This is a genomic window from Streptomyces sp. NPDC050548 (assembly GCF_044457385.1).
In the GTDB taxonomy this organism is placed as follows: Bacteria; Actinomycetota; Actinomycetes; order Streptomycetales; family Streptomycetaceae; genus Streptomyces.
The window spans coordinates 1-55957 of sequence record NZ_JBITGV010000022.1 but is presented as its reverse complement, the minus strand read 5'-3'; the positions used below and the strand labels follow the sequence as shown (position 1 = coordinate 55957).

Annotated in this window: 53 protein-coding genes; 25 read left to right on the top strand and 28 right to left on the bottom strand. The window is 70.0% G+C overall.

Translation table 11 applies throughout. The features are described from left to right. The first annotated feature begins 19 nt into the window (after positions 1 to 19). Both ACIBJH_RS41025 and ACIBJH_RS41020 read left to right on the top strand, forming a co-directional pair. On the top strand, positions 20 to 343 hold the full coding sequence (locus ACIBJH_RS41025) for an STAS domain-containing protein (RefSeq protein ID WP_043683078.1): 324 nt from the start codon (positions 20 to 22) through the stop codon (positions 341 to 343). A gap of 232 nt (positions 344 to 575) precedes the next feature. Next, complete coding sequence (locus tag ACIBJH_RS41020; protein WP_399122045.1) at positions 576 to 3071, top strand: ATP-binding protein; 2496 nt, start codon at positions 576 to 578, stop codon at positions 3069 to 3071. A 76-nt stretch (positions 3072 to 3147) separates the two neighbouring features. Here the strand turns inward: ACIBJH_RS41020 and nucS are convergent, their stop codons facing one another. Then, on the bottom strand, positions 3148 to 3819 hold the full coding sequence (nucS, locus tag ACIBJH_RS41015; protein WP_399122044.1) for an endonuclease NucS: 672 nt from the start codon (positions 3817 to 3819) through the stop codon (positions 3148 to 3150). Between the two features lie 253 nt (positions 3820 to 4072). On the opposite strand from nucS, the gene ACIBJH_RS41010 reads away from it, so the two are divergent. Continuing rightward, a complete protein-coding gene (locus ACIBJH_RS41010; protein ID WP_399122043.1) occupies positions 4073 to 4465 on the top strand; it encodes an SCO5389 family protein in 393 nt (130 codons plus the stop codon). Positions 4466 to 4543: 78 nt separating this feature from the next. Here the strand turns inward: ACIBJH_RS41010 and ACIBJH_RS41005 are convergent, their stop codons facing one another. Beyond that, positions 4544 to 5572, bottom strand: coding sequence for an LLM class flavin-dependent oxidoreductase (locus ACIBJH_RS41005; protein ID WP_399122042.1), 1029 nt, complete (start codon positions 5570 to 5572; stop codon positions 4544 to 4546). A gap of 221 nt (positions 5573 to 5793) precedes the next feature. On the opposite strand from ACIBJH_RS41005, the gene ACIBJH_RS41000 reads away from it, so the two are divergent. Then, a complete protein-coding gene (locus ACIBJH_RS41000; protein WP_399122040.1) occupies positions 5794 to 6126 on the top strand; it encodes an ATP/GTP-binding protein in 333 nt (110 codons plus the stop codon). A gap of 22 nt (positions 6127 to 6148) precedes the next feature. Here the strand turns inward: ACIBJH_RS41000 and ACIBJH_RS40995 are convergent, their stop codons facing one another. The 5 genes from ACIBJH_RS40995 to ACIBJH_RS40975 all read right to left on the bottom strand — a co-directional run bounded on the left by ACIBJH_RS40995 (position 6149) and on the right by ACIBJH_RS40975 (position 11566). Beyond that, entirely contained in the window at positions 6149 to 7021 is an 873-nt protein-coding gene (locus ACIBJH_RS40995) for an ABC transporter permease (protein WP_399122039.1), read from the bottom strand. After that, positions 7018 to 8256 carry an ATP-binding cassette domain-containing protein gene (locus tag ACIBJH_RS40990; RefSeq protein WP_399122037.1) on the bottom strand — a complete coding sequence of 413 codons (1239 nt, stop codon included), beginning with the start codon at positions 8254 to 8256 and terminating at the stop codon, positions 7018 to 7020. The genes ACIBJH_RS40995 and ACIBJH_RS40990 overlap by 4 nt, the downstream gene beginning before the upstream one ends. A 192-nt stretch (positions 8257 to 8448) precedes the next feature. Next, positions 8449 to 9219 (bottom strand): ABC transporter permease, encoded by a 771-nt coding sequence (locus tag ACIBJH_RS40985; protein ID WP_399122035.1) that lies wholly within the window; start codon positions 9217 to 9219, stop codon positions 8449 to 8451. A gap of 1 nt (position 9220) precedes the next feature. After that, the gene (locus ACIBJH_RS40980) at positions 9221 to 10192 is read right to left on the bottom strand and encodes an ABC transporter ATP-binding protein (RefSeq protein WP_399122034.1); all 972 of its coding nucleotides are present in this window, start codon (positions 10190 to 10192) and stop codon (positions 9221 to 9223) included. 9 nt (positions 10193 to 10201) lie between these two features. Beyond that, on the bottom strand, positions 10202 to 11566 hold the full coding sequence (locus tag ACIBJH_RS40975) for an MDR family MFS transporter (RefSeq protein ID WP_399122033.1): 1365 nt from the start codon (positions 11564 to 11566) through the stop codon (positions 10202 to 10204). 96 nt (positions 11567 to 11662) lie between these two features. Here ACIBJH_RS40975 and ACIBJH_RS40970 point away from each other — a divergent pair, with 96 nt between their 5' ends. Further along, positions 11663 to 12229, top strand: a complete 567-nt coding sequence (locus tag ACIBJH_RS40970) for a TetR/AcrR family transcriptional regulator (RefSeq protein ID WP_399122032.1) — start codon at positions 11663 to 11665, stop codon at positions 12227 to 12229. Between the two features lie 42 nt (positions 12230 to 12271). Here ACIBJH_RS40970 and ACIBJH_RS40965 read toward each other — a convergent pair whose 3' ends face one another. The 3 genes from ACIBJH_RS40965 to mce all read right to left on the bottom strand — a co-directional run bounded on the left by ACIBJH_RS40965 (position 12272) and on the right by mce (position 17899). Further along, positions 12272 to 13207 carry a cellulose-binding protein gene (locus ACIBJH_RS40965; protein ID WP_019060749.1) on the bottom strand — a complete coding sequence of 312 codons (936 nt, stop codon included), beginning with the start codon at positions 13205 to 13207 and terminating at the stop codon, positions 12272 to 12274. A 193-nt stretch (positions 13208 to 13400) separates the two neighbouring features. Then, positions 13401 to 17249 (bottom strand): polarized growth protein Scy, encoded by a 3849-nt coding sequence (scy, locus tag ACIBJH_RS40960; protein WP_399122031.1) that lies wholly within the window; start codon positions 17247 to 17249, stop codon positions 13401 to 13403. Positions 17250 to 17458: 209 nt separating this feature from the next. Further along, positions 17459 to 17899 carry a methylmalonyl-CoA epimerase gene (gene mce, locus ACIBJH_RS40955; protein WP_019073152.1) on the bottom strand — a complete coding sequence of 147 codons (441 nt, stop codon included), beginning with the start codon at positions 17897 to 17899 and terminating at the stop codon, positions 17459 to 17461. 149 nt (positions 17900 to 18048) lie between these two features. Here mce and ACIBJH_RS40950 point away from each other — a divergent pair, with 149 nt between their 5' ends. From ACIBJH_RS40950 to ACIBJH_RS40940, 3 genes are all read left to right on the top strand, one after another. Beyond that, positions 18049 to 19251 carry an acetyl-CoA C-acetyltransferase gene (locus ACIBJH_RS40950; protein ID WP_399122029.1) on the top strand — a complete coding sequence of 401 codons (1203 nt, stop codon included), beginning with the start codon at positions 18049 to 18051 and terminating at the stop codon, positions 19249 to 19251. A 32-nt stretch (positions 19252 to 19283) separates the two neighbouring features. After that, positions 19284 to 20240, top strand: coding sequence for a methylmalonyl Co-A mutase-associated GTPase MeaB (gene meaB / locus ACIBJH_RS40945; protein WP_399122028.1), 957 nt, complete (start codon positions 19284 to 19286; stop codon positions 20238 to 20240). 119 nt (positions 20241 to 20359) lie between these two features. After that, the gene (locus tag ACIBJH_RS40940; protein ID WP_399122027.1) at positions 20360 to 21592 is read left to right on the top strand and encodes an MFS transporter; all 1233 of its coding nucleotides are present in this window, start codon (positions 20360 to 20362) and stop codon (positions 21590 to 21592) included. Between the two features lie 79 nt (positions 21593 to 21671). Here ACIBJH_RS40940 and ACIBJH_RS40935 read toward each other — a convergent pair whose 3' ends face one another. The 5 genes from ACIBJH_RS40935 to ACIBJH_RS40915 all read right to left on the bottom strand — a co-directional run bounded on the left by ACIBJH_RS40935 (position 21672) and on the right by ACIBJH_RS40915 (position 24731). Further along, complete coding sequence (locus tag ACIBJH_RS40935) at positions 21672 to 22148, bottom strand: MarR family winged helix-turn-helix transcriptional regulator (protein ID WP_019073149.1); 477 nt, start codon at positions 22146 to 22148, stop codon at positions 21672 to 21674. Positions 22149 to 22240: 92 nt separating this feature from the next. Next, on the bottom strand, positions 22241 to 23038 hold the full coding sequence (locus ACIBJH_RS40930) for an AIM24 family protein (RefSeq protein ID WP_399122026.1): 798 nt from the start codon (positions 23036 to 23038) through the stop codon (positions 22241 to 22243). Then, entirely contained in the window at positions 23035 to 23685 is a 651-nt protein-coding gene (locus ACIBJH_RS40925) for an AIM24 family protein (protein ID WP_399122025.1), read from the bottom strand. The genes ACIBJH_RS40930 and ACIBJH_RS40925 overlap by 4 nt, the downstream gene beginning before the upstream one ends. A gap of 1 nt (position 23686) precedes the next feature. Further along, the gene (locus ACIBJH_RS40920) at positions 23687 to 24319 is read right to left on the bottom strand and encodes an AIM24 family protein (protein ID WP_399122135.1); all 633 of its coding nucleotides are present in this window, start codon (positions 24317 to 24319) and stop codon (positions 23687 to 23689) included. 88 nt (positions 24320 to 24407) lie between these two features. Then, a complete protein-coding gene (locus tag ACIBJH_RS40915; protein ID WP_399122024.1) occupies positions 24408 to 24731 on the bottom strand; it encodes a DUF6191 domain-containing protein in 324 nt (107 codons plus the stop codon). A gap of 123 nt (positions 24732 to 24854) precedes the next feature. On the opposite strand from ACIBJH_RS40915, the gene ACIBJH_RS40910 reads away from it, so the two are divergent. Both ACIBJH_RS40910 and ACIBJH_RS40905 read left to right on the top strand, forming a co-directional pair. After that, positions 24855 to 25205: a DUF3817 domain-containing protein gene (locus ACIBJH_RS40910; protein ID WP_381244939.1), complete on the top strand. Its 351-nt coding sequence runs from the start codon at positions 24855 to 24857 to the stop codon at positions 25203 to 25205. Further along, positions 25202 to 25495 (top strand): MTH1187 family thiamine-binding protein, encoded by a 294-nt coding sequence (locus ACIBJH_RS40905; RefSeq protein WP_399122023.1) that lies wholly within the window; start codon positions 25202 to 25204, stop codon positions 25493 to 25495. Before ACIBJH_RS40910 ends, ACIBJH_RS40905 begins: the two co-directional genes overlap by 4 nt. A gap of 8 nt (positions 25496 to 25503) precedes the next feature. On the opposite strand, the gene ACIBJH_RS40900 is transcribed toward ACIBJH_RS40905, so the two are convergent. Continuing rightward, positions 25504 to 26487, bottom strand: coding sequence for a phosphotransferase enzyme family protein (locus tag ACIBJH_RS40900; RefSeq protein WP_399122022.1), 984 nt, complete (start codon positions 26485 to 26487; stop codon positions 25504 to 25506). A 220-nt stretch (positions 26488 to 26707) separates the two neighbouring features. On the opposite strand from ACIBJH_RS40900, the gene ACIBJH_RS40895 reads away from it, so the two are divergent. Together ACIBJH_RS40895 and ACIBJH_RS40890 are read left to right on the top strand one after the other, a co-directional pair. Beyond that, positions 26708 to 28492, top strand: coding sequence for a glycosyltransferase family 2 protein (locus ACIBJH_RS40895; protein ID WP_399122021.1), 1785 nt, complete (start codon positions 26708 to 26710; stop codon positions 28490 to 28492). Positions 28493 to 28495: 3 nt separating this feature from the next. Next, a complete protein-coding gene (locus tag ACIBJH_RS40890) occupies positions 28496 to 30451 on the top strand; it encodes a galactose oxidase-like domain-containing protein (RefSeq protein ID WP_399122020.1) in 1956 nt (651 codons plus the stop codon). A 9-nt stretch (positions 30452 to 30460) separates the two neighbouring features. On the opposite strand, the gene ACIBJH_RS40885 is transcribed toward ACIBJH_RS40890, so the two are convergent. Continuing rightward, positions 30461 to 31453, bottom strand: coding sequence for a glycoside hydrolase family 6 protein (locus ACIBJH_RS40885; protein WP_399122019.1), 993 nt, complete (start codon positions 31451 to 31453; stop codon positions 30461 to 30463). 728 nt (positions 31454 to 32181) lie between these two features. After that, on the bottom strand, positions 32182 to 33165 hold the full coding sequence (locus tag ACIBJH_RS40880; protein ID WP_399122018.1) for a DUF5937 family protein: 984 nt from the start codon (positions 33163 to 33165) through the stop codon (positions 32182 to 32184). Between the two features lie 86 nt (positions 33166 to 33251). Here ACIBJH_RS40880 and ACIBJH_RS40875 point away from each other — a divergent pair, with 86 nt between their 5' ends. From ACIBJH_RS40875 to ACIBJH_RS40865, 3 genes are all read left to right on the top strand, one after another. After that, a complete protein-coding gene (locus tag ACIBJH_RS40875; protein ID WP_399122017.1) occupies positions 33252 to 34532 on the top strand; it encodes an MFS transporter in 1281 nt (426 codons plus the stop codon). A 22-nt stretch (positions 34533 to 34554) separates the two neighbouring features. Next, positions 34555 to 35064, top strand: coding sequence for a MarR family winged helix-turn-helix transcriptional regulator (locus ACIBJH_RS40870; RefSeq protein ID WP_019073137.1), 510 nt, complete (start codon positions 34555 to 34557; stop codon positions 35062 to 35064). Between the two features lie 65 nt (positions 35065 to 35129). Further along, a complete protein-coding gene (locus ACIBJH_RS40865) occupies positions 35130 to 35468 on the top strand; it encodes a DUF3817 domain-containing protein (protein WP_200715382.1) in 339 nt (112 codons plus the stop codon). 43 nt (positions 35469 to 35511) lie between these two features. Here ACIBJH_RS40865 and ACIBJH_RS40860 read toward each other — a convergent pair whose 3' ends face one another. Continuing rightward, the gene (locus tag ACIBJH_RS40860) at positions 35512 to 36123 is read right to left on the bottom strand and encodes a hypothetical protein (RefSeq protein WP_399122016.1); all 612 of its coding nucleotides are present in this window, start codon (positions 36121 to 36123) and stop codon (positions 35512 to 35514) included. 133 nt (positions 36124 to 36256) lie between these two features. On the opposite strand from ACIBJH_RS40860, the gene ACIBJH_RS40855 reads away from it, so the two are divergent. Beyond that, positions 36257 to 37957: a methylmalonyl-CoA mutase gene (locus tag ACIBJH_RS40855; RefSeq protein ID WP_399122015.1), complete on the top strand. Its 1701-nt coding sequence runs from the start codon at positions 36257 to 36259 to the stop codon at positions 37955 to 37957. Between the two features lie 644 nt (positions 37958 to 38601). Here ACIBJH_RS40855 and ACIBJH_RS40850 read toward each other — a convergent pair. Beyond that, on the bottom strand, positions 38602 to 39243 hold the full coding sequence (locus tag ACIBJH_RS40850) for a TetR/AcrR family transcriptional regulator (protein ID WP_399122014.1): 642 nt from the start codon (positions 39241 to 39243) through the stop codon (positions 38602 to 38604). A 216-nt stretch (positions 39244 to 39459) separates the two neighbouring features. Between ACIBJH_RS40850 and ACIBJH_RS40845 the strand changes: the two genes are divergently transcribed. From ACIBJH_RS40845 to ACIBJH_RS40825, 5 genes are all read left to right on the top strand, one after another. Further along, complete coding sequence (locus ACIBJH_RS40845) at positions 39460 to 40437, top strand: tetratricopeptide repeat protein (protein WP_399122012.1); 978 nt, start codon at positions 39460 to 39462, stop codon at positions 40435 to 40437. A gap of 647 nt (positions 40438 to 41084) precedes the next feature. Further along, positions 41085 to 41720, top strand: coding sequence for a DUF6230 family protein (locus ACIBJH_RS40840; protein ID WP_399122011.1), 636 nt, complete (start codon positions 41085 to 41087; stop codon positions 41718 to 41720). 117 nt (positions 41721 to 41837) lie between these two features. Further along, positions 41838 to 42452: a DUF6114 domain-containing protein gene (locus ACIBJH_RS40835; RefSeq protein ID WP_399122010.1), complete on the top strand. Its 615-nt coding sequence runs from the start codon at positions 41838 to 41840 to the stop codon at positions 42450 to 42452. Next, the gene (locus tag ACIBJH_RS40830; protein ID WP_399122009.1) at positions 42442 to 43761 is read left to right on the top strand and encodes a hypothetical protein; all 1320 of its coding nucleotides are present in this window, start codon (positions 42442 to 42444) and stop codon (positions 43759 to 43761) included. Before ACIBJH_RS40835 ends, ACIBJH_RS40830 begins: the two co-directional genes overlap by 11 nt. Positions 43762 to 43854: 93 nt before the next feature. Then, positions 43855 to 44325, top strand: coding sequence for a hypothetical protein (locus ACIBJH_RS40825; protein WP_399122008.1), 471 nt, complete (start codon positions 43855 to 43857; stop codon positions 44323 to 44325). Positions 44326 to 44371: 46 nt separating this feature from the next. Here the strand turns inward: ACIBJH_RS40825 and pyk are convergent, their stop codons facing one another. The 3 genes from pyk to pta form a co-directional block, all read right to left on the bottom strand. Beyond that, a complete protein-coding gene (pyk, locus tag ACIBJH_RS40820; protein WP_399122007.1) occupies positions 44372 to 45802 on the bottom strand; it encodes a pyruvate kinase in 1431 nt (476 codons plus the stop codon). A gap of 73 nt (positions 45803 to 45875) precedes the next feature. After that, positions 45876 to 47087 (bottom strand): acetate kinase, encoded by a 1212-nt coding sequence (locus tag ACIBJH_RS40815; RefSeq protein WP_399122005.1) that lies wholly within the window; start codon positions 47085 to 47087, stop codon positions 45876 to 45878. Next, a complete protein-coding gene (pta, locus tag ACIBJH_RS40810; RefSeq protein WP_399122004.1) occupies positions 47084 to 49183 on the bottom strand; it encodes a phosphate acetyltransferase in 2100 nt (699 codons plus the stop codon). Before pta ends, ACIBJH_RS40815 begins: the two co-directional genes overlap by 4 nt. Before the next feature lie 200 nt (positions 49184 to 49383). Between pta and ACIBJH_RS40805 the strand changes: the two genes are divergently transcribed. Then, the gene (locus ACIBJH_RS40805; RefSeq protein ID WP_399122003.1) at positions 49384 to 50409 is read left to right on the top strand and encodes an ATP-dependent 6-phosphofructokinase; all 1026 of its coding nucleotides are present in this window, start codon (positions 49384 to 49386) and stop codon (positions 50407 to 50409) included. 69 nt (positions 50410 to 50478) lie between these two features. Here ACIBJH_RS40805 and ACIBJH_RS40800 read toward each other — a convergent pair whose 3' ends face one another. Both ACIBJH_RS40800 and ACIBJH_RS40795 read right to left on the bottom strand, forming a co-directional pair. After that, positions 50479 to 51111: an XRE family transcriptional regulator gene (locus tag ACIBJH_RS40800; RefSeq protein ID WP_399122133.1), complete on the bottom strand. Its 633-nt coding sequence runs from the start codon at positions 51109 to 51111 to the stop codon at positions 50479 to 50481. Between the two features lie 482 nt (positions 51112 to 51593). After that, entirely contained in the window at positions 51594 to 52142 is a 549-nt protein-coding gene (locus tag ACIBJH_RS40795; protein ID WP_399122002.1) for a flavoprotein, read from the bottom strand. Between the two features lie 61 nt (positions 52143 to 52203). On the opposite strand from ACIBJH_RS40795, the gene ACIBJH_RS40790 reads away from it, so the two are divergent. Genes ACIBJH_RS40790 through ACIBJH_RS40780 form a run of 3 tightly spaced genes read left to right on the top strand, consistent with a single transcriptional unit; the run spans position 52204 to position 53867 of the window. Then, complete coding sequence (locus ACIBJH_RS40790) at positions 52204 to 52845, top strand: HAD family hydrolase (protein ID WP_399122000.1); 642 nt, start codon at positions 52204 to 52206, stop codon at positions 52843 to 52845. A 57-nt stretch (positions 52846 to 52902) separates the two neighbouring features. Beyond that, positions 52903 to 53358 carry a helix-turn-helix domain-containing protein gene (locus ACIBJH_RS40785; protein WP_399121999.1) on the top strand — a complete coding sequence of 152 codons (456 nt, stop codon included), beginning with the start codon at positions 52903 to 52905 and terminating at the stop codon, positions 53356 to 53358. Beyond that, a complete protein-coding gene (locus ACIBJH_RS40780; protein WP_399122142.1) occupies positions 53241 to 53867 on the top strand; it encodes a hypothetical protein in 627 nt (208 codons plus the stop codon). The genes ACIBJH_RS40785 and ACIBJH_RS40780 overlap by 118 nt, the downstream gene beginning before the upstream one ends. Before the next feature lie 7 nt (positions 53868 to 53874). On the opposite strand, the gene ACIBJH_RS40775 is transcribed toward ACIBJH_RS40780, so the two are convergent. The 3 genes from ACIBJH_RS40775 to ACIBJH_RS40765 form a co-directional block, all read right to left on the bottom strand. After that, positions 53875 to 54168, bottom strand: a complete 294-nt coding sequence (locus ACIBJH_RS40775) for a transposase (RefSeq protein WP_399121998.1) — start codon at positions 54166 to 54168, stop codon at positions 53875 to 53877. Between the two features lie 13 nt (positions 54169 to 54181). Then, a complete protein-coding gene (locus tag ACIBJH_RS40770) occupies positions 54182 to 55381 on the bottom strand; it encodes an IS30 family transposase (RefSeq protein ID WP_399122132.1) in 1200 nt (399 codons plus the stop codon). A 169-nt stretch (positions 55382 to 55550) separates the two neighbouring features. Then, on the bottom strand, positions 55551 to 55957 hold a 407-nt coding region (locus ACIBJH_RS40765), incomplete at its 5' end, for a DDE-type integrase/transposase/recombinase (RefSeq protein ID WP_399121997.1).

Sequence of the window (55957 nt, the reverse complement as noted above, 5' to 3'; positions counted from 1 at the left end):
GCACTCACGGGGAGCGCATATGTACATCAGGGGCGACCACGTCGAGCTGGTCGTCGGGGGCCGCCTCGACGTCCGCAGCGCGGCGGACGCCCGTACGGTCCTGCACTCGGCCGTCGACGACGGAGTCGGTGATCTGGTGCTGGACCTGTCCGAGCTCGACTCCTGGGACGCCACCGGCCTCGGCGTCATCATGGGAGCCCATCGACGGGCCGGCCGCTGCGGCCGGCGCCTGGTGCTGCGCGACGTACCGCCGCAGATGCAGCGCCTGCTCGTGGCCACCCGGCTGCACCGCATCCTCGCCATCGAGGGCGGGATCGGGGTGGAGTCGCTGCCCAGGGTCTGACCCCAGGGTGTGACGTCCGCCGGGCACAATCCTCATGAGACTGTGACGTCTCGGACGGCGCGGTACCCCGGGCTGTCGTAGATACTGTGCGAAGGTTTAGGGTTCGGTCGCCCGCTGTGTGACAACCCTTCGAGCGGGCCCGGACCAGAAGCGACAGCGCGGTGTGCAGCAAGGCCGGGAGGGGCCTGGGTCCTGTCGACCCGCACACGACGCTTTTGGGGGGCTTGGACCTATGGACCCGATCAACCGGGAACCCGAGGAGTACGGCCAGGACGGCGACGACACGTCGTCGCGCCAGCGCCCGCCCCGGGAACCGCTCACACCCGACTTCGGCCAGCACTCACCGGCGCTCGCCCGCACCGTGCAGCTGGTCACCGGTGACTTCCTGCTCACCGTCAACCCCGTCGACGGCAGCGAGATCGAGGCCTGCCCGCCCGGACAGCGGCCCGGCCGGCCGGCCAAGCTCACCGCCGCCGCCCGCGCCGAGGCCGCCCGCGCCGCCAAACCGCCCGTCCCGCCCGGCCTGAACCGGCCCGCACTCCCGCTCCTGGAACGCCAGGAGGAGCGCGAGCGGCTCGTACGGCTGCTCGCCCGCGGCCGTTCCGTACGCCTCACCGGCCCCTCGGGCTCGGGCCGCACGAGCCTTCTCGACCTCGTCGCCGAGGACTGCCTCGACCTCGCCCCCGACGGCGTGATCCGCCTCACCGGCTTCCACCGCACGGCCACCGACCTCCTCCACGACCTCTTCTACGCGGTCTACGACGCACCCCTGCACCGGCCCGCCCGGGACGAACTGCTCGCCCTGGTGCGGGAGATCGGCGCGGTCGTCGTCCTCGACGACATCGAGTTCGGCGGCGCCGCCCTGGAGGAACTCCTCGACGCGACCCCCGAGTGCGCCTTCCTGGTCGCCGCGACCCCCGAGATCCCCGCACCGGCCGCCGACTCCGTCATCGAGGAGGTCTTCCTCGGCGGCCTGCAGCGGGCCGGTGCCGTGGAGGTCCTGGAGCACGCCGTGGGCCGCGTCCTCACCGAGGAGGAGGCGAACTGGGCGGGCGACCTCTACTTCGAGTCCGAGGGCCTGCCCCTGCGCTTCGTCCAGGCCGGCGCCCTGCTCCGGCAGCGCGACGAACTGCGCGTCGGCACCAGCGTGGTGGAGGAGTTCGGCGTCTTCCAGGACATGGTCCCGGCCGACGCGCCCCCCATCACACCCGTCGACTCCGACGGGGAAGACGCCGTACCCCTGCCGTCCCTCGGCGAGGCCGCCGCGCCCGCCCCGCTGCTCGCCTCGCGGCTCAGCTCCTCGGCCCGCGCCACCCTGCGCTTCGCCGTCGCGCTCGGCGGCGAGGTGCCGCACCAGGCCCATCTGCCCGCCCTCGTCGGCGACACCCACGCGGACGCCGCCCTCGGCGAACTCGCGGCCTGCGGACTGGTCTCCCCGGTCGGCGGCCGCTACCGGCTCGCCGCCGGCGTCCAGACCCAGCTGGAGGCCGCCGGATACGGCGACGAGATCGAGGCCAGCGCCCTCATCGCCGGACTGCACTACTCCTGGTGGGCCGGACACCCCTCGGTCACCCCCCAGCGGGTCTGCGCCGAGGCGGACGCCCTGCTCGCCGCCCTCACCGTCCTCGTACCGGCGACCACCCCGCCCGGCGAGGGTGAGGAGAGCGCCACCGTCGAACTCGCCCGCACCGCCGCCCCCGCGTTCGCCGCCGGACTCCACTGGAGCGCCTGGGAACGCGCGTTGCGCTCCGGCGCCGAGGCCGCCCAGCTCGCCGGCAACGCGAGCGAACAGGCCTACTTCCAGCACGAGTTGGGCGTCCTCGCGCTCTGCGAGGGCGACCTCGACCGGGCCCGGGCCGAGCTGGAGTCCTCCATCGGCCTCCGCGACACCGCCGCCGACAAGCGCGGCAGCGTCGCGGGCCGGCGCGCCCTCGCCCTGGTCGCCGACCGCTCCGGCATCACGATCGGCCTCGGCGCCGCGGCCGGCGAGGAGGTGCCCGACGCCCGCTACGAGGAGTCCGCCTCGCCGCCCGGCGGGACCCCGACGCCCTTCCCGCCGCTCCAGCCCCCGGGCGACACCTACACCCTCGTCGCCCACCAGGCCCCGTCCGGCGGCAGCCCCACGCCCCACAACAAGGCGCGCGGCGGCCTGCGCGGCTACGCCCGGCGCAACCTCGTCGCGGCCGGCGCGGGCGCGCTGCTCGCCGCCGTCCTCGGCACCGTCGTGACCCTCGGCGCCACGTCCAACAACAACGCCGACAACCCGTCCGACAAGGTCGGCCCCGCTCCGTCCGCCAGCCAGGGCAACTCCGACGACAGCCTCGGCGCCGACCCGGCGAAGAAGGGCGACAACGGCACGGCCAGCAGCAGCCCGACCAACCCCGGCCCCGACGGGACCTACGGCACCTCGGACGACCCGACCCCGCCGTCGAGCAGCGGCACGCCTTCGGACAAGCCGAGCGGGACGAGCGGCAGGCCCACGTCGCCGACACCGTCCAGGTCCACGTCGCATTCGCCGAGTTCGACTCCGTCGCATTCGGCGTCGACTTCCCCGTCGACTTCGCCGACCACGTCCGAATCACCCTCGCCCTCGGTCACGCCGTCGGAGTCGTCCACCGCCCCGTCCACGGGAACCTCGGCGAGCGGTATCGCCTCCTCAAGTGCCCCCGTCGACACGGCCAGTTCCGCCGCCCCCGCGAGCAGCATCGCCTCGGGCACCGTGATCTGACCCTCCGTACGACACCGAAAGGGCCGGCTCCGATGATCGGAACCGGCCCTTTTCGTCGTAGGGGGATCGGAGTCGGTCAGAACAGGCGGAGTTTGTCGTCCTCGATGCCGCGCAGGGCGTCGTAGTCCAGGACCGCGCAGCCGATGCCGCGGTCCGTGGCGAGGACGCGGGCCTGCGGTTTGATCTCCTGGGCGGCGAAGATGCCGCGCACCGGGGCGAGATGGGGATCGCGGTTCAACAGCTCCAGGTAGCGCGTGAGTTGCTCCACGCCGTCGATCTCGCCGCGCCGCTTGATCTCGATCGCGACGGTCTGGCCCTCGCCGTCGCGGCACAGGATGTCGACCGGTCCGATGGCCGTCATGTACTCGCGGCGGATGAGTGTGTAGCCGTCGCCGAGGGTGTCGATGCGGTCGGCCAGCAACTCCTGGAGGTGCGCTTCCACGCCGTCCTTGATCAGGCCGGGGTCCACGCCGAGTTCGTGCGAGGAGTCGTGGAGGATCTCCTCCATCGTGATGATGAGCTTCTCGCCCGCCTTGTTGATGACGGTCCAGACGCCCTCGTCGTCCCCGGAACCCTCCTTCAGCGTGCAGGGCGGCGACATCCAGTTGAGGGGCTTGTAGGCCCGGTCGTCCGCGTGGATCGAGACGCTGCCGTCCGCCTTCACCAGGATCAGACGGGGGGCGGAGGGGAGGTGGGCGGTGAGCCGGCCCGCGTAGTCCACGGAACACCGGGCAATGACGAGACGCATGGTCGGCAACGCTACTCGACGGGCGTGGGTGCACGCGATTCGCCCTGGAAGACCCCTGACGCCCCTTGTTCATTAATGGCCGATTGTGGGCCCATTGAGAGTTCCCTATGTACGCATTCTCCTGGTGCCGCCACCTTCCGTTGCCTACCGTATAAACGGGAGGTCGCGAGGCGTGTACGCAGCGTGTTCGTAATCGCGGACTCCCTTATCTGTCCGGCAACCCCCGCGAGTTGGGGGTGCGAGAGGAGAACCCATGTCGCTCGACGTCTCACCGGCCCTACTCGAAAAGGCCGAGCGAGGCGAGGTCGACGAAGCTGAATTCGTCGACTGCGTCCGGACCTCCCTGCCTTACGCGTGGGAGATGATCAGCTCCCTGGTGGCTCAGCTGAAGGTCGACGGCGGTGCGTTCGCCGACAACCAGACGCCGCCGCCGGACGAGCGGGCACGCGGTCAGTTGCTGCGTGCGCTCGCGAGTGACGCGATACGCGGCGCGCTGCAGCGGCACTTCGGTGTGCGGCTGGCCTTCCAGAACTGCCACCGGGTGGCGGTGTTCCCGTTGGACGGCACGGTCGACGAGACGCTGGCTCGCTTCACCTCGGTGCGCAGCCAACTGCTCAACCAGTCCCCGGAGTTCAGGGACTGCTGACGAGGCGATGCGCATTGCTTGCCGCTCCGTACGCGGGAGGTGCTTTCTGTACTGGGGCGGCAAGCTCCCCGCACGTGCTCAGCCGAGGTGCGGGAGCACCTCGGCACCCAGCCGCCGTACGTTCTCCTCGGTCGACGCCAGGTCCCCGGAGCCCTCGACGAGCAGCGCGAAGCGGGAGATGCCGGTCCGTTCCGAGGTCGCCGCGAGCCGGTCCACGCACAGCCGCGGGGTGCCCACCGGGTGCAGCCCGCAGAGGAGTTCGGTGTACGCCAGCGGGTCGCGCATCGAGCGTTGGCGGTCGTCCACCGTCACATGGGCGTCCAGCCCCTGCTTCAGCCAGCCCGGCATCGCCTTCACGAGCGCCTCCACGGCGTCGGCCCGCCTGTCCGCGATCTGGCAGACCCCGGCCGACACATGGGCCGCGTCCCGGATCTCCTCCGCCGGCCGCCCGGCCGCCCGCGCCAACTGCCGCCACAGGGCGACCATCTCGGCCTTCTCCTCGTCCCCGACATGCATGCCGAGCAGCATCGGCAGGCCCCGCTCGGCCGCCAGCCGCACGCTCGCGGGCGAGGTGCAGGCGACGACGACCTCGGGGCCCGGCGCGTCCGACAGCGCCTCCGACGGCCTTGGTACGACGGGGACTTCACGGAACGCGTAGCGGTCACCGGTGCCCGCCACCGAGGGTTCGCGCAGCCAGCGCATCAGCAGATCGAGCGATTCCGGGAATCCCTGTTCGTACGCGTTCAGGCCCGCGCCGAACACCTCCAGGTCGACCCACGGTCCGCCGCGGCCCACTCCCAGCGAGAAGCGCCCGCCGCTCGTCACATGCAGCAGCGCGGCCTGCTCGCCGAGGGCGACCGGGTGGACGGTGGGCAGCACACTGACCGCGGTGCCGACGCGGATGCGCTGGGTGCGGCCCAGCAGTAACGCGGCCAGGGTGACCGCGGACGGGCAGGTGCCGTAGGGCACGAAGTGGTGTTCGGCCAGCCAGGCCGTGTCGAGACCGGCTTCCTCGGCGACCTCCACCGAGCGGACCGCACGGTGCAGGGCCTCCCCCTGGCCCTGCCCCGGGAACTGGGCCGCCAACACAAAACTTCCGACGCGCATGGTTCTTCCTGCTTCCTCGGCTCCGACACGGAGCTCCCCCACCGGGCATAACCGCCCGACACGTGCCTAGGACACGGCCTGGCGGAGAGATTTGCGGATTGTCTGCAGAATGTGCGGCCCTGAGGGGGACTTGTGTGGGTTGATGCGCTTCGCGTACCCCCGCGTGAGGCACGTACGCTGGACACAGCCCGTGCCTCCTGTATAGCCCCGTGAGGTGTTCTGTGTCCCCGCGTCGCAACCGACCCAAGGAGTCCGGTTCCTCCGGCCGGAGTGCCGACGAGGACCGCTCGGGCCGCTACGGCGGCTGGCAGTCCACGGAACACTGGCAGGGCGAGGAGTGGAGCGTGCGCCATGTCGCCGGGGCCAGCGCCGAGGGCAAGACGTACCGCTGCCCCGGCTGCGACCAGCAGATTCCCTCCGGCGTCCCGCATGTCGTGGCCTGGCCGGAGCACGCGGGCGTCGACGACCGGCGGCACTGGCACAAGGCGTGCTGGAACGCGAAGGACCGCCGCACCACACGGGTGCAGCGGTCCAGGAACGCGCCGAGGTTCTAGGAAACGGCCAACGTGGTACTGGTCACACGTCCCGCTGCTCCAGCAGCGCGACGGCGCCCGCGAACGCGACGGCCGTCACCCCCAGGATGATCCACAGCGGGTCCCAGCCCGAAGGGCCGGACTCGCTGAGGGAGTTGGAGTAGAAGACGCTCAGCTGGTTCGGGATCGAGTACTCGAACAGGGCCTGCCGTACGTTCTCCAGGGACTGCGAGAACATGAACAGGGCGACGACCAGCGGGGCGAGCACCGCGCCGATCATGATGGTGATCGCGCCCGCCGAGTGCCGGATGATCGAGCCGACGATCAGCGAGAGCAGCCCGAGCAGCGCGACGTAGAGGGAGACCCCGACGGTCCCCTTCAGCCACTCGCCGGCGGACGGGTCCTTCGCGCCGTTGTTCGCCAGCAGCGAGGCGTCCACGAAGGCGATGAACGACGTGGTCACCAGCGTCACCACGAACGCGACCGCGAAGAACACGATCGACTTCGCCGCGAGCACGCGGGCCCGGCTCGGGCACGCCGTCATCGTCGTGCGGATCATGCCGGTGCCGTACTCGGAGGCCGTGGTCAGCACGCCGAGCGTGATGATGCACATGAGGCCGAGCAGCAGTCCGAAGAAGCCCAGGGAGAGCGGGTTCTCGCCGTTCATCTCGGACGAGGAGTTGCTGACCACGACGGCGGCGAGCAGTCCGATGCCGAGCACGAGGACGATGAACACCCCGAGCGTCCAGATCGTCGAACGGACCGACTTGATCTTCGTCCACTCGGAGGCCAGCGCATGCCCGAGATGCGTGCGCACCACGGGGATCGGTGAGGTGTAACCGCCGTACGAAGGGCCGTTCGCCGCCTGCCAGTTGGGCGCGGCGGCCGGCGGCATCGGGAGCTGGGGCGTACTCATCGGGCGTCCTCGGGCTTGGTCAGGTCGGGAGTGGGAGTGGGAGTGGGCTCCGCGGGGGTGGGAGCGGCGGCCGGGGCTTGAGGTGCCTGTGTCGGCGTCTGCGGGGGCGTGGGGGGCGGAGTGGTGTACGGGCCCGGTACGCCTCCGCCGGGCGCCGCAGGAGCGGCGTACGGGTTCGTCGGCTGTCCCATGGTGAAGGGCCGGCCGCCCTGCGCCGGTGACGGTGGCGCGTACCAGCCCGGCTGGCCCTGCCCCGGCACCGGCATCGGCGGCTGCACGCCCGGCGGCAGCGGCTGCATCAGACCGGCCTTCTGGTCGGTCGTCGAGCGGTAGTCGACGGCCCCCTGCGTCATCCGCATGTACGCCTCCTCCAGCGAGGCCTGATGCGGGGACAGCTCCCACAGTCGTACGTCCGTGTCGTGTGCGATGTCGCTGATGCGGGGGAGTGGCAGGCCCGTGACGCGCAGGCCGCCGTCCTGCTCGGGCAGGACGTGGCCGCCCGCCTCGGTCAGCGCGGAGGTCAGCTTCTCGCGGAGCTGGGGTTCGGTGTCGGGTGTGCGTACGCGGGCGAAGTCGGCGGAGTTGGCCGAGATGAAGTCCCGGACGCTCATGTCGGAGAGGAGCTGGCCGCGTCCGATCACGATGAGGTGGTCCGCGGTCAGCGCCATCTCGCTCATCAGGTGCGAGGAGACGAAGACGGTACGGCCCTCCGCCGCGAGCGCCTTCATCAGGTTGCGGACCCAGAGGATGCCCTCGGGGTCGAGGCCGTTGACCGGCTCGTCGAAGAGCAGGACCTGGGGGTCGCCGAGGAGTGCGGCGGCGATGCCGAGTCTTTGGCCCATGCCGAGTGAGAAGCCCTTGGAGCGCTTTCTCGCCACGTCCTGGAGGCCCACGACCCCGAGCACCTCGTCGACGCGCCGGGCCGGGATGCCCGACAGTTGGGCCAGGCTCAGCAGATGGCTGCGGGCGCTGCGGCCGCCGTGCACGGCCTTGGCGTCGAGCAGGGCACCGACCTGACGGGGGGCGTTGGGGAGCCTGCGGTAGGGGAAGCCGCCGATCGTCACCTGTCCGGACGTGGGGTTGTCCAGGCCGAGGATCATGCGCATCGTCGTCGACTTGCCCGAGCCGTTGGGCCCGAGGAAGCCGGTGACGGCACCGGGCCGCACCTGGAAGGAAAGGTTGTACACGGCGGTCTTGTCGCCGTAGCGCTTGGTCAGGCCGACAGCCTCGATCATGCTCCGCACCCATCGAAAGGATCAGGACAGCAGGGCACACGCCCCCGTAAGGGTTAGGAGGATATCGGGGCGCTGACGGTTCCGCTCAAGAGAAAGTAAAGCCGTGGCCTTGGGTGGAGGCGGTGGAGGCGGTGGGGGTGTCGGGGGCTCGCCGTACCGCCACGCCCCGCTCCCGTGCGCTCGAAGGGGGCCCTACGCGTCCCGTCGCTTCAGCAGGACGTACGCGCCTAGCAGGGCCGCGGCCACCCACAGGGCCATGATTCCGAAGCCGCCCCAGGGGCCGTACGGTGCGGAGTCGTCGACCGGGGTGACCACCTGCATGATCTTGCTGCCGGCCTGGTCGGGGAGGTACTGGCCGATCTTCTTCGTCGCGGAGACGTTGCCGAGGATGTTGGAGATCAGGAAGAAGAACGGCATCAGGATGCCCAGCGACAGCATCGGTGAGCGCAGCATCGAGGCGACGCCCATGGAGAACATCGCGATCAGGGTCATGTAGAGGCCGCCGCCGATCACCGCGCGCAGCACGCCGGAGTCGCCGATCTCCGCCTTGTGGGAGCCGAGCATCGCCTGGCCCAGGAAGAACGTGACGAAGCTGGTCACCAGGCCGACGAGGAGGCAGAGCCCGGTGGCCACCGCGATCTTGCCGAAGAGGAAGGTGCCGCGCTGGGGGACGGCCGCGAGGGACGTGCGGATCATGCCGGTGCTGTACTCGTTCGATACGACCAGGACCCCGAACACGATCATGGCCAGCTGGCCGAGGCTCATCCCGGCGAAGCTGATGAAGGTCGGGTCGAAGGAGAGTTTGTCCTTGGCGCTCATGTCGTCGAACTGGTTCTTCGACAGTGCCGAGATCAGCATGCCGAGCCCGATCGTCACCACCAGGGCGAGGGACAGAGTCCAGATTGTCGATGCCACCGAGCGGATCTTCGTCCACTCCGAACGGATGACCTGGGTCGCCGCCATGTCAGTCCTTCCTCCAGCCGTCGCCCCAGCTCTGCTGTTGCTCGGCAGGTGCGACGGGGAGTGGTGCATCGGAATGTGCGTGGTACTCCACCGACTCCGCGGTCAGCTGCATGAACGCCTCCTCCAGGGAGGCCTGTTGGGGACTCAGCTCGTGCAGCACGAGCTGGTGCTGCGCCGCCAGCTCGCCGATCTGCTCGGACTTGCCGCCGTCCACCTCAAGGGTCCCGTTGCCCGATTCGACGACGGTGATCCCGGCCTGGTGGAGTACGTCCAGCAGCCGCTCGCGGTTCGGGGTGCGGATCCGTACGTACGACCGCGAGTTCTGCTGGATGAAGTCGGCCATGGAGGTGTCCGCGAGGAGGCGGCCCTGGCCGATGACGACGAGGTGATCGGCCGTCAGCGCCATCTCGCTCATCAGGTGGGAAGACACGAAGACCGTACGGCCTTGCGCGGCCAGGGACTTCATCAGGTTGCGGATCCAGTGGATGCCCTCGGGGTCGAGGCCGTTGACCGGCTCGTCGAACATGAGGATGCGTGGGTCGCCGAGGAGTGCGCCCGCGATGCCCAGCCGCTGGCCCATGCCGAGGGAGAAGCCTTTGGCCTTCTTCTTGGCCACGGTCGTCAGTCCGACGGTGTCGAGCACCTCGTGTACCCGGCTGTTCGGGATGCCGTTGCTCTGTGCCAGGCACAGGAGATGGTTGAAGGCGCTGCGGCCGCCGTGCATGGCCTTGGCGTCGAGGAGGGCGCCGATGTACGTCAGCGGGTCCTTGAGCTGGTCGTAGTGCCGGCCGTCGATGCGTACGTCACCGGCGGTCGGCCGGTCGAGACCGAGCATCATGCGCATGGTCGTCGACTTGCCGGCGCCGTTCGGGCCGAGGAAGCCCGTGACGATTCCGGGCCGGACGGCGAAGGTGAGGTTGTTCACCGCCACCTTCTCGCCGTACCGCTTTGTCAGCCCCTCAACCTCGATCATGCGGCCACGTTAGGACCGCTGTTGGGCTGATGCCACCCGGACGGGCAAACAGAGTCCGACGGCGCAGGCAACAACCGTGAACGCCGTCGCCCAGGCGAACGCGTGCGGGAACGCCGGAGTGCCGTGGCCGTGCGCGAGGATCGTCGCCAGTACTACGGTGCCGACGCCGCCGCCCAGCTGCTGCACGATCCGGATGCTGGTGCTCGCGTGCGGGATGTGGGCCCGGTCCAGACCCTGGTAGGCGCCCACCATGACCGCCATGTTGGCCGCGCTCACCCCGAGTCCGCGCACCACCAGGGCGAGCGCGAGCAGGACGGCGCCGGGGTGCGGGAAGAGGAAGGGGAGGGTGCCGAGCGCGCAGAGGAGCATGCCTGACACGACGACCGGGCGGGGTCCGAGGCGGTCGGTGAGTGGTCCGGTGGCCCGGGCCAGCAGGCTGCCCAGACCCTGCGGTGCCAGCAGCAGTCCGGTCGCGATCACGCCCTCGCCGCGCACCTGTTGGTAGTAGAGGGGGAGCAGGAACATCCCGCCGAAGAGGGCCAGCCCGTTCAGGAACGTCAGGAGGGAGGAGAGGGCGAAGGTGCGGTTCTTGAACAGGCGGAGGTCTACGAGGGGGGCGCGGGCACGGAGTGCGTGGCGGGTGAACAGGGCTGTCAGTACGAGGCCGACCGGGATCGCGGTCGCGCGGGCCGTGCCGGTCTCGGACAGGCCGTAGACCAGGGTGGCGAGGCCGGGGGAGAGGAGCAGGAGGCCGGTCAGGTCCAGGTGGTGGCCGGGGCTGGGGGTGTCCTTCGGGACTCCGCGCCAGGCCAGGGCCAGGGCCAGAAGGCAGACGGGCAGGTTGACGTAGAAGATCCAGCGCCAGCTGAGGTGGCCGACGATCAGGCCGCCGAGGACCGGGCCGAGGATCGGTACGACCATGGCGGGCAGGGTGATCGCCCCCATCAGGCGGCCTAGGCTGCGGCCTCCGGCGGCGCGCATCACCAGGGTCTGGAGGACGGGCAGCAGCAGGCCGCCGCCTATGCCCTGGAGGACCCGGAAAGCGATCAGTGAGCCGATGTTCCAGGCGAGGGCGCAGAGGATGGATCCGGTCAGGAAGAGGGTGAGCGCGCCCAGCCAGACGTGGCGGGAGTCGTAGCGCTCGACCGCCCAGCCGGAGATCGGGACGACCGTGGCGAGGGCCAGGAGGTAGGCCGTACTGACCCATTGCAGGCTCGTTGTTGAGGCGCCCAAGTCGTGGCCCAGGGTGTGCAGGGCTATGGAGACGATCGTGCTGTCGAGGAGTGGGGCGAGGGCGCCCAGGACGAGGATGCCGGCGAGTTTGCGGACGGCGGGGTCGAGGCGTTCGGTGCGGTGGACTGTGGTGGCAGGCAAGGTGGTCCCCCTTAGAGACGGTGCGTCTCTTATTGCGTCCACGATAGGCTGGCTGCGATAAGAGACGCAAGGTCTCCTGGGTGGAAGGTGCCGGTGATGACCGGAGAGCAGACGCGGCGGCGCGGGGCCGCGCTGGAGGCCGACATCCTGGACGCCGTATGGGAGGAGCTGGCCGCGGTCGGCTACGCCCGGCTCACCATGGAGGGCGTTGCCGTCCGTGCCCGTACCGGTAAGCAGGTTCTCTACCGGCGCTGGCCCAACCGCGCCGAACTCGTGAAAGCCGCCATGTCCCATCGCACCGGCACCGTCGCCGGCCGGATCCCCGACACCGGGGAGCTGCGTGAGGACGTACTGACCCTTCTGCGGATGATGGTCGCGCGGCAGCGGGAGATCGGGTCCGACGTCATCCGGGGGCTGCTCGCGGAGGCGCCCGACCTGGATCCGAAGGTGTTCGGGATCGTTTACGACATCCTGCTGCCCATGCTTCAGCGGGCCGTGCTGCGGGGGGAGATCCCCACCGCCGAGCTTTCCCGGCGGGCCGTCACCGTCCCCGCCCAGCTCTTGCGTTACGAGATGGTCATCTCGCATGAACCGGTCGTCGATTCCACGCTCGTGGAGATCGTCGACGATGTGTATCTGCCGTTGCTGCGTGGGTACGGCTGAGGCCCGCACCCCCGGAGGGAATGCGGGCCTCAGCCGTACGAACTACCGGGACTGCTGAGCCGGAACCCCACGGGAGATGGGCTCGTCCTCGACCGGCGAGCTCGCGGCGGCCACCGCGGCGCCGGTGAGCGTGGCGAGCATCTCGCGCACGTTCGTCAGCTGCGCGTTGATGCTGTCGCGGCGGTTGGTGAGGGCGGCCAGCTCGCGCTCGGACTCCGAACGGATGCGGTCGGCCTTGGCGTTCGCGTCGGCCACGATGTCCTCGGCCTGGCGCTGAGCCGTCTCCACCGTCTGCCGGGCGCGGCGCTCGGCGTCCGTACGCAGCTTCTCCGCCTCAAGACGGAGCTGCTCCGCGCGGTGCTCGATCTCCGCGAGACGCTTCTCCGCCTTCTGCTGACGCGACGCCAGGTCCCGCTCGGACTGCTCGCGGCGCTTGGCGAGGTTCGTCTCGAAGTCGGCGGCGGCCTGCGCGGCCTTGGCGCGGGTCTCCTCGAAGAGGGCGTCGGCCTCCTCGCGCTTCTGCTGGGCGTCCTTCTGGGCCTCGCCACGCAGCTGCGCGGAGTCGCTCTTGGCCTTCTCGACGATCCGGACGCCCTCGTCCTCCGCCTTGGCCTTGCGCTCCGCAGCGAACGATTCTGCGTCGTTGCGGACCTGCTGGGCAGCGGACTCCGCGAGTTCGCGGTGCTGCTCGGCCGCGCGCCGGGCCTCCTCGCGCAGATCCTTGGCCTCTTCCTCGGCGAGGCGGAGGATCTTCTCGACCCGCGCGCCGAGGCCGGCGTACGACGGCTCGGCGTCGCTTACCTGGGCCGCGGCGTTCTGCGTTTCGAGGTGGAGCTCCTCGATGCGCTTTTCAAGAGCAGTGATACGAGCCAGAGCGCTGTCACGGTCGGAGACGAGCTTCGAGATGCGTTCGTCCACCTGAGCGCGGTCGTACCCACGCCGCACAAGCTCGAAGCCGTAGGGGGAAGTGTCGCTCATGGGGTTCCTGTCGAATGAGACCGGTGAGGTGATAGGTGGAATCCTAGGGGCCGAAGCGGTGTGTCATCGAGCGGATGCGTGTTTGATCTGGAGAATGACACCCCTTTTGAGTGGCTAACCGTCCGACCGCTTGCCAAAGACCGGGTCAAAGGCCCCAGAACGCCCGAACCTCACAGCAGGTTCTTAAGCTTCGTCAGCCCTCAACCGACTTGCCACCCGAACGAGTTGCGCCCGCGGCGGCGCCGGCCTTGACCGCGCCGTCCTTGGCCGCGGCCGGGGCCTCAAAAGACTCCAACGCCTCAAGGACGTCCTGGACACGGGAGATTTCGGCATTGATGTCCTCGCGGCGGCGGACCAGCACGTCGAGTTCGCGCTTGCCCTCCTCCACCGTGCGCCGGGCCTCGCGGATCGCCTCCGCCTTCAGGTCCTCGGCCTCACGGATGAGCGTGGCCTTCTTCTGCTCGGCCTCCTTGAGGAGACCCTCCGCCTTCTTCACCGCGGCGATACGGACCTTGCCCGCCTCGGAGTTGGCCTCCGAGACCAGCTCCTTGGCCTTCATCTGAGCCTTGCCGAGCTGCTCCTCGGCCGCCTTGATGAGCGCGTCGCAGCGGTCGCCGGCCGACCTCATCGTCTCCGCGGACTCACGGCGGGCCCGCTCGTGCAGACTCTCGATCTCGCTCGTGATGCGGTCGCGCAGCTCCTCGGCCCGCTCCCTTATGGCGGTGGCGTCCCGGCGCGCGCCGACCAGCAGCTCGTCCGCGTCCGTACGGGCCTGCTCCACCCGGGAGTTGCCCTCGACCGTGCCCTCGGACACCAGCCGGTCGGCCTCGGCGCGGGCCGCGCCGACCATGGAGTCGGCCTGTGCCTCGGCGTCCGCCGTCGTCTTCTGTGCCTGCTGCTGCGCCTCGCTGAGGAGCTTGTCGGCCTCCGCCGCGGTCTCCGTGATGAGCGTGTCGACCTGCTCGGCGACGTCCGACCGGCGTTTGTTGGCCTCCTTGCGGGCCTCGTCCAGCGTCCGCTCGGACTCCTCGCGCGCCGCCGTGGTGACCCGCTCGGCCTCCGCCTTCGCGTCCGCCCGCAGCCGCGCGGCCTCCGCCCGGGTCCGCTCGGCGTGCAGCTGCGCGGCACCGACCGTCTCGGCGGCCTCGGCGCGCAGCCGCTCCGCGTCCCCGGTCGCGTCCGAGATCAGCTTCTCCGCCTTGGCCACGGCCTCCGCGCGCACCCGCTCGGCCTCGTTGGCCGTCTCCGTCTGGAGCCGCTCCGCCTCCGCCGTCACCTCGGTGATGAGGGTGTCGGCCTGCGTCGCCGCGTCCGAACGGATCCGGTTGGCGTCCTCGCGGGCGTCCGCGCGGGCCCGCGCCGCGTCCTGGTCGGCCTGCGCGATCGCGTCCGCCGCCTCCGTGCGCCCCCGCTGGAGGTGCTCGGCGGCCTCCGAACGCATCCGCTCGGCCTCCGCGATCGCCTCAGCGACCGTGCGCTCCGCGAGCGCCTTCGCGGCGTCCGTCTCCTCGCCGGCCACGCGCCGGATGCGGTTGGCGTCCTCGGTGGCCCGCTCCCGCTCGCTGTAGGCGTCGGCGCGGACCCGGTCCGCCTCCTCCTGCGCCTCGCGCCGGGTGCGGTCCGCCACGTGCTCGGCGGCCGACCTGATGCCCTGGATGTCCTCCTGGGCCTGCTCGTGCAGCCCGGCGACGGACTCCCGCACCTGCTGCGCGTGCTGCTCGGCGCCCGACACCATCTCGGTGGCGCGCCGGTCGGCCTCCTCGACCAGCCGCAGCGCCTCGGACTGCGCCTCCTCGACGCGGTTGCGCGCCGAGGCCAGCAGCTCCTCGCTCTGCTCGCGGGCCCGCTCGCGCTCCTGCCCGGCCTCCTCACGGGCCGACCCGAGCAGCTCCTCGGCCTCACGACGACGCCGTACGGCCTCCTCCTGGGCGGCGGCCAGCGTCTCCGAGGCCTCGATGGCGAGGCGCTCGGCGGCGGCCTGCGCCTCCGCGCGGACCCGGTCGGCGGTGTCCTGCGCCTCGGTCTTGAGCCGCTCGGCCTCGGCCGCGGCCTCGGACCGCAGTCGTACGGCGATGGCCTCGCCCTCGGCGCGAGAGGCGGACGCGTCGCCGGCGGCCTCGTTGCGCAGCCGGTCGGCCTCCGCCTCGGCCTGCGCCTGGAGGGAGCGGATGCGGTCGGCGGCCTCGCCGCGCAGGCGTTCCGTCTCCTCGGCGGCCTCGCGGCGGATCCGCTCGGCCTCCTCGCGGGCGTCGGTCAGGGCCTGTTCGGCCGCGGCGAGCCGCTCCTCGGTCTCGGTGTGCAGCCGCGTCAGGCTCTCGGCGGCCTCCTCGCGGCGTGCCTCTATGGCCCGCTCGGTCTCGTCGCGCAGATCGCGCGCGGCCTGTTCGGCGTCCGCCTTGATGCCCTCGGACTGCTCGATGACCTCCGCGCGGTGCCGCTCGGCCTCCTTGCGGGTGCGGTCGAGGGTCTCCTCGGCCTGCCGGCGCAGGGTGGTGGCGCGCTCGATGGCCTCGGTGCGGACCTTCTCGCTGTCCGTGGTGGCGGTCTGGCGCAGCTCGTCGGCGTCGGCCCGGGCCTTGGACAGCAGCTCCTCGGCGGTCCTGGCCGCCTCCTCGATCTGCTGGACGGCCTCGCGGCGGGCCTCGGCGCGGATGCGCTCGCCCTCGCCGACCGCGTCGGCGCGCAGCTGCTCGGCCTCGCCGCGCAGCCGACGCGCTTCTTCCTGCAGCTCGACCGTCTTGGCCCGGTACTCCTTGGTGTCGTCCTTGGCCGTGCCCTTGAGCTGTTCGGCGATGTCGTGCGCCTGGGCGCGCAGCCGGTCGGCCTCGGCCTCCGCCTCGGAGCGGATCCGCTCGGCCTCCTCGGTGGCGGCCTTCGTGGTGTTCTTGGCGTCCTCGGACGCCTTGTCGAGGACGTCCTCGGCGGTGCGGGCGGCCTTGGCGAGCTGGGAGGCGGTCTCCTCGGCGGTGAGGCTGCGGGCGTTCTCCTCGGCCTCCGCGACGATCTTCTCGGCCTTGGCCAGGGCGTCGGCGACGATCTGATCGGCGTCGGCCTTGGTGGTCTCGGCCTCTTTGGTGGCCTCGGTGACGAGCCGGGCGACCTGTTCCTTCGCGGTCCGGGTGCGCTGCTCGTTGGCGGACTCGGCGCTCGCGAGGGCCTTGGCCGCGGCCTCCTTGGCCTCGGTGAGGACCTTCTCGGCCTCCAGACGCGCTTCCCGCAGTGAGGTTTCGGCCTCCGCCATGCGCGTCTCGGCGGCCCGGCTCATCTCGGTGGCCTGCCGGCGGGCGGAGTCCGACTCGTTGACCGTGGAGCTGCGCAGCTGTTCGGCGTGGTCGGTGGCTTCCTGGGCCTGGCTGGAGGCCGCGTTCAGCAGGCGTTCGGCGTCCGTGCGGGCGCGCCGCAGAAGTGCCTCGGCCTCCGAGCGGGCGGCCTCGGCGTCCATCTCCAGCCGCTGGCGGGCCTCGGCGGCGACCCGCTCGGCCTCGGCGCGGGCGGCGGCCAGCGCCTGCTCGGCCTCGGCGCGGGACTCCTCGACGAGCCGGCGGGCCTGTGCCTCGGAGCGGGCGCGCAGCTGCTCGGCCCACGCCACGTTCTCGTTGACGTGCGACTCGACGGTCTGCCGGCGTTCGCCCAGCTCCTGGTCGAGCTGCTGGCGCCGGGTCACGGCCTCCTGGTGCAGTTCCGCCTGGAGGCGGGCGGCGTTCTCCGCGTGTTCCTGGAGGATGCGCTGGGTCTGCGCGCGGGCCTGGCTCAGCTCCCGCTCGGCGTCCTGGCGCAGCTGGTCGGCCTGGATCTGGGCATTACGGAGCATCTGCTCGGCCTGGTAGCCGATGTCGCCGCCCTCGTATGCCGGGCGGGACATGAGGGTGCGGCGCGCCTCGTGGAGCTTGGCGCGCAACACCTCGACCTGGTAGCCGAGGTCCTCGGCATGCTGGATCGCCTTTTCCCGCTCGGTCTTCAGCCGCTCCATCTCGGCCTCGAACCGAGAGAGGTGGTCGACGTCAGCCGCCGGCTCTCGCTCCTGGCGTTCGTAGCCCCGCACTGCGCGGTCCCATCCGTCCCCTGGTCGCGGTTTACTCCAACGAGCGCCGTCCATCCAACGGACGGTGCTCCCGGGGAATGGTGTCAGATCAACGGCGGAGCCCGAGCTGCTGCCCTGACGCTCGCCCCCCGAAACCGGACCCCGGCATGCCGTTGCCCTGGTTGCGAGCGACGACCGACCCCAACCCTACCGGCCCATATGTACGAGGGTCAGTGCTCAGGTGACTCAACAGGCGCCGAAGTGACCAGTTCTGTCAGTACGCCATGGCAATCCTTCGGGTGCAGGAACGTGATCCGTGACCCCATGGAGCCGCGTCGCGGCTCCTCGTACAGAACGCGTACGCCCTTCCCGCGGATGTCCTCGGAGTCCGTGTCGACGTCGGCCGTGCCGAAGGCGATGTGGTGAACCCCCTCCCCGTTCTTCGCCAGCCACTTTCCCACGGCGGAGTCCTCGCGGGTGGGTTCGAGGAGCTGGAGGTAGGAGGCGCCGCCGTCGTCCGTGTTGTTGATCTTCAACATGGCCTCGCGCACGCCCTGTTCCTCGTTGACCTCGGAGTGGAACACCTCGAAGCCGTACGTGGCCCGGTAGAACTCGACTGTGGTGTCGAGGTCGAAGCAGGCGATCCCGATGTGGTCGATTCGCGTCAGCATGTATGTAGTGCAGCGCTCACCGGGTGGTTACGCAACGTGCGCGCGATCACACCGACGGCCCGATGACGGGGTGGTCTACCGCTCAGTACATTTCAAGTAAACCCTCGTTCACTCCTCAGCTGAAACACGCTGGAAGGGGATCGCACCTCATGTCTGGAACGAACAGCACGACCTCGGTGATCGTCGCGGGCGCCCGGACGCCCATGGGACGGTTGCTGGGCTCCCTGAAGTCCTTCTCCGGAGCCGACCTCGGCGGCTTCGCGATCAAGGCCGCCCTCGACCGTGCGGGTATCGGTGGCGACCAGGTGCAGTACGTGATCATGGGCCAGGTGCTCCAGGCCGGGGCAGGGCAGATCCCGGCACGCCAGGCCGCCGTCAAGGCGGGCATCCCGATGAGCGTCCCGGCGCTCACCATCAACAAGGTGTGCCTCTCGGGCCTCGACGCCATCGCGCTCGCCGACCAGCTCATCCGTGCAGGTGAGTTCGAGATCGTCGTCGCGGGCGGCCAGGAGTCCATGACCAACGCCCCCCACCTGCTCCCCAAGTCCCGTGAGGGATACAAGTACGGCGCGATCGAGATGCTCGACGCGATGGCCTACGACGGCCTGACCGACGCCTTCGAGAACATCGCGATGGGCGAGTCGACGGAGAAGCACAACACGCGGCTCGGCATCGCGCGCCCCGAGCAGGACGAGATCGCCGCCCTGTCCCACCAGCGGGCCGCCGCCGCCCAGCAGAACGGCGTCTTCGAGGCCGAGATCACCCCGATCGAGATCCCGCAGCGCAAGGGCGAGCCCGTCGTCTTCAGCAAGGACGAGGGCATCCGCGCCGAGACCACGGCCGAATCGCTCGGCAAGCTGCGCCCCGCGTTCACCAAGGACGGCACGATCACCGCCGGCACCTCCTCGCAGATCTCGGACGGCGCCGCGGCCGTGGTCGTGATGAGCAAGACCAAGGCGCAGGAGCTGGGCCTGGAGTGGATCGCCGAGATCGGCGCCCACGGCAATGTGGCGGGACCCGACAACTCGCTCCAGTCGCAGCCCTCCAACGCGATCCTGCACGCCCTGAAGAAGGAGGGCCTGGAGGTCGAGAGCCTCGACCTGATCGAGATCAACGAGGCCTTCGCCGCCGTCGCGGTCCAGTCAATGAAGGACCTCGGGGTGTCCACGGAAAAGGTGAACGTCAACGGCGGGGCCATCGCCCTGGGCCACCCCATCGGCATGTCGGGCGCCCGCCTGGTGCTGCACCTGGCCCTGGAGCTGAAGCGGCGCGGCGGCGGTGTGGGCGCGGCGGCACTGTGCGGCGGCGGCGGTCAGGGTGACGCGCTGATCGTGCGGGTACCCAAGGCCTGAGCAGCTCGTACATCTCTAGGAACGGAGCCGTGATGCAGGACGTCGCCTCGCTGGTGGCCCAGGCCAGGGAAGGCCGGCCGCGGGCCGTGGCCCGGCTGATCTCCCTGGTGGAGGGGGCGTCCCCCCAGCTCAGGGAGGTCATGGCGGCCCTCGCACCGCTGACCGGCGGGGCGTATGTCGTCGGCCTCACGGGATCGCCGGGCGTCGGCAAGTCGACGTCCACCTCCGCGCTCGTCACGGCGTACCGCAAGCAGGGCAGACGGGTCGGCGTCCTGGCCGTCGACCCGTCCTCGCCGTTCTCGGGCGGCGCCCTGCTCGGCGACCGGGTCCGCATGTCGGACCACTCCTCCGACCCCGGCGTCTACATCCGCTCGATGGCCACCCGCGGCCACCTCGGCGGCCTCGCCTGGTCCGCCCCGCAGGCGATCCGCGTCCTCGACGCGGCGGGCTGCGAGGTGATCCTGGTGGAGACGGTCGGGGTGGGCCAGTCGGAGGTGGAGATCGCCTCCCAGGCGGACACCTCCGTCGTCCTGCTGGCCCCCGGCATGGGCGACGGCATCCAGGCGGCCAAGGCCGGGATCCTGGAGATCGGCGACGTCTACGTCGTCAACAAGGCCGACCGGGACGGCGCCGACGCGACCGCCCGCGAGCTGAACCACATGCTCGGCCTCGGCGAGTCCCGCGGCCCCGGCGACTGGCGCCCCCCGATCGTCAAGACGGTCGCCTCCCGCGCGGAGGGCATCGACGAGGTGGTGGAGGCGTTGGAGAAGCACCGGGCGTGGATGGAGGAACACGGCGTTCTCGCGGAACGCCGGGCGGCCCGGGCGGCCCGTGAGATCGAGACGATCGCGGTCACGGCCCTGCGCGCCCGCATCGGAGACCTGCACGGAGACCGCCGCGTCGGCGCGCTCGCGGAGCGGGTCGTGGCAGGGGAGTTGGACGCGTACCGCGCGGCGGACGAACTGATCGCGGGCATCACGGCGGGTTAATACGCTGGTCGACGTCCTTGCCCCGCTGCTACGTTGACCCACATGTTCCTCCTCATGGCATAGGGCACGCCGAACACACCGGCGTCCCTTTCCCATGCCTCCAGTTGAGGAACATTCGCATGTCCGCGCCTTCTCGCACGCCGACTCCGGCGTGCCCTTCGTACGCCGCCGTACTCCAAGTCCCGTACGCGCGCCGCACGTTCACCGCGACCCTCGTCGGCCGCCTCTCCTACGGCACCGTCTCCCCGGCCGTGCTGCTCGCGGTCGTCCACTCCACCGGCTCGTACGCCGCGGCCGGCACGGTCATGGCCGTCTTCGGCACCGCGACCGTCCTGCTGCTGCCCCTGCGCGCGGCCCTGGTCGACCGACACGGTCCCCGCCGCGCCCTGCTCCCCATGGCCCTGCTCTACGGCACCCTCCTGTGCGTCCTCGCGGCGGTGACCTGGCGCCCCGGGACACCGGAGGTGGTGCTGGGCACGGTGGCTGCGCTGACCGGCATGTGCGCGCCCCCACTTGGCCCCACCATGCGCTCCGTGTGGGCCGAACTGGTCGGCGACCAGGGGCTGTTGCAGCGCGCGTACAGCCTCGACGGCGTCGCCGAGGAACTCCTGTACGTCGTCGGCCCGTTGGCGATCGGCGCGCTGATGACCTTCGCCCCGCCGGCCGCCGGGGTCCTGCTCAGCGCGGTGCTGATCGGCGCGGGGACGTTCGCCTTCGTCACGTCACCGGCGCCGGCCGGAGTACGCGTTCCGGCGGGTGCCGGGCGGGGGCTGCGGCTCGCCCGGGTCCGCGGGCTGCTCGGCCCGGTCGTCGTGGCCGCCGGGATGGGGCTCGCGCTGAGCGCCGTCTACCTGCTGGTGATGGCCTTCGCCGAACAACGGGGGTACGGCGACGGTGTCGTGCCCTGGGTGCTGGCCGCGCTGTCGGCGGGCAGTGCGGTCGGTGGCCTGCTGAACGGTGCGGTCGACTGGCGTCGGGCCGCGCGGGTACGGCTGGCGTTGTCGGCGCTGGGTCTGGGGCTGGCACTGGCCGCGGCCGGGCTGGCGGCGGGGGTGTGGTCACTCACCGTGGCGGTGGCGTGCGCGGGGTTCTTTGTCGCGCCGGCGCTGACCACCGCGTATCTGCTGGCCGACGAGGTGGCTGCGCCGGAGGTGCGGACGCAGGCGGGGGCGTGGGTCAACATGGCGGTGAACGCGGGGAGTTCGGGGGGATCGGTGGTGACGGGGCTGCTGGTCGGGCGGGTTCCGGTGGGGGTTTGTTTTGTGCTCGCCGGGGTGGTGGCGGGGGCTGCGGGGGTTGTGTCTTGTCTGCCGGTTCGTTGTGGCTGGTCGCGCAGTTCCCCGCGCCCCTAAGGGGCGCGCTGTAGCGACCGGAGATGACAGGGCGGCCGGAGTTCTGTTTGAACTCCGGCCGCCCGTCTGTCAGTTGCCGTTACGGACGCCCCCGCTGCCCCCGCAGGTGTTCCGCGATCGGCTTCAGGGTTTTGTCGAGTTCCGACAGGCCCTCCGGGGTCACGAGGTCGATGAAGTGTCGTCGTACCGATGCCACGTGATGGGGCGCGACCTTCTGCATCGTCTCCAGGCCGTGTTCGGTGAGCACCGCGTACAGGCCCCGGCGGTCCGACTCGCAGTTCTCCCGGCGCACCAGGTCCGCGTTCTCCATGCGGGTGATCTGGTGCGAGAGGCGGCTCTTGGACTGGAGCGTGGCGGCGGCGAGGTCGCTCATCCGCAGCCGTTTGTCCTCCGCCTCGGAGAGGTTCACCAGGATCTCGTAGTCGTTCATCGTCAGGCCGAACGGCTGCAGGTCCTTTTCGAGTTGGTACGTCAGCAGCCTGTTGACCTCCAGGTGGGTGCGCCAGGCGCACTGCTCCTCATCGGTCAGCCAGCGCGTGGCCGTCTCGGTCTCCATGAATGAAGTCTACCTAAAATGTTGAAAGGCGAACTAGTGAGGGTGGCGTGACGGCGCGCACACGTTCGACGTCACACTCCGCAGACTACCGCTCACAGCCCGAAGCGACGCTGGAGATCCCCCAGCTGTCCGGGAAGGCGCGGTGCGCCCGCTTGCTGTGAGGGGCCTGTGCGAACCCCGCCCCCGCCCGGTACCCCCGGCTCGGGCGGCACAACCCCTGTGGCCTGCTCGGGCATCAGATTCTCCGAGGACTGGAGCAGTACCGTGCCCGCCCCCACGAACTCGAACTGGTGCTCCTCCCCGGAGGCCCCGCCGATGCCCGTCATCGCACGTAGACCGCCCATCAGGCCGGTCATGTAGGCGTGGTCGTAGTGGTGGCAGGGGGAGGGGCAGTCGGCCCAGCCGACGAGCGCCTGCGGGTCGACCCGGATCGGGGGTTCCATGAACACCACCGGGCCGCTGGAGGCGGCCACGATCTTTCCGGTTCCGATGAGTGTCAGAAAGCCGGGAACAATCGACTGCTTGAGAGCGAGACTTGGCTGAAAAGCGAGCAGGTTGCCCGAGCGAATGGTCATGTTGGCGTCTTCGAGGTCGTACGCGTTGACGTCGAAGGCCCGGTCGGCGAGCAGCATCTTGCCCGAGCCGTCCGCCACGACCCAGTCGCTCGCGTGCAGAGGCGAATGGAAGGACGTACGGACAAGCCGGTCGAGTCGCCCGTGCCCGATGCCGTTGAACTCCATCGAGCCGTAGTAGGCGATCATCTTCCCCTTCTGCAGGAACCACTGGCTCCCCTTGAGCTCCACGCAGAAGGTGTACTTGTTGACGTTGTCGTCGACCGGCAGGGTCATCGGGTCGTAGACCGTGGGGCCGGACCCCGCGTACTGGCTCACAGTTTCTCCTCCGACGCCTGGACGTACACCGCGCCGCTGCCGCTCAGCTCCAGCTGGAACGCCTCGCCGGAGCCCCGGCCCACCATGTCGCGCCAACCGAGCGCCGTGGACAGCTTGTTGCGGACGTCGCCGTGGTGGGCGACGTAGGCCTGCGGGTCGACATGGACGGGTCTGCCGGGGGTGATCGGCACCTCGAAGACCCCGCCGTGGGCCATCACGGCGACCGCGCCCTGTCCCTGGAGCGTGGTCGTGAACAGGCCCTGGCCGGTGACCTGGCCGCGGACCATGCCCATGACGCCGCCCTGCGAGCCCATGAACATCGTGCCCTGCCGGAGGGTGCCCTCGAAGGCGAGGAGGCGGTCGGCCTCCACGTACAGGGTGTCTCCGGTGAGACGGATGATCTGGATGTGGTGGCCGCCGTGACCGAACATCACGGTGCCGCTGCCCTCGACGGTCATCAGGGGAGTGGCTTCATTGGCGACGCGGCGGCCGAGCATCGACATGACGCCGCCCTGGCCGCCCTGGATGTTCGGGGTGAAGGAGACGTCGCCCTTGTAGGCGAGCATCGCGCCGCGCTGGCTGTACAGCCGCTGACCCGGCATGACGGTGGCCTGGATCATCTTCGAGTTGATCTCCGTGAACGTCATGTCACACGTCCCCCGCGATCGTGTTCCGCTCGCTGGGCTGGACGTAGACGAGTCCGTCGCCCTCGAAGCGGATCTGGAAGGCCTCGCCGCCGCCCTCCCCGAAGAAGGTGCGGAAGGTCACACCGGACTGGAAGGACTGCTGCAGGTTCCCCTGGTGCGCGATGTACGCGCCGGGGTCGACGGTCAGCGGGTACTGCCGGCTGACGCGCAGCACCACCGCCGGGCCGTCCGACATGATCGCCGCCTGGCCGTGCCCCTCGACGGTCGTCGTGAACAGCCCGTTGCCCTGCGAGGCGCCGCGCAGACCGGTGAAGGTCGTGCCGGTACGCAACCCCGCGTCGGTCGCGAGCAGGTTGCTCGACTCGACGTACAGCTTGTCGCCCTGGAGATTCACGAGGTTGATCTCGGAGGCCCGGTCCGCGAACCAGCAGGTGCCCTGCCCCCTCACCTCCATCACCGTCATCTGCTCACCGGTGAGCCGCCGGGTGACCATCCCCCGGATGCCCTCACCGCCGCCGCTCATCTTCTTGAAGGCCATCTGCCCGTCGTACGCGACCATCGAGCCGTTCTTCGCCTTCACGGCGTCCCCGGTCATGTCGACGGCGAGCACCTTGCTGCCCTGGAGTCGAAACATCGCCACGGTGCGAAGGTAACCGCAGGGGCACGGTCGCGGACAGGGCCCGTGGGTGGAGAACGACCCTGACCTGCCCCCTAAGGGAGACCTATGGCGTGTCGCGGGGCGCGTTCAGCCGGATGACCGCCGTGCCCGCCCGCAGGTCGACCGTCGACCACGGCGGGTCCCCGTCCTCCTCGTCGTCCCGCATCGCCAGCGCGCTCTGCCGTTCCTTCAACTCGGTCTGCTTGCCCGGCGACAGGCTCGCGTGCAGCTGCTCGAAGCCGGTCGCGGAGATCTGCCCCTGCCGCCCGGCGTTCCGCCAGGGCAGCATCCCGGCCCGCCCGGCCTTCAGAAGCAGCTGGTCGAGGAAGGCGAGCAGCGTCAGCAGGACCACCAGTCCGGGCAACGTCATGAAGAAAACGAACTGCACGGACACTCCCGGGGCATCGGCGACGGACCCCCAGTCTCGGCCCGCTCCGCCGTTTGCCACAATGGGTGAACGTTTGTGCTCGCGTTCACAAGCTGTGGACGTCTCCCTCACCGAAGGTGACCCGTGGACATCAAGACCGCCACCGCAATCCGCCGCCTCCGCCTGGTGTCGGCCCCCGAGGCCGTGTCCTTCCTCCTGCTGCTCGTCTGCTCGGTGCTGAAGCGGACCACGGACTTCAACGCGGTGCCCGTCATGGGCATGGTCCACGGTGTCCTCTTCATCCTCTACGTCCTCTTCTGGGCCGACGCCTGGAACCGTACGAAGTGGGGCCCGAAGACGGCCGCCCTCTACTTCGTCCTCTCGGTGCTGCCCACCGGCGGCTTCTTCGCCGAGCGCAAGCTCAGGCGCGAGTCCGAGGACGCGGTCATCGCCTCCCGCGCCCGCCAGGAGCAGGAAGGGGCCGTGAAGGCATGATCGTCGCCTTTTCCGTGACACCGCTGGGTGTCGGCGAGGACGTCGGCGAGTACGTCGCCGACGCCGTGCGCGTGGTCCGCGAGTCGGGCCTGCCCAACCGCACCGACGCGATGTTCACGTCCGTCGAGGGCGAGTGGGACGAGGTCATGGACGTCGTCAAGCGCGCGGTCGCCGCCGTGGAAGCACGCGCCCCGCGCGTCTCCGTGGTCCTCAAGGCGGACATCCGCCCCGGAGTGACGGACGGCCTCACCTCCAAGGTGGAGACGGTCGAACGACACCTGGCGGACTAGCCGGAACCTCATCCGTCCAGCGCCGCGCACAACCGCGAGACGGCCGCCGGGTCCGGAACCCAGCCCAGCGAGGCGACGACCTGGCCGCTCGCGAACTCCCGCTGGGCGGCGGTCACCGTCGGGTCGACGGCGCACTCGGCCTGTACCCGGACGTAGTTCAGCGCGGTCGCGAAGAGCATCGAGAACGACTGCGGCCCCTGTACGACGGCAGGCCCGCCGGCACTCCGATAGGCCCGCGCCACCCGCACCCCGGCCTCGACGTCCCCCTTGTTCCCGCCCGACCACACGAACAGGGCGCGGGCCAACTCCCGTTCCGCCGAAGCGGATCCGGCGTTGTCCCAGTCGAGGAGGACGGGTCCGTCCGCGCCGACCAGCACGTTCTGGGGCTGCAGATCGAGGTGGGACGTCACCAGGTCACCGGGGCCGGACGGCGTCACCCACTGCGCCAGCTCCCGTGCGGAGGTGCCGATGAACCGTCCCAGCGCGTCCGCCCAGGGCATCCCCGCCCGCCGGACCTCCGTGTGGAGCGCCGCCCACTCGTCGTCCCCCGGGCACCGCTCGTACCAGCCGCTCGGCGGCTCGGTCTCGCCCGCTCCCGCCCGGTGCAGCAGGGCCATGGTCCGCCCGAACCAGTCCAGGACGTCGGGGTCGGAGGTGTCCGCGGGGGTGCCGTCGATCCAGTCGTACACCTTGACTGGGGAGCCGGAGCCGGAGCCGGAGCCGGAGCCGGGGCGGGAGACGTACGCCCCCTGCCGGTCGGGCATGAGCCGCGGCGACGCGATGCCCAGCCGCTCGGCGGCCTGCCGTAACGCGGCCTCGCGGCGGACCTGTTCCTCGTCGCAGCCGAAGAGGAGCTCCTTCACCGCCCAGGAGGTGCCGGCTCCGGACAGCTTCCAGATCTGGCCGAGCGCGCCCCGGGTGACCGGTGTCATCGTCCACGGTCCGGTGCCGAGCGCGTAGGTCTCGGCGATGAGATCGGCGGTGTCGTGCATGCGGGTGCCCTTCGGAGTGCTGATCGTCGCGGCATTCTCCCGGAGCCGCCACTCCGCCCGTTCCGCCGCCGGGGTCAACCCCCCACCCACCTGGACGCACCCAGTTCGACACGCCCTCAATTCTCCACTTGTGTGAGGTTATCGGCCCGGTCGATCTTCGGAACCCAACGGTTCCAGCGGTCCCCGGGCGTCGATCACTCCTCAATCATTGGAGGGCGCTGTGCGGCCGGAGGGCTACGACTACGACACCTACAGCCGACTGGCCGGACCGCTCACCGAGCCGTCCGGTGCGTCGTACCAGGTGCAGTACACCTCGCTCCTCTCGCGCGAGCCCCACCGAATACGCGCTGTCCTCCTGATGAGCCTCGCCCCGGTGCTGACCGCCGCCCTGCTCGTCTATCTCGTCTGGCCCACCCACTGGGTGGAGCGCGAGGGCGGTCAGGAATGGATGGTCGGGCTCGACATCACGATGCTGATAGCCATCGGCCTCATCGAGCTGTTCATGGTCGTCAACGTCGCCTCCGTCGCCCACGCCACGCTGGTCGCGCGCGACCCGGTCCCCGTCGTCCCCGCCCCCGGCACCCGCGTCGCCTTCCTCACGACGTACGTCCCGGGCAAGGAACCTCTGTCCATGGTCCGCGCCACTCTCGAAGGCGCGGTCGACGTCACCCACACCGGGCCCGTGGATGTGTGGCTCCTCGACGAAGGTGACGACGAGCAGGCCAAAGCCCTGTGCGCCGAGTTGGGCGTACGGCACTTCACCCGGCACGGGGTTCCCGAGTGGAACCGCCCCAAGGGTGTCCACAAGGCCCGTACGAAGCACGGGAATTACAACGCCTGGATCGCGATGCACGGCGGCGACTACGAGTTCTTCGCCTCCGTCGACACCGACCACGTTCCGCTCCCCAACTTCCTTGAGCGGATGATGGGTTACTTCCGCGACCCGGACGTGGCCTTCGTCGTGGGACCGCAGGTGTACGGGAACTACCACAACCCCGTCACCAAGGCCGCCGAGTCGCAGCAGTTCCTCTTCCACGCGTTGATCCAGCGCGCCGGCAACCGCTACCGCGCCCCCATGTTCGTCGGCACCAACAACGTCGTACGGATCGCCGCCGTCAAACAGATCGGCGGGCTGTACGACTCCATCACCGAGGACATGGCCACCGGCTTCGAACTCCACCGCCACCGCAACCCGTTGACCCGGACGCACTGGCGCTCCGTCTACACCCCGGACGTGCTCGCGGTGGGGGAGGGGCCGGCCTCCTGGACCGACTTCTTCACGCAGCAGATGCGGTGGTCGCGCGGCACGTACGAGACGCTGATCAAGCAGTACTGGAAGGCGCCGTTCACGATGCCTCCGGGGCGGCTGTTCTCGTACACGATGATGCTCGTCTACTACCCGATGACAGCCGTCAACTGGCTGCTGGGCATCCTGAGTTGCGTCCTGTTCCTGTGGTTCGGGGCCTCCGGCACCCAGGTCGCCGCGTCCGTGTGGCTGATGCTCTACAGCGACGCGGCCGCTCTCCAGATCGGGCTGTATCTCTGGAACCGGCGGCACAACGTGTCCCCGCACGAGCCGGAGGGGTCGGGCGGTCTGGCGGGTATGGCGATGTCGGCGCTGTCCGCGCCCATCTACCTCAAGTCCTTCGGCGAGGCGCTGATTCGCCGGCCCAGCCGGTTCGTCGTCACCCCCAAGGGCGGCGACGCCAGCCCGGACCGGGTGATGACCTTCCGTATCCACCTCTTCTGGGCGATCCTCCTGGCGACCTCGCTGGCCGCCTCCGTCGTTCTCGACCACACCCACGCGGCCATGCGCACCTGGGCCGTCCTCGCGATGGTCATCTCCCTTGCGCCACTTGGTGTTTGGGTCGGCTCGCTGGTCAAGGAGCGCCGGGAGCGGCACGTGCCGCTCGGCGCCGCGCGCACCCTCGACACCGTCGAACCCGCTCTCGCCACCACCGGCGCCGGCCCGTCCGTCTCCGGCACCACGACAGGGGGCAACTAGACCATGGCGTACCAGCCGTCCCAGAAGACCAGGAAGACCGTCCTCGGCATCGGCGGCATCGCCGTTCTGGCCGGTCTCAACGCCCCCGCCGCCCTCGAATTCGCCGGCGAGCAGTACCACGAGTACAAGATCACGCGGCCCGACTACATGGCCAAGTACGGCTCCTGGGACCAGATCGACATCCCGAAGGAGTACCGCACCAACGCCATCCACGCCTCGCTGCTGCACACCGGCAAGGTGCTGATCGTCGCGGGCTCCGGCAACGAGCAGAAGAAGTTCAACGCCGGATCCTTCGACACCGTCCTGTGGGACCCGAAGGCCAACACCTTCAAGAAGATCCCCACCCCGGTCGACTTCTTCTGCGGCGGCCACAGTCAACTCCCCAGCGGCAACCTGCTGGTGGCCGGCGGCACCGCCCGCTACGAACTCCTCGACGGCGAGGTCAAGCGGGCCGGCGGCGGCATGCGGGTGAAGAACGAGAACCCCAACAAGCCGATGTTCCTCAAGAAGGGCACCGTCTTCCGCTCACCGGCCGGCGTCGACTACGTCACCAAGTTCGACGTCACCGTCCCCAAGGCCAAGCGCGAGTTCAAGGTCACGTACAACGCCCGTGGTGTGATGCAACCTTGGCAGACGAAGGTCACCGCGAGCGAGGTCCGGGTCTTCGTCGAGGCCGCTGAGGCGGGCCCGATGTCGGTCACCGAGAACCAGGCCCAGTACGACATCGTCGGCCTCAAGGGCATCGACGCGAACAACACGTACGGCCTCTCCGAGAAGATCACCCTGGACAAGCAGGACTACCAAGGCATCCGCGCCGCCTACGAGTTCGACCCCAAGGCCGAGCGGTACATCGCCGTCGACCCGATGGACAAGGCCCGCTGGTACCCGACCCTCGTCGGCCTCGACGACGGCCGTGTCCTCGCCGTCTCCGGCCTCGACGACGTCGGCGTCATCGACCAGGGCGACAACGAGATCTACGACCCGAAGACCAAGAAGTGGACCCCGGGCCCCAAGCGCTACTTCCCCACCTACCCGGCCCTCTTCCTCACGAAGGGCGGCAAGCTCTTCTACCCGGCGTCCAACGCCGGCTACGGACCCGCCAACAAGGGCCGTGAGCCGGGGATTTGGGACCTGAAGACCAACAAGTTCACGACGGTGGCGGGCCTGCGCGACCCCGACGAGACCGAGACCTCGTCCTCGCTGCTCCTGCCCCCCGCCCAGGACCAGAAGGTGATGATCCTCGGCGGCGGAGGCGTCGGCGAGTCCAAGAAGTCGACCCCGCGCACGGCCGTGGTCGACCTGAAGCAGGACAGCCCCGTCTTCAAGGACGGCCCCAACCTCCCCCAGGGCACCCGGTACTTGAACAGCGTGATCATGCCGGACGACTCGGTCTTCACCACCAACGGCTCCTCCGACTACCGGGGCCGCAGCGCCAGCAACATTTTCAAGGCACAGTTCTACGACCCGAAGGGCAACGCCTTCCGCGAGGCCGCCGCCCCCATGGTCGGCCGCAACTACCACTCCGAGGCACTGCTGTTGCCCGACGGCCGCGTCGTCACCTTCGGCTCCGACCCGCTCTTCGACGACCAGGCCAACACCAAACTCGGCCACTTCGAGCAGCGCATGGAGATCTTCACCCCGCCCGCGCTGCACAAGAACGGCTCCAACAGGCCCGTACTGCAGGACGGTCCGGAGACCCTCGACCGCCACCACCGGGCGACCTTCCGCACCGACCACCCCGAGCGGGTCGTCAAGGCCCGTCTGATGCGGCCGAGTTCGGTCACGCACACGACGGACGTCGAGCAGCGCTCCATCGAACTCGGCCTCGTCAAGGACGGGAAGTCGGTGACGGTGGACGTACCGAACGACCGGGCGTTGGTACCGCCCGGCTGGTACATGCTGTTCGTGACGGACGCGGAGGGCACGCCGTCAGAGGCGAAGTGGATTCAGGTCAACTGAAATGCCTTGCTACGCCTTGGAGTTGCGCGCCAACTCCAAGGCGTACTCCGGCCACCACTGCCCCGCGTCGGGACCGCCCTCGCACGTTCCGTCCGAGGCGCCGGGCCGCTTGATCCACAGATAGGCGTCCAGGGCGGGTTCGCCGGTGTCGGTGGTCGGGCGGGTGCCGAGACCCCGGCCCGGCGGGTTGCACCAGGCCCCGGCCAGCGGCCCGTTGCCGTTCCGACTGCTGTCGACGACGAAGTGCTTGCCACCGAGGTCCTTCGACAACTGGAGGCCGTACTCCTTCGTCACGTCGTCCGTCTGGAAGTTGGAGACGTTGAGCGAGAACCCGTCCGCTTCCTCGACCCCGGCCCGCTTCAGCGGCTCCACCAGCTTCCAAGGCTCCCTGATCCAGGCCGGGTTGCCCGCGTCGAGATACACCGTCGTACCGGACTGCTGCTTCAGCCGGACCACCGCCTCGCTCAGCAACTGCTCCCGCTCGCCCTGGTACTCGCCCGGGGTGCACCCGTCCACCATGTGCGCGACGGCGTCCGGTTCGAGCACGACGAACGCCTTCGAACTCCCCAGCGCCTCCGCGAACTTGCCGATCCACGCCCGGTACGCGTCCGCGTCCGCCGCCCCGCCCGCCGAGTGCTGACCGCAGTCCCGGTGCGGGATGTCGTACGCCACGAAGACGGGCGTACGACCCTCCTGGCGCGCGGACGCCGTCGCCGCCCGGATCACCGGGCCGGGGTCGAGTTCGCCGGCGGGCCACAGCGCGGTCGGCTGATCGGCGATCCGCTTGAGCAGCGCGGCGTCGTGCTTGCGTCCCTCCCGCTCCCACATCTGGATCTGCTCGGCCGCCGGGCTCGCCGGGTCGACCCAGAAGGACGTGGCGTGCGCCGGGTCCTTGGACCGGGCACCGGCGACGGAGGCCTCGTCGACGTCGGCGGCGGACGAACAGCCCACCGCCAGCCCGAACACCGAGACCACCGCGAACGTGCGGATCAGCCGGGACATGCCGCTCCCTTGCGCGAGGGGACATCAAGTGACGATTCGTCAGTGATTGTGAACGATCCGTCACCGAGCCGGGCCCTGGCGCGCCGGTCGGCCGGTGGGGGAGGTGGGTGCGGGGTGCTGGTGGTGTTCGTCCGTGCGCCGGGGCGGGCCCTGACGCGCCGGGCGGCCGATGCCGGAGGCGGGCGCGGATTTCCGGTGGGAGCTCTTCGCGCGCCGGGTGGGGCGGCCGCCGCGCGAGGGCGGCACGGATGCCCGAAACGGTCCCTCGACACAGGGCGTCCTGTGTCGCCGCACTGCGCCGGGCCGGGCCTGGCCCGGCGTGCCGGTCGGGCGCCGCCCGAGGCCGGTGTGGAATGCCGGTGGTGTTCGTCCGTGGGCCGGGGCGGTGCTGATGGGCTGCTCGGCCGCCGCCCGGAGGCCGGGCGTGGATTTCCGGCGGTGTGGGTTCGTGAACCGGGTCGGGTGGTGGTGGGGCGGTCGGCTGCTGTCCGAGGCCGGTGCGGATTTTCGGCGGGGTCTGTCGGTGCACGGTGTTGCCGTGCCCGGCTGGCGCGGCGGTCGGGCGCCGAGTGAGGCCGGCCGTGGATTTCCGGCGGTGTGGGTTCGTGAACCCGGTCGGATGCCGGTGCGTCGGTCGGCCGATGACTGGAGGCGGCGAGGATTCCCTACATCGTCCGTCGACGCGTGCGTCGGGTGTTGCCGTACCGCGCCCGGCCCCGGTGCGCCGGTCAGCCCCCGCCCGTTGCCAGCGTGCTCCCGAGCGCGGTCCGTTCGTACAGCACCTGGTGGCCGTAGCGGCGCGCCGTGAGCAGGCCCGCGTCGCGCAGGACCGTCAGGTGTGCGGATACCGACGAGGGGGCGAGGCGGAGGCGGTGGGCGAGGGCGGTCGTGGAGGCGGGTTCGGTGAGGGCGGTCAGTACGGTGGCCCGGCCGCGGCCCAGCAGTCGTAGCAGCGCGTCCGGGGTGTGGTCGGCGGGCTCGGTCCACAGGGCGCCGATGCCGCGGGCCGGGTAGGCCAGGGTCGGCTGCCAGGGGGGTTCGAAGGTGCTCACCATGTTCGGCCAGATGAACACGCTCGGCAGCAGGACGAGGCCCTGACCGCCGAGACGGCGCTCGTGCTCGCCCTGGAAGTCCACGGTCAGCGTCCCCGCGTCCCAGGCGCAGTGCCGGCTGATCTCCGGGAGCAGCATGCCCAGCCCGACCTCGGCGAGCCGGCGCGAGTGGAAGGCGATGTCCGCCTCCAGCAGGGCGCGCAGCCGTGGCCAGTCCGGCGCGACCAGGGTCTGCCAGACGGCCTCCAAAGAGTCCGCCAACTCCTCGATCATGCGGGCGGGTTCACGCAGCCAGGCCCGACCGCGCGCGGACTCCAGCGCGCCCGGGGTGTCCGCCAGCGACCTCGCCGTGTCCTCCCGGGCCTCGGCCGGATCGACCGTGCGGACGGCGGCGATCTCCTGCTCGAAGGTCGCCGCGGGACCGATCGGCGGTGGGCACAGCCAGTCGGGGCAGTGCCCGGTCTGCGGCATCAGCAGCCACAGCGGCCCCAGGTCGAGACCGGCCGCCGCCGCACCGGTCCGCCGCAGCCAGTCCGCGTGATACCCGTGCCGCTCCGGCCGCTTCAGCGTGCGTACGACCTCCTGCGTCTCCCAGAGCGGCGACACGGCGAACCGGCACCGGAGGAAGTCGTCCTCCCCGAAATACAGCCGCGACGGCATGTCTCGCCCCCAAAGAACCGGACCGGAAGATTCGCTCCTGTCCGAAACTCTATGGGCGGGAGCCGCCGCCGAGCACGCTGCTCCCCATGCTCCGAACCCCTCCCGCGCCGCCCACCGGCTACCGCCGCGTCCTCGCCGTCCCCGAGTTCCGCTTCGTCTTCGCCGCGCACGCGCTGTCCCTGCTCGGCGTGATCGTCACCGAGATCGCGCTCTCCGTCCTCGTCTACGACCTCACCGGCTCGCCCCTGATGAGCGCGCTCGCGTTCGCGGTCGGGTTCCTGCCGTATCTCGTCGGCGGGACGCTGCTCGCCGGGGTCGCCGACCGCTACCCGGCCCGGCGCGTGCTGGTGGTCTGCGACCTGGTGTGCGCGGGCTGCGTCGCGGCGATGGTGGCGCCGGGCACCGGCATCGCCGTACTGCTGCTGCTCCGCTGCGCCCTCGCCGTCGTCTCGCCGGTGTTCGCGGGCACCCGGATGGCGACGCTCGCCGACATCCTCGGCGACGGCGATCTCTTCGTGCTGGGCCGCTCGCTGCTGCGGATCGTGTCGCAGAGCGCGCTGCTCGTCGGGTACGGGTCGGGCGGTCTGCTGCTCACCGTCGTCTCTCCGCGCCACGCTCTGCTGAGCACCGTGGGCACCTTCCTCTCCTCCGCGGCCCTGCTGCGCCTCGGCACCCGGCGCCGCCCCGCCCGGGCGAGCGGCGGGGGCGCTCTGTTGGCCGACTCCCTCAAGGGTGCCCGGCAGGTCCTCGCCGACCGCCGGGTACGGGCGCTGCTCCTGCTGTTCTGGCTGCCCGCGATGTTCTCCGTCGCCCCTGAGGCGCTCGGCGCCCCCTACGCGGCCGAACTCGGCGCCGGTTCGACCGGGCTCGGGCTGCTGATGTGCGCCCTGCCCGTCGGCACGATCGCCGGCGAGCTGTACGCCGGCTCCCGACTCCGCCCCGCCACCCGCGAACGGATCGCCCTCCCGCTCGCCTGCTGCACCCTCCTGCCCTACCTCGCCTACGCCTCCCGGCCGGGCCTCGCCCTCTCCCTGGTGCTGCTGACGGTCGCGGGCGCCGGGTCCGCGTACACGCTCGGCCTCGACCAGTGGTTCGTCCGGGACGTCCCCGAGGAACTGCGCGGCCGGGCCATGACCCTGCTCACCGCCGGGCTGATGACCATCCAGGGCGTGGGCATGGCCCTGGCCGGTGCGGCCGCCGAGTTCGCCGGGGTGCGCGGGGCGGTGGTGGGGGCCGGGGCGCTCGGCACGGTGTGCTGCGCACTGCTCGCCGTAGAAGCCCGCAGGAGCGCGGAAGGCCGTAGGACCGCAGAAGCCCGGGGGACCGCCGGAGGACCGAAAGGCGAGACGGGGCTGACCACGATGTGACCGGCCGGTAAGGTCTGGTGACGTGCCGAAGCCGCTCAGTCTCCCTTTCGACCCCATCGCCCGCGCCGACGAACACTGGAAGCAGCGCTGGGGAAACGTACCGTCGATGGCCGCCATCACCTCGATCATGCGGGCACAGCAGATCCTGCTCGCCGAGGTCGACGCGGTCGTCAAACCGTACGGACTGACCTTCGCGCGGTACGAGGCGCTGGTGCTGCTCACCTTCTCCAAGGCGGGTGAGCTGCCGATGTCGAAGATCGGCGAGCGGCTCATGGTGCATCCCACGTCGGTCACCAACACCGTGGACCGGCTGGTCAGATCCGGGCTCGTCGACAAGCGCCCCAACCCCAACGACGGCCGCGGCACCCTCGCCTCCATCACCGACAAGGGCCGCGAGGTCTGCGACGCGGCCACCCGCGACCTGATGGAGATGGACTTCGGGCTCAGCGCCTACGACGCGGAGGAGTGCGCGGAGATCTTCGCGATGCTGCGCCCGCTGAGGGTCGCGGCGGCGGACTTCGACGAGGACTGACCGGGCAGAGGACGAGGGCCGACCCGGGGAAAGATCGCCCGGAACCGGTCGTTACGCTCGTCCTCATGAAAAAGAGCGTGCTGACCCGCTACCGCGTCATGGCGTACGTCACGGGTGTCCTGCTGGTCCTGCTGTGCCTCAGCATGATCGCCAAGTACCTCCTCAAGATCGACGGCGCCGGTAGCTTCACCGAGGTCGTCGCCATCGCGCACGGCTGGCTGTACGTCGTCTACCTCCTCTTCGCGTTCGACCTGGGCTCCAAGGCGAAGTGGCCGGTCGGCAAGCAGCTCTGGGTGCTGCTCGCGGGGACCATCCCGACCGCCGCCTTCTTCGTGGAGCGGAAGATCAGCCACGAGCTGGAGTCGAAGATCGTCGAGCCGACTCCGGTCGCCGCGAAGGCGTAGCGGCCGGCTCGCACTCGGCCGAGTGCGGGCCCCTGGGCCGCCGTCAGGGCTCCTCGACCAGGAACCTGACGTTGTCCACCACGAACTCGCCGTACTGGAGAGCCGATCCGACGGCCTCCAGCCGCCCGTACCGGTCCGGGGACAGCGAGGGGTCCGGCGTGGCGCGGAGTATCGCTCTCAGCAGCACCCGGAACGCCAGGTCCGGAGTGCAGCGGCGGGCGCAGTCGACCAGCGCGGCCCGCACCTCGTCCGCCAGGAACCGGGCCGCTTCGATCTCGGCGACGACCGCGTCGAGGCAGGCCTCGCCGTCCTCCGTGTCCGCTCCCGCGAGCGGGCGTACGCCGGTTTCCGTGGACAGCCGCGCGTCGCAGAGGCCGACGACCTCCCGCGTCCACTCGGCCCCGCTGCCGAGGCGCGTATCGAAACTCGGCAGGTACTCAGCCCCGGCGTTCCAGAGCACCTCCAGCGTCTCCGAGGGGAGGTTGCCGAGGGTCCGCGCGTCACGGCGCACCGCCAGGGCCGCCTCGCCGCTCCACCCCGCGAGGTGGGTCGCGACGATCTCGGCGGCCGTGTCCCCGTCGTGGGTTCCGTCCTGGTGGAAGAACCCCATCACCCACGACACACCGAAGTCGAACTCCGTAAAACGTGGCACCACGTCTGGCCTCCCTGGCGTCGGACAGCACGACTGTATGCAGCACCCGGCCTTGCGCTCGTTCCGGATCGGGTGGCCCGATGCCTCCGAGGGGCGATCCTCGACATTTACTAGGACGTCCTAGTAAATTCGAAGCATGGACGCTGACGCCATCGCAGAGGGCCGCCGACGCTGGCAGGCCCGGTTCGACGCCGCACGTAAGCGTGAGGCCGACTTCACCACGCTCTCCGGGGACCCCGTCGAGCCGGTGTACGGTCCACGCCCCGGGGACACGTACGACGGCTTCGAGCGGATCGGGTGGCCCGGTGAGTACCCCTACACGCGCGGGCTGCACGCCACGGGCTACCGGGGGCGGACCTGGACGATCCGGCAGTTCGCCGGGTTCGGGAACGCCGAGCAGACCAACGAGCGCTACAAGAAGATCCTCGCCAACGGCGGCGGAGGCCTCTCCGTGGCCTTCGACATGCCGACCCTGATGGGGCGGGACTCCGACGACCCGCGCTCGCTCGGCGAAGTCGGGCACTGCGGTGTCGCCATCGACTCCGCCGCCGACATGGAGGTCCTGTTCAAGGACATCCCGCTGGGCGATGTGACGACCTCGATGACCATCAGCGGGCCCGCCGTCCCCGTCTTCTGCATGTACCTGGTCGCCGCCGAGCGCCAGGGCGTCGACCCCGCCGTTCTCAACGGCACGCTCCAGACGGACATCTTCAAGGAGTACATCGCCCAGAAGGAGTGGCTCTTCCAGCCCGAGCCGCACCTGCGCCTCATCGGCGACCTCATGGAGTACTGCGCGACCGGCATCCCCGCCTACAAGCCGCTGTCCGTCTCCGGTTACCACATCCGCGAGGCCGGCTCCACGGCCGCGCAGGAGCTGGCGTACACCCTCGCGGACGGCTTCGGGTACGTCGAACTCGGCCTGTCCCGGGGCCTCGACGTGGACGTGTTCGCGCCCGGCCTGTCCTTCTTCTTCGACGCGCACGTCGACTTCTTCGAGGAGATCGCCAAGTTCCGCGCGGCGCGCAGGATTTGGGCCCGCTGGATGCGGGACGTCTACGGCGCGCGGTCCGAGAAGGCGCAGTGGCTGCGCTTCCACACCCAGACCGCCGGCGTCTCGCTGACCGCGCAGCAGCCGTACAACAACGTCGTCCGTACGGCAGTCGAGGCCCTCGCGGCGGTGCTCGGCGGGACCAACTCGCTGCACACCAACGCCCTGGACGAGACCCTCGCGCTGCCCAGCGAGCAGGCCGCGGAGATCGCGCTGCGCACGCAGCAGGTGCTGATGGAGGAGACCGGGGTCGCCAACGTGGCGGATCCGCTGGGCGGTTCGTGGTACGTCGAGCAGCTCACCGACCGGATCGAGGCGGACGCCGAGAAGATCTTCGAGCAGATCAGGGAGCGCGGGCTGCGGGCGCATCCGGACGGGCAGCACCCGATCGGGCCGATCACCTCCGGGATCCTGCGCGGGATCGAGGACGGCTGGTTCACCGGCGAGATCGCCGAGGCCGCGTTCCAGTACCAGCGGTCCGTGGAGAAGGGCGACAAGCGGGTCGTGGGCGTCAATGTGCACCACGGGTCGGTCACCGGGGACCTGGAGATCCTGCGGGTCAGCCACGAGGTGGAGCGGGAGCAGGTCCGGGAGTTGGGGTCGCGAAAGGGAGCGCGGGACGAGGCGGCCGTAGCGGCTGCTCTGGACGCGATGCTCGCCGCCGCGCGGGACGGGTCGAACATGATCGGACCGATGCTGGACGCGGCCCGGGCCGAGGCGACGCTGGGCGAGATCTGCGGGGTGCTGCGGGAGGAGTGGGGCGTCTACACCGAGCCCGCCGGGTTCTAGGGCACCAGGGCCTGTCCGGCGGATCCTGTGGCAGAGGCGGGCGGGGCGTCGGTCGTGTTCCCCAACTGCCTTGGGGGCGTGGGGATCCCGTCGCGTGGCCCGCGGTGACGGGTGTTGTTCTCCCGCGGCTCGATTAGCCGGGCCGGCGCTGGCGCGGAGGTGTCTGAGCCCTGCTGAGTGAGGTCAGGTGCAGCGGTCCTGTGGGCTTCTGGGGCACCAGGGCCTGTCCGGCGGATCCTGTGGCAGAGGCGGGCGGGGCGTCGGTCGTGTTCCCCAACTGCCTTGGGGGCGTGGGGATCCCGTCGCGTGGCCCGCGGTGACGGGTGTTGTTCTCCCGCGGCTCGATTAGCCGGGCCGGCGCTGGCGCGGAGGTGTCTGAGCCGCGCTGAGTGAGGTCAGGCCCAGTAGCCCTGCCCTGCCGGCTTCTGGGGCACCAGGGCCTGTGCGGCCGGTCCTGTCGCAGACGACAGCTGCTGGGCAGGTGTCGATGTTCTCCCGCGGCCCGGTCCGCCGGGTCGTGTCCGCGCAGTCCTGCCTGCCCTGCGACGCCCGGCACTTCCCCAGCCTTCGGCCGGGGCCCCCGGAGCGGGTACCGGCCGCCGTGGAGCCCGCCCTCCGGGCGGGTCGGGACTTCGGGACACGGACTAGCGCGGAGGCGCCTGAGCCCCGCTGAGTGAGGTCAGGCCCAGCAGGAGGACCTGGGTGAAGCTGTGGACCCAGTCCTCGTCGGCCGGTTCCGCGCTGACCAGGGTGCGGTGGACGACCGCGCCGGCGACCACGTCGAAGATCAGGTCGGCGGTGCGGGCGGCCTCCAAGGGGTCTGATTCGGGGGGCAGTTCGCCGCGGGCCTGGGCGCGGGCCCTGCCCTCGACGACCAGGCATTTCTGGCGGTCGACGATCGATTCGCGGATGCGTTCGCGCAGGGCGTCGTCGCGGACGGACTCGGCGACCACCGCCATCAGTCCGCTCTTGGCCTCCGGGCGGGCCAGGATCGCCGCGAACTGGAGGACGACGCCCTCGATGTCGGCGGCCAGGGTGCCGCGGTCGGGGAGTTCCAGTTCGTCGAAGAGTTCGGCGACGGCGTCGACGACGAGTTCGTTCTTGCCCGCCCAGCGGCGGTAGAGGGTGGTTTTCGCAACCCCGGCGCGGGTCGCCACGTCTCCCAACGTGAGCTTGGACCAGCCGAGTTCGACCAGGGCCTCCCGGGTGGCCGCGAGGATCGCGGTGTCCGCGGTGGTGCTGCGGGGGCGGCCCGCGGCGCGTGGGACGGGAGTGCGGCTCTGCATCCCTCGACCATAACCGGCGGTTCCTGTGGTGCAGTGAGGGAGATCACGGGGTATCCCTTTCCGCGAGGCACCCGGCACGATTACGCTACGACCCGTAGCGAAACCATGGGCGTGGGGTGGGGACCCGACGCCGTACAGCACTTGGCGAACAGCACTGACCGGACCGGCTTTCACAACGCTTTTCATTCACACGCGCGGACGGGGGAGGATAGACGCATGCAGCCACGGAACATGTCCATGAGCGGAGTCGTCGACCTCGCCGCGGTGAAGGCGGCCCAGGAGGCCAAGGCCAAGGCGGAGCAGGCGCGCGCCGAATCCGCCAGGCAGGGCGGTGGCGGAGCCGTCTCGCCGGCCGACCTTGTGATCGACGTAGATGAGGCGGGCTTCGAGAGCGAGGTCCTGCAGCGGTCCACCGAGGTCCCGGTCGTCATCGACTTCTGGGCCGAGTGGTGCGAGCCGTGCAAGCAGCTGAGCCCGATCCTGGAGCGGCTCGCCCTCGACTACGACGGACGCTTCGTCCTCGCCAAGATCGACGTCGACGCCAATCAGATGCTGATGCAGCAGTTCGGGGTGCAGGGCATCCCGGCCGTCTTCGCGGTGGTCGCCGGGCAGGCGCTGCCGCTCTTCCAGGGGGCCGCCACCGAGCCGCAGATCCGCCAGACCCTGGACCAGTTGATCCAGGTCGCCGAGCAGCGCTTCGGTCTCACCGGGCTGACCGTCGACCCGGACGCCGTGCCGGGCGACCGCCCCGAGGCCGTCTCCGAGATGCCGGCGGGACCCTACGACGGGCTGCTGGAGGCCGCTGTACGGGCCCTGGACGCGGGGGACTTCGGCGGGGCCGTACAGGCCTACAGGAACGTGCTGAGCGACGACCCGGCCAACTCGGAGGCCAAGCTCGGGCTCGCGCAGGCCGAGTTGCTGCAGCGGGTGTCGACGCTCGACCCGCAGCAGGTGCGGACGGAGGCCGCCGAGAAGCCGGGTGACGTGCCGGCGCAGATCGCCGCCGCGGACCTGGATCTGGTGGGCGGTCATGTCGAGGACGCGTTCGGGCGGTTGATCGAGACCGTGCGGCGCACGGTGGGTGACGACCGGGACACCGTACGGGTGCGGTTGCTGGAGCTGTTCGAGGTCGTCGGAGGCGACGACCCGAGGGTGACGGCGGCCCGGCGGGCACTGGCGCGGGCGCTGTTCTGAGCGGGGTGCGAGGCCGGTTCTGACCAGTCGGTAAACCTCGGGAACGGTGTTGCCGGTGTGAAAGATTTGCCGACGGAGTGTCACTGCGACCGCGCTTTACCAAATCTTGGTAATCGCGGTCGCTGTTACTTGGAGTAAGCCGAAGCCGTTGTTCTGTCGGATTCCGTCCGAAGATCAACGGTTTTGTCCTGGCCCACGATGACACCCAGCGTCGTCGGCCGATACCGGCGGGTCGTTGTTCGGTTATCCGGTCGTTACTACCCAGTAACGAAGCCCCTTGTGCGGGCGGCGAGAATGCACCACGATCGGCGACGCTCGGTCCGTTTCCGTACCCCGACAGCCGGTCGGGTCGACGGGGTCTCCTGGGTCCCCACCGAGTAGAGCCGGAAACAATGGAGTCGGCTCTTGGGCAGGGGGGTCTTCGCCGCGAGGCGGAGCCTGTCCAGCAAGGTTGTGCGTGATGTGCGTCAGGCGCGACCAGTGGTTGTCGCTCGGGGGTGATCGCCGGTGATCGGTGCGCGGGTTCGCGCCTCCGGGTACAGGCGCTCCCCTTCCCGAGGACGTAGCACTTCTCCCATCCCTGCCCGGCTGAGCCGCCATCTGGGGGCAGTCAGGGCCAGGAGATGTACGTCCGAGAAGGAGGAAATATGGAGTCCCAGGTGCGTGGCGGGACGAGATGGAAGCGCTTCGCTGTGGTCATGGTGCCCAGCGTCGCCGCTACGGCGTGTATAGGTGTCGCCCTCGCGCAGGGCGCCCTTGCCGCGTCGTTCAGTGTTTCCGGCCAGTCGTTCAAGGTGACGGCCGATCAGCTCGACGGCACGGGCTTCACGCAGTACGGAGCCCTGGACTCGGGCTACAACCTGGACGGCAGCAAGACGGCTCACCCCGTCGCCGTCTCGGCGTTCAAGTCCGCTTCGATCACCAACATGTGCCAGTCGGTGGTCACCCCGAACATCCCGATCTTCGGATCGGTCAGCCTCATGCTGAAGGCGGGCGGCGACGGTACGCCGGTCCAGGCCGAGAACCTGTACATCGACGTCCAGGACCTCAACGCCGACGCGGTGTTCCACAACATCGACATCGGTGTGGCCGCCGGCAGCGCGACCAAGGGTCCGGGCATGAAGGGCGGCAGCGAGGCTGCCAACCCGTACGGCTTCGCGCAGCAGGCCGAGTCGGCCACGCTGACCCACGTGCAGCAGACGGCGTGGGCCACCACTGCCGGAACCTTCAAGCTCAGCGGGCTGAAGATGTCGGTCTCGGCCGGCACCCACGAGTGCTACTAGGCACTTGACGGCGGGCGGGGGAGCCGGTGGCGCCCCCGCCCGTCCACCTTCCACCAGCGCCTTCACACGAGGTGCAACTCTCCACCACAGCAACGCCGTACCAGGGAGCTGTTTTCCATGAGCGCCGAGACTCCTGCCGCACCCGGTCAGTTCACCCGCCGGAGGCTGCAGTTCCGCGCCTGGCGTGGCACAAGGCCGTTCTGGGCCGGTCTGTACGTCATGCTCGGCGGACTCCCGATCGCCTACTTCCCGTACGCGCATCTCCAGATCGGGCATCTGACGCTGGCGATGGCCACCACGGCGGGCGCCGGGTCCCTGATCATCGGCGTGCTGCTCGTCGTCCTGGGCTTCAGCCTCTGGTTCCAGAAGCACGTGCGCACCTTCGCGGGTGTCGCGGCGATTCTGCTGGCGCTGGTGTCCATCCCCGTGTCCAACCTCGGTGGCTTCCTCATCGGCTTCCTCTTCGCCATGGTCGGCGGAGCGCTGGCCGTGTCGTGGGCGCCGGGCGCACCGCCTCAGCCGCAGGCGGTACAGGACGACACGCAGGGAGAGGGCGGCGCGCCCGCAGCCGCACCGTACGAGGCCGCGCCCCACGAGTCGTCGGCGTACTACGAAGCCGCGCCTCAGGAGCCGACGCCGCACGAGTCCGCCGACGCCGCGGACGAGCCCAAGGATCTGTCAGGAACGAGCCCGGTGAGCAACGGGGCGAACGGGAGGCACAGTGCCGGCTGACGAGGTGACCCACGGGACTGACGTGGACGCGTCCCGTGTGAGAACCGGGCCGCGGCACGCGGCGCCCAAGAAGCCGTTGCTCACCAGGCTCCACATGCCCGCCGGCAAGGCGATAGCCACGGTGGCGATGCCGACCGCCGTGATCGTGGGGCTGGGTTTCACGTCCTCGCTCGCCCTCGCCGAAAACGGTTCGACGACCTCGCCGTCGTCGAAGAGCCTGACGGCCGACGAGTACAAGGACTGCGTCGCGGCCCTCGCCAAGTCGACGGCGGGCGCCTCGGCCACGCCGTCCGCGAGCGAGTCCTCGGACTCGTCCAAGGACGAGACGACACCGTCGGCCACGGCGACGGACTCCGCCACGAAGGACTCGGGCAAGACCTCTTCGTCGGATTCAGGTTCCGACGACAAGTCCACGCCCACGCCGACCGCTTCGGCCTCGGCGAGCAAGTCGAGCGAGTCCGGCACCACGTCGTCCGGCTCCACCGCCACCGCGACGCCCTCGGCGACCGCGAGCAGCGAAGGTCTGCTGGACACCATCGGCGACGCGATCACCGGCATCCTCACCGGCGGTTCGTCGAGTTCGGACTCCACGGCGACCGCCACGCCGACGCCGACCGCGTCCGCCTCGGCGAGCGCCACGAAGGACACGTCCACGGACGACTCCTCCAGCGCGTCCGACACCGTCAAGGAGACGACGAAGAAGGCCGCCGACACGGTCGACGACACCGTGAAGGACACGACCGACACGGCGACGAAGGCGGCCGAGGACACGGCCACGCCCACCGCCACCGCCTCTGACACGGCGAGCCCGTCCGCGAGCGCGAGCACCGACACCTCGGACTGCCCGGTCGCCACGGACGACCTGAGCGGCGTCGACAACAAGGTGCTGCTGCCCGACGATCCCTGGTACCTGAACGCGAGTTCGCTGCTGCTCAAGGGCGCCGACTACAAGGGCATCGTCGAGGTGAAGACGGCCAGCGGCAAGGTCAAGAAGGTCCTGAAGTACGTCATCTCCGGTGGCACCGACATCGGCGACCTGCACCAGACGGTGGACGACAAGCAGTCCGGCAAGACGTACCACGTGCAGGCGGCCTCCGGCTCGACCTCCACGATCCGCGACGGCGACACCGTGATGTACACGGAGTCCATCTCGGGCAACCTGTTCGGACTGATCCCGATCACGTTCGACCCGGACAACCCGCCGCCGCTGAACATCCCGCTGATCTACTTCACCAACGTGAAGGTGGTCCAGGCCGGCCAGTTCGGCGGCACGCTGACCGTCCCCGGTCTGCACAGCTATCAGAACTGAGCCCGTCCACAAGCCCGTTCGGGAGCCGCGAAGGAGCAGTGCCCCGCCGAGTATCGTCTCGGCGGGGCACTGTTCTGTCCGGAGGGAGGGCAGATGATCGACTTCGCCTTCGAGCCGCATACGGACGACGACTCCTGGTCACCGGGTTGGCGGCCACCGGTCGCCGACCTGAGCGCCTCGGACTTCAGCCTGAGGTACTTCAAGGCCGACCTGAGGCTTGTCGTCCACGGCGTGGATCTCGGCGTGCGGCTGCTGGGGGAGCCCGTGGTGGACATCGCCCTGCTGCTGGACCACGCGGTGCGTGAACTGGAGGCGCACACCGACGTCGTGGTCGAGGCCTCCCTCACCCAGCACGTCTACTCCTTCCACCGCGAGGCGGGCACGGTCACTCTCACGACCGTGTGGCCTCCGGCGAAGGCCGAACTGACCTGGACCGAACTGGGGCAGCTCACCGACCGGGCCAAGACCGAGGCATACCGGCTGATCACCACCGCTCACCCGGAACTGCGCGCCAATGCGTGGCTGCGCGAGACGGTCGGAACAAGAACCGAGGGCGCCCCCTGATCGCAGGGGACGCCCTCAGCGCCGTACAAGAACCTTCAGGCGTACGTCAGTTGCCCTCGCCGCCGCCGAGGTGGTGGACGCGGAGCATGTTCGTCGTGCCGGCCACACCGGGAGGCGAACCGGCCGTGATGATGACGGTCTCGCCCGGGTTGAAGCGGTTGATCTTGGCGATCTCGCCGTCGACCATGTCGACCATCTCGTCCGTGCTGTTGACGAACGGCACCACGTGCGACTCCACGCCCCAGCTGAGCGTCAGCTGGTTGCGGGTGCCCTCGTCGGTGGTGAAGGCGACGATCGGCTGCGAGGCGCGGTAGCGGGACAGCCGGCGGGCGGTGTCACCGGACTGCGTGAACGCCACCAGGGCCCGGCCGCCGAGGAAGTCGGCGATCTCGCACGCGGCACGGGCGATCGAACCGCCCTGCGTCCGCGGCTTCTTGCCCGGCACGAGCGGCTGCAGGCCCTTGCTGAGCAGCTCCTCCTCGGCCGCCTGGACGATCTTCGACATCGTCTGCACGGTCTCGATCGGATAGGCGCCCACCGAGGACTCGGCGGACAGCATGACCGCGTCCGCGCCGTCCAGGATCGCGTTGGCCACGTCGGAGGCCTCGGCGCGCGTGGGGCGGGAGTTGGTGATCATCGACTCCATCATCTGGGTCGCCACGATCACCGGCTTGGCGTTGCGCCGGCACAGCTCCACCAGGCGCTTCTGCACCATCGGGACCTTCTCCAGCGGGTATTCGACGGCGAGGTCGCCACGGGCCACCATCACCGCGTCGAAGGCCGCGACCACGGCCTCCATGTTGGCGACCGCCTGCGGCTTCTCCACCTTGGCGATGACGGGGACCCGGCGGCCCTCCTCGTCCATCACCTTGTGGACGTCGTACACGTCACTGGCGTCGCGCACGAAGGACAGGGCGACCATGTCGCAGCCCATCCGCAGCGCGAAGCGCAGGTCCTCGACGTCCTTCTCGGAGAGCGCGGGCACGTTGACGGCCGCGCCGGGCAGGTTGATGCCCTTGTGGTCGGAGATGACGCCGCCCTCGATGACGATCGTCTTCACGCGGGGGCCTTCGACGCTGAGGACCTTCAGCTCGACGTTGCCGTCGTTGATGAGGACCTGGTCGCCGCGGGAGACGTCACCGGGCAGGCCCTTGTACGTCGTCCCGCAGATGGTCTTGTCGCCCGGGACGTCCTCGGTGGTGATGGTGAACTCGTCACCGCGCACCAGCTCGACGGGACCCTCCGCGAAGGTCTCCAGGCGGATCTTCGGGCCCTGCAGGTCGGCGAGGACGCCGATGGCACGGCCGGTCTCCTTGGCCGCGGCACGGACGCGGTCGTACCGCCCCTGGTGCTCGGCGTGGGTGCCGTGGCTGAAATTGAAGCGGGCCACATTCATGCCGGCCTCGATCAGCGACACCAACTGCTCGTGGGAGTCGACCGCGGGGCCGAGAGTACAGACGATTTTCGAACGGCGCATGGGACGATCCTATCGGTTTGTTTCGCTACGGAATATTCCGTCTGGCGGAAGATACAAATGGGCGGGCAGGCGCTCAGGCGTTGGAATTTCCGACCAGTGCATACGTCTGCGTGGCGATCTCCAATTCCTCGTCCGTCGGCACCACCGCGACCGCGACCCGCGACGACTCCGGCGAGATCAGCCGCGGCTCGTCACTCCGTACGGCGTTCAGCGCCCCGTCCACCTCAAGCCCCAGCAGCTCCAGGCCCGCGACGGAGGCCTCCCGCACGTCGCTGTCGTTCTCGCCGACCCCCGCCGTGAAGGCGACCGCGTCCACCTTGCCGAGTACCGCGCAGTAGGCACCGATGTACTTCTTCAATCGGTGAATGTAGATGTCGAAGGCCAACTCCGCCTGTTCGTCACCCTCGTCGATCCGGCGCCGGATCTCGCGCATGTCGTTGTCCCCGCACAACCCGATCAGACCGCTCTTCTTGTTGAGGAGAGTGTCGATCTCATCGGTGGACATTTCGCCAACACGCATCAAATGGAAGATGACGGCCGGATCCAGGTCTCCCGACCGGGTCCCCATCACCAGCCCCTCCAACGGCGTCAGCCCCATCGAGGTGTCCACACACCGTCCGCCTCGCACGGCCGAGGCGGACGCCCCGTTCCCGAGATGCAGCACGATGACATTCACGTCCTCGGGCGCCTTCCCCAGCAGCTTCGCCGTCGCCCGCGACACATACGCGTGCGAGGTCCCGTGGAACCCGTACCGCCGGATCCGGTACGCGTCCGCGGTCGCCACGTCGATCGCGTACCGCGCGGCCGACTCCGGCATCGTCGTGTGGAACGCGGTGTCGAACACGGCCACCTGCGGCAGATCCGGCCGCAGCGCCATCGCGGTCCGGATCCCGACGAGGTTCGCCGGATTGTGCAGCGGAGCGACGGGGATCAGCCGCTCGATCTCGGCGAGCACGGTGTCGTCGATGATCGTGGGCGCGGTGAAGGTCTGCCCGCCGTGCACGACCCGGTGCCCGATGGCCGCGAGTTCGGGAGAGTCCAACCCGAGCCCGTCCGTGGCGAGTTGCTCCGCTACAGCCTTCAGGGCGGCCTCGTGGTCGCCGATCGGTCCGATCCATTCCCGTACGGCGCCGGTCGTGACGCAGGTGTGCTTGAGCCGGGAGGTCTCCTCGCCGATGCGCTCGACGAGCCCCAGGGCCAGCCGCTCGCCGTCGCGCATGTCGAGCAGCTGGTACTTCACCGACGAGGAGCCGGAGTTGAGGACGAGGACACGGGTCGCGGTCACTGCTGGGGGGCCTTCTCGTTCGAGGTCTTCGGGTTCTGGGCCTGGATCGCCGTGATGGCGACGGTGTTGACGATGTCCGAGACGAGGGCGCCCCGGGACAGGTCGTTGACCGGCTTGCGCAGCCCCTGGAGCACCGGACCGACGGCGATCGCGCCGGCCGAACGCTGCACGGCCTTGTAGGTGTTGTTGCCGGTGTTGAGGTCGGGGAAGATCAACACGCTTGCGCGGCCCGCGACTTCGGACTCCGGCATCTTGGTGGCGGCGACACTCGGCTCGACGGCGGCGTCGTACTGGATGGGCCCCTCGATCCGTAGATCGGCCCGCCGCAGCCGCACCAACTCCGTCGCCTCGCGCACCTTGTCGACGTCGGCGCCCGAGCCGGACGTACCGGTGGAGTACGACAGCATGGCGATCCGCGCCGCGACGCCGAACTGCTCGGCGGTGGTGGCCGATTGGATGGCGATGTCGGCCAACTGCTCGGCGTTCGGGTCGGGGTTGACGGCACAGTCGCCGTACACCAGCACCTTGTCGGCGAGGCACATGAAGAAGACGGACGAGACGATGTCGGCGTCCGGCTTGGTCTTGATGATCTCGAAGGCGGGGCGGATGGTGGCGGCCGTGGAGTGCACGGCGCCGGAGACCATCCCGTCGGCGAGCCCGGCCTGCACCATCAGGGTGCCGAAGTAGTTCACGTCGGCGACGACGTCGTAGGCGAGTTCGACGGTCACGCCCTTGTGGGCGCGGAGTTCGGCGTACGTCTCGGCGAAGCGGTCGCGGAGTTCGGAGGTCCCCGGGTCGATCAGCTGGGCGGCGCTGAGGTCGATACCGAGGTCGGCGGCCTTCTTGCGGATCTGGTCCTCGGGGCCGAGCAGGGTCAGCTCGCAGACGCCCCGGCGCAGCAGCACCTCGGCGGCGTGCAGGACACGGGGCTCGGTGCCCTCGGGGAGGACGATCCGGCGCTTGTCGGAGCGGGCCCGCTCCAGGAGTGTGTGCTCGAACATCATCGGGGTGAGGCGGTCGCTGCTCGGCGCGGAGACCCGCCTGAGCAGGTCGCTCGTGTCGACGTACCGCTCGAAGAGGCCGAGCGCGGTCTCCGCCTTGCGCGGGGTGGCCGCGTTCAACTTCCCTTCCAGGGCGAAGAGTTCGCCGGCGGTGGGGAAGGAGTTCCCGGCCACCGAGATCACCGGCGTGCCCGGGGCGAGGCGGGCGGCGAGGGTGAGGATCCCGTCGCTCGGCACCTCGTTCAGGGTGAGCAGCACGCCGGCTATCGGCGGGGTGCCGGCACTGTGCGCGGCCAGCGCCCCGACGACGAGGTCGGCGCGGTCGCCCGGGGTGACGACCAGGCAGCCCGGGGTCAGCGCCTTGAGGAAGTTGGGCAGCATCGCCCCGCCGAACACGAAGTCCAGCGCGTCCCGCGCGAGCCCCGAGTCGTCCCCGAGGACCACCCGGCCGCCGAGGGCGTGGGTGATCTGCGCGACGGTCGGCGCGGAGAGCGCGGGCTCGTCCGGTACGACGTAACAGGGCACCGGCAGCCGGGAGGTGAGGCGCTGGGCGATCTCCTCCCGGTCCTCGCGGGCGACCCGGTTGGTGACCATGGCGAGGACGTCGCAGCCGAGGCCGTCGTACGCCCGGTACGCGTTGCGGGTCTCCGCGAGCACGGACTCGGAGGTCTGCTTGCGTCCGCCGACGACGGGGATCACGGACGCGCCGAACTCGTTGGCGAGACGGGCGTTGAGGGCCAGCTCGTCCGGGAACTGGGTGTCCGCGAAGTCGGTCCCCAGGACGAGGACGACCTCGTAGTCCCGGGCGACGAGATGGAACCGCTCGACGAGCGTCGACACCAGCTCGTCCGTCCCCTGCTCGGCCTGGAGGGCGGACGCCTCGTGGTAGTCCATGCCGTAGACGGTCGCCGGGTCCTGGGAGAGCCGGTAGCGGGCGCGCAGCAGTTCGAACAGCCGATCGGGATCGTCGTGGACGAGAGGCCGGAACACCCCCACCCGGTCGACCTGCCGGGTCAGGAGTTCCATGACCCCCAGCTCGACGACCTGACGGCCGTCGCCGCGATCGATCCCGGTCACGTACACGCTGCGGGTCACGCGTGCTACCTCGCTTCGTTTCGCTGGTCAAATCCGGTGGTCATAAAAATCGCCCACCGAGGTGAGCAGAACCCTCTTGACAATACCTCCGGGGGTGGTTAAGACGCCCCTCGGTCCGACGGGAGCGGCATCGCCCCGGGGGACGTGAAACAATCGGATCCGGCTCACCGGTCTCAACAGCGAGCAGGAGACACAGCACGATGCGCATCGGAGTTCTCACCGCAGGCGGCGACTGCCCCGGCCTGAACGCAGTGATCCGATCGGTCGTGCACCGAGCGGTCGACAACTACGGCGACGAGGTCATCGGCTTCGAGGACGGCTACGCCGGGCTGCTCGAAGGCCACTACCGCGCCCTCGACCTCGACGCGGTCAGCGGCATCCTCGCCCGCGGCGGCACGATCCTGGGGTCCTCCCGCCTGGAGCGCGACCGCCTGCGCGAGGCCTGCGAGAACGCGCTCGACATCGCCCGTGACTTCGGCATCGACGCGCTGATCCCGATCGGCGGCGAAGGAACCCTGACAGCGGCGCGGATGCTGTCGGACGCGGGCCTGCCGGTGGTCGGCGTCCCCAAGACGATCGACAACGACATCTCGGGGACCGACCGGACGTTCGGCTTCGACACGGCGGTCGGGGTCGCGACGGAGGCGATGGACCGCCTGAAGACCACGGCGGAGTCCCACCAGCGGGTGATGGTCGTCGAGGTCATGGGCCGGCACGCGGGCTGGATCGCGCTGGAGTCCGGGATGGCGGCGGGCGCCCACGGCATCTGCCTGCCCGAGCGCCCCTTCGACCCCGCCGACCTGGTCAAGATGGTCGAGGAACGCTTCGCCCGCGGCAAGCGGTTCGCCGTCGTCTGCGTCGCCGAGGGCGCGCACCCCGCCGAGGGCTCCATGGACTACGGCAAGGGCGAGATCGACGCGTTCGGCCACGAGCGCTTCCAGGGCATCGGCACGGCACTGGCGTACGAACTCGAACGCCGCCTCGGCAAGGAGGCCAAGCCGGTCATCCTCGGCCACGTCCAGCGCGGCGGCGTACCGACCGCGTACGACAGGGTGCTGGCGACGCGGTTCGGCTGGCACGCGGTGGAGGCCGCGCACCGGGGCGACTTCGGACGGATGACGGCGCTGCGCGGCACCGAGGTGGTGATGGTGCCGCTGGCGGAGGCGGTCACGGAGCTGAAGACGGTGCCGAAGGACCGGATGGACGAGGCGGAGTCGGTCTTCTAGGGCCGGTAGGTCCCGTAGGTGTGGCGGGTCCGGTCTGTTCAGACCGGACGCCTGTTCAGACCGGCCTGTTCAGTAGGTGTTGCCCTTCTCGACCACGGCCCAGAAACGGCTGATGATCTGGTCGAGGAAGTCGCGCCCGGCCTCGCTCGCGTCGCCGGGCGAGTTGCCGCCGGCCCAGCTGAGCGTGGCGAGCATCCGCCCCTGGTATTCCTGGTGCAGCTCCTTGAGGGATTCCTCCAGGACGTGCCGCTCCAGGGGCACCATTTTGCCGATCGGCCGTACGGCGGCCTGCCAGCGAGTGGTCACGGCGCCGCGCAGCAACTCCGCGAGTTTCGCGTCGCGTCCGGTGACGCTGATGAAGTCGGGCAGCGAGAGGTCGAGCAGATCGGCGAGCGTGGCGGACTGGCGCTCGGTGCCGCGCCACTCGTCGTTCTCCTCCATCCGCAAATACACGAGGAGTTCGAGCCCGACGGCACGGGCGATGTCCTCCGGCGCGAGGCCACGGGCGAGACGGTGCTCACGCAGCGTGCGTGGCCTGCCGATGAGTTCACTCGCGGAACACCACAACACGCCCGCGAGCGCGGTGAGTTCGGGACTCGACGGCGCGGTGAGCCCACGCTCCCAGGCGATGACCAGGTCAGGCGTGACATAGGGCAGCCCGAACGACACACGCATCCCGTACGCGACGTGTTCGGGACCCATGTCGAGAGCGGTCCGGAGCCTGCGGGCGGCGGGGGCGTTGAACGGCGGAGTGGGCGGCGTGGACTGGCTGTGTCGAGCTGGGGGTCGGCGCACGGGGCACAAGCTAGGGGCGCCCGAGTGCGGTGACTACGGTCTGTTCGGCCAGGATTACGGATTGTAGGAACGTACGGATCCGGTCGCGTGGGGGAGATCGAACGCGGCTGGGGGTGGCGTGCGCGGTGACGGTGCGTGGCGGCCGGAGGGGGTGTCTGGTGGCCGAGGTGCGGTGAATATGCCGATCTACCTTGCCATTTGCCTGGGTGGCGGGCACTGGCCGAGGGGGTGGGGGTGGTCCGGCCGGTCTCGGGTGTGTGCGCGGGGGTCGAAGGGGAGTGCGTTTGTGGTGGGGGTGATGATCGGGTGTGGGGGGAAGTGGGGGGTGGCGGGAATTCGACGGTGGGGGTGCGTTTCGGAACACCAACTGCCGGTCGAGGGCCGGTGGTTCAGGTGCGGCTCGCCTCCACGGCCGCATCGAGCACCAGCGCCCAGGGGAACTCCCTCGGCTTGCCCTGTCCGGGCCGGTTCGGCACGAAGCCGCCCTCGCCGTAGAGGAGTTGCACGCCCATGGCACGCAACTCGGCGATGCTCCGCTCGAATTGCCGGTGCTGCACATAGGCCGAGTTGACGCAGGGCATCGCGACAATCGGGATGCCCTTCCCGATGCCCTCGGCGACGACACCCACCACGAAGTCGTGAGTCAGCCCCAGCGCCCATGAGTTGACGGTGTTGAAGGTCGCCGGCGCAACCGCGATCACGTCCGCCTTCGGCCAGACGTCCGGCTCACCCGGCATCTTGTACTCGCTACGGACCGGGTGCCCCGTCAGCAGCGCGAGCGCGCCGAGCCGGGGTTCGAGCCAACGGGCGGCGGTGGGGGTGAGACCGAGGCACACGTCGAAGCCGCGGGACTGCGCGTCCTCGATGACCTCGGCGATGTCGAGGGTGGGGGGTGCGGCGGAGGCGAAGAGGTAGAGGACACGGGAGGGCGTGGTCATGAGGGCCATCCGATCACGGGCAACCATCGCTGGTGCCTCGTGACCGCCTAGGCTTCGAGGGGTGATTGAGACCATCGTGTTCGACGTCGGCGAGACGATCACCCGAGACGACCGGTACTGGCAGTCGTGGGCCGACTGGCTGGACGTTCCTCGTCATACCCTCTCCGCGCTGGTCGGGGCTGTCGTGGCCCGGGGGCAGGACAATGCGGAGGCGCTCCGGCTCGTCCGGCCGGGTGTCGACGTCGCCGCCGAGTACCGCGCACGCGAAGCCGCTGGCCAGGGTGAGTACCTCGACGAGAGCGACCTCTACGACGACGTCCGCCCGGCCCTGTCCGCACTTCGCGAACTCGGAGTGCGGGTCATCGTCGCCGGGAACCAGACTTCCCGCGCCGGCGAGTTGCTGCGTGCCCTCGACCTGCCCGCGGATCTCGTCGTCACGTCGGGGGAGTGGGGCGTGGCGAAGCCACAACCGGAGTTCTTCGAGCGCGTGCTTGAGGTGGCTCAGGCGGCGCCGGACCGGACGGTCTACGTCGGCGACCACCCGGCCAACGACATCTTCCCCGCCAAGCGGGCGGGGCTGCGCGTCGCGCATGTCCGCCGTGGCCCATGGGGGCATCTGTGGGCGGACGACGCCAAGGTCGTGGCGGAGGCGGACTGGCGTATCGACGGCCTTGGCCGGCTGACGTCGATCGTGGCGGACTGACGGAAACGGCTCGGCTCCGCTGGCCTTGCCCGGTGGAGCCGTTCGCGTGCACGTGGTGTGTCGGTGTCGGTGTCGGTACGGTTCGGAGCAGACGCCCTCAAGTGGAGCCCGAATGACCGTGTTCGCGAGCGACGGAGTCGGAAGGCGGATCGCCTACTACCGCAGTGTCGCGCGTCCGAAGGTGACGCAACGACAGCTCGCCGATGCGGCAGCGTCGCTCTGGGAACCATCCGCAAGATCGAACGCGGTGAACGCGGCGTCACGGACACCACCCTCGAAGCCATCGCGCACGCGCTGGGCGTCGATCCGATCCGGCTGCGGGCCGATCGACGTCCCGCGCAAGGGGCCGTCCGTGACGCCCTGCCCACGCTTCCGCCGCGATCGCCGCCTACGACGTGCCCGAGGACGGCCCGACACGCTCCCTGCGCAGCCTGCGTGTGGCCGTGGACGAGGCCGTCGACCGGCGACTGGGCGCCCAATACACGCGTATCGTCCGCACGCTCCCCGACCTGATCGCCGAACTCACGCGCGCCTACCACCGAACCACCACCCACGAGCGGTCCGAACTGGCCGCCCTCCTGGTCAGTGCCTACCGCTCCGCCGACGCCGTGGCCTACAAGTACGGTGCCCGCGACCTGTCCGCGCGACTTGTCGAACTGATGCGGTGGGCCGCTCCCGAGGCCGGCGACGCGCTGCTGTCGGCGTCCGTCGCCTACGTCCGTACCGAGACGTTCTTCGCGGCCCACGCCTACGCCGCCGGGCTCCGCGCTCTGGAACACGCGCTGGATTCCGTACCCGCCCCCAATGAGCCGCCGGAGATCGCGACCCGCGGTGCGCTCCATATGAGGGCCGCGGTCATCGCAGGCCGAGCGCGCGATGTCGCAGCGGCCGCTAGCCACATGAGCGAGGCCCGCGCTCTCGCGGACCAGGTCACCGAGGGCGTGCGCTACGGCACCGCGTTCGGCCCCGACTCCGTTCGCATCCACGAGGTGAGCTGTCCCGAGTTTCGTAGAGTCCGATGATGTTGGTTCAGGCGGACTGCGGGACTTGTTCCAGGCTCTGCCAGAAGTCCCGTTCGTACTCGCTGGGCGGTACGTAGTCGAGGGCGGAGTGGAGGCGTTCTTCGTTGTACCACGTGACCCACTGGAAGATCGCTCGTTCGACCTGGTCGACGTCCCGCCAGGGGCCCTGCATCTCGATCAGCTCAGCTTTGAAGGTGCCGTTCAGTGCCTCGGCCATGGCGTTGTCATAGGAGTCGGCGACGGAGCCGACCGACGCGGAGGCACCGATGTCCGACAGCCGTTCCGTGTAGCGAATTGACACGTATTGGGCGAGTTCAACGAGTCGTTGCAACACCGGGCTGTTGCAGCGAGCGTAGCTGCTCTTCGAAGACCTCGGCGGGTGTCCGCCAGCCGAGGGTCTTGCGGGGCCGGTTGTTGATCGCCATGGCGACGGCTTCGAGGTCCGTGGACGACCACCGGGACAGATCGGTGCCCTTCGGGAAGTACTGACGCAGCAGCCCGTTCGTGTTCTCGTTCGTCGGTCGTTGCCAGGGCGAGTGAGGATCGGCGAAGAACACCTTCGTCCCGGTATCGAGGGCGAACTGGGCGTGGCCGGAGAGTTCCTTTCCGCGGTCCCAGGTGAGAGTTTTGCGTAGCTGCTCGGGCAGCTGCGTCATCGACGTCGTGAGCGCCGTGTTCATCGCGATCGCGCCATAGCCCCCGAGTGAGGTGCCGTTCTTCACGGGCGGATTCTCGCCCCAGCCCTCGAGCCGGGGCAGGTGCACCAGGAGCGTGGAGCGGCTGCTGCGCTCGACGAGCGTGCCGATCGCGGATCGGCCCGTTCCGATGATCAAATCGCCTTCCCAGTGTCCGGGGACCGCGCGGTCCCCGGCCTCGGCGGGGCGTTCGCTGAGGACGACGTCCGCGGTGACATGCCCCTGCGGCTTGTTCTGCGACCGTGCACGGGGAGTCCGCAGCGCCCGGCCGGTGCGCAGGCACGTGACCAGTTCCCGCTTGAGCGCGCCACGGCCCTCGATGAACAGCGCCTGGTAGATCGCTTCGTGGCTGATGCGCATGGACTCATCATCGGGGAAGTCGGCATGGAGACGGTGCGAGATCTGCTCCGGGCTCCATGCCGTCGCCCATCGTCTGTCCTGCCGGTGCGGCTTGTTCAGCCCCTTCCACGCGGGCGTCCTGGGTCCGGGGACGATCGTGTTGTCGGGGCGGCGGACGCTGCCGGCGAGCCGGTCCTGCACGTACTCACGCAACCTGTCGTTGCCTGTGAGCTTCGCGGTCTTCGGGCGCTTGGCGGCCTGCTGTGCTTTCCACTGGGCGACCGTCGCGCGGTACTCCTGCTTGCCGCTGCGCGTGGCGGCGTTGCGGCGCAGTTCGCGAGAGATCGTTCCGGGGTCACGCCCCAGGGCGCGGGCGATCTCGCGCACGCCCTTGTTCATCGCTCTGAGGATCGCGATCTCCTCGCGCTCCTCGAAGGCAAGGTACCGGCCCGTGGGCTCGGCCAACGAGATCGGAGGCATGCCGCCAGCGTGACGAAACCACCTCGCACCCACCGGCCACGACACGCCGACCGCCAACGACGCCTCCACCGTCGTGACCCCTGTGGCGATCAGCCGCCAGAACTGGCGCTGCACGACCCGAGACGGATCAGGCCGCCCCGGCGAACGCATCGCCGGCCGCAACGCACGATCAGCGCGCCACTGCCGACGCCGACCCTCCGGAACATCGCTGGTCTTCAAACTCCAGTCCGCCGTGGCCACGTCGCACACCTCCGAGATCAAAGTGTTGCGACGACCAGTTGAATCCACCTTGCGACCCCCTGTCGGAGCGGTGGACCAGGCCGGAGCCCTTCTTGATCCGCCGACGCCAGAGCGTCATCTCAAGTGCGTCCAGGGGGAGTTCGGTCCGCATATGGTTCGCGATCTGCCAGCCGACGATCACGCGGGAGAACACGTCCAGGACGAAGGCGACGTAAGCCCAGCCGGACCAGGTCCTGACATAGGTCATGTCGGCGACCCAGAGCCGGTCGGGGCCGTCGGCGGTGAAGTCCCGGTCGACCAGGTCCGGCGGCCTGGGCGCCGATGGTTCGGACACCG

Excerpts from the sequence above, each read along its gene's own strand:
- ACIBJH_RS40880 (WP_399122018.1), bottom strand. The coding sequence starts at position 33,165 with ATGCCGTCGCGGCTGTATTTCGGGGAGGACGACTTCCTCCGGTGCCGG.
- ACIBJH_RS41020 (WP_399122045.1), top strand. The coding sequence starts at position 576 with ATGGACCCGATCAACCGGGAACCCGAGGAGTACGGCCAGGACGGCGAC.
- ACIBJH_RS40875 (WP_399122017.1), top strand. The coding sequence starts at position 33,252 with ATGCTCCGAACCCCTCCCGCGCCGCCCACCGGCTACCGCCGCGTCCTC.
- ACIBJH_RS40900 (WP_399122022.1), bottom strand. The coding sequence starts at position 26,487 with ATGCACGACACCGCCGATCTCATCGCCGAGACCTACGCGCTCGGCACC.
- ACIBJH_RS41025 (WP_043683078.1), top strand. The coding sequence starts at position 20 with ATGTACATCAGGGGCGACCACGTCGAGCTGGTCGTCGGGGGCCGCCTC.
- ACIBJH_RS40980 (WP_399122034.1), bottom strand. The coding sequence starts at position 10,192 with ATGATCGAGGTTGAGGGGCTGACAAAGCGGTACGGCGAGAAGGTGGCG.
- ACIBJH_RS40855 (WP_399122015.1), top strand. The coding sequence starts at position 36,257 with ATGGACGCTGACGCCATCGCAGAGGGCCGCCGACGCTGGCAGGCCCGG.
- ACIBJH_RS41005 (WP_399122042.1), bottom strand. The coding sequence starts at position 5,572 with ATGCGCGTCGGAAGTTTTGTGTTGGCGGCCCAGTTCCCGGGGCAGGGC.
- ACIBJH_RS40995 (WP_399122039.1), bottom strand. The coding sequence starts at position 7,021 with ATGAGTACGCCCCAGCTCCCGATGCCGCCGGCCGCCGCGCCCAACTGG.
- ACIBJH_RS40905 (WP_399122023.1), top strand. The coding sequence starts at position 25,202 with ATGATCGTCGCCTTTTCCGTGACACCGCTGGGTGTCGGCGAGGACGTC.
- ACIBJH_RS40940 (WP_399122027.1), top strand. The coding sequence starts at position 20,360 with ATGTCCGCGCCTTCTCGCACGCCGACTCCGGCGTGCCCTTCGTACGCC.
- ACIBJH_RS40890 (WP_399122020.1), top strand. The coding sequence starts at position 28,496 with ATGGCGTACCAGCCGTCCCAGAAGACCAGGAAGACCGTCCTCGGCATC.
- ACIBJH_RS40840 (WP_399122011.1), top strand. The coding sequence starts at position 41,085 with ATGGAGTCCCAGGTGCGTGGCGGGACGAGATGGAAGCGCTTCGCTGTG.
- ACIBJH_RS40825 (WP_399122008.1), top strand. The coding sequence starts at position 43,855 with ATGATCGACTTCGCCTTCGAGCCGCATACGGACGACGACTCCTGGTCA.
- ACIBJH_RS40770 (WP_399122132.1), bottom strand. The coding sequence starts at position 55,381 with ATGCCTCCGATCTCGTTGGCCGAGCCCACGGGCCGGTACCTTGCCTTC.
- mce (WP_019073152.1), bottom strand. The coding sequence starts at position 17,899 with ATGCTGACGCGAATCGACCACATCGGGATCGCCTGCTTCGACCTCGAC.
- ACIBJH_RS40990 (WP_399122037.1), bottom strand. The coding sequence starts at position 8,256 with ATGATCGAGGCTGTCGGCCTGACCAAGCGCTACGGCGACAAGACCGCC.
- meaB (WP_399122028.1), top strand. The coding sequence starts at position 19,284 with ATGCAGGACGTCGCCTCGCTGGTGGCCCAGGCCAGGGAAGGCCGGCCG.
- ACIBJH_RS40795 (WP_399122002.1), bottom strand. The coding sequence starts at position 52,142 with ATGACCACGCCCTCCCGTGTCCTCTACCTCTTCGCCTCCGCCGCACCC.
- ACIBJH_RS40805 (WP_399122003.1), top strand. The coding sequence starts at position 49,384 with ATGCGCATCGGAGTTCTCACCGCAGGCGGCGACTGCCCCGGCCTGAAC.
- ACIBJH_RS40865 (WP_200715382.1), top strand. The coding sequence starts at position 35,130 with ATGAAAAAGAGCGTGCTGACCCGCTACCGCGTCATGGCGTACGTCACG.
- ACIBJH_RS40845 (WP_399122012.1), top strand. The coding sequence starts at position 39,460 with ATGCAGCCACGGAACATGTCCATGAGCGGAGTCGTCGACCTCGCCGCG.
- ACIBJH_RS40925 (WP_399122025.1), bottom strand. The coding sequence starts at position 23,685 with ATGACGTTCACGGAGATCAACTCGAAGATGATCCAGGCCACCGTCATG.
- ACIBJH_RS40965 (WP_019060749.1), bottom strand. The coding sequence starts at position 13,207 with ATGAGCGACACTTCCCCCTACGGCTTCGAGCTTGTGCGGCGTGGGTAC.
- ACIBJH_RS40835 (WP_399122010.1), top strand. The coding sequence starts at position 41,838 with ATGAGCGCCGAGACTCCTGCCGCACCCGGTCAGTTCACCCGCCGGAGG.
- ACIBJH_RS40850 (WP_399122014.1), bottom strand. The coding sequence starts at position 39,243 with ATGCAGAGCCGCACTCCCGTCCCACGCGCCGCGGGCCGCCCCCGCAGC.
- ACIBJH_RS40985 (WP_399122035.1), bottom strand. The coding sequence starts at position 9,219 with ATGGCGGCGACCCAGGTCATCCGTTCGGAGTGGACGAAGATCCGCTCG.
- ACIBJH_RS40800 (WP_399122133.1), bottom strand. The coding sequence starts at position 51,111 with ATGGGTCCCGAACACGTCGCGTACGGGATGCGTGTGTCGTTCGGGCTG.
- ACIBJH_RS40970 (WP_399122032.1), top strand. The coding sequence starts at position 11,663 with ATGACCGGAGAGCAGACGCGGCGGCGCGGGGCCGCGCTGGAGGCCGAC.
- ACIBJH_RS40935 (WP_019073149.1), bottom strand. The coding sequence starts at position 22,148 with ATGGAGACCGAGACGGCCACGCGCTGGCTGACCGATGAGGAGCAGTGC.
- pyk (WP_399122007.1), bottom strand. The coding sequence starts at position 45,802 with ATGCGCCGTTCGAAAATCGTCTGTACTCTCGGCCCCGCGGTCGACTCC.
- ACIBJH_RS40950 (WP_399122029.1), top strand. The coding sequence starts at position 18,049 with ATGTCTGGAACGAACAGCACGACCTCGGTGATCGTCGCGGGCGCCCGG.
- ACIBJH_RS41010 (WP_399122043.1), top strand. The coding sequence starts at position 4,073 with ATGTCGCTCGACGTCTCACCGGCCCTACTCGAAAAGGCCGAGCGAGGC.
- nucS (WP_399122044.1), bottom strand. The coding sequence starts at position 3,819 with ATGCGTCTCGTCATTGCCCGGTGTTCCGTGGACTACGCGGGCCGGCTC.
- ACIBJH_RS40885 (WP_399122019.1), bottom strand. The coding sequence starts at position 31,453 with ATGTCCCGGCTGATCCGCACGTTCGCGGTGGTCTCGGTGTTCGGGCTG.
- ACIBJH_RS40920 (WP_399122135.1), bottom strand. The coding sequence starts at position 24,319 with ATGTTTCGACTCCAGGGCAGCAAGGTGCTCGCCGTCGACATGACCGGG.